This window comes from Bulleidia sp. zg-1013, from assembly GCF_019798045.1.
Taxonomy (GTDB): domain Bacteria; phylum Bacillota_I; class Bacilli_A; order Erysipelotrichales; family Erysipelotrichaceae; genus Bulleidia.
In genome coordinates this window covers 1-57,671 of sequence record NZ_JAGXEX010000005.1, presented here as the reverse complement: position 1 = coordinate 57,671, position 57,671 = coordinate 1, and the positions used below count along the sequence as shown (strand labels likewise).

General features: G+C 37.4%; 52 protein-coding genes, 2 tRNA genes, 2 pseudogenes and 1 other annotated feature (1 of these 57 running past the window's edge). Of the genes and pseudogenes, 46 read left to right on the top strand and 10 right to left on the bottom strand.

Features of this window, described 5'->3' with window-relative positions; translation table 11 throughout:
- The 6 genes from K7I92_RS04975 to K7I92_RS04950 all read left to right on the top strand — a co-directional run.
- Window positions 1–618, top strand: partial view of an aminopeptidase gene (locus K7I92_RS04975; RefSeq protein WP_220282293.1) — the 3' end only. 624 nt of this gene lie to the left of the window's left edge; the window shows 618 of its 1,242 coding nt (coding positions 625–1,242); its start codon lies beyond the left edge, outside the window; the stop codon is at window positions 616–618.
- Window positions 619–620: 2 nt separating this feature from the next.
- Window positions 621–1,925: a M18 family aminopeptidase gene (locus tag K7I92_RS04970; RefSeq protein WP_220282292.1), complete on the top strand. Its 1,305-nt coding sequence runs from the start codon at window positions 621–623 to the stop codon at window positions 1,923–1,925.
- Window positions 1,926–2,156: 231 nt separating this feature from the next.
- Window positions 2,157–2,393, top strand: a complete 237-nt coding sequence (locus tag K7I92_RS04965; protein ID WP_203244867.1) for a hypothetical protein — start codon at window positions 2,157–2,159, stop codon at window positions 2,391–2,393.
- Entirely contained in the window at window positions 2,383–2,700 is a 318-nt protein-coding gene (locus tag K7I92_RS04960; RefSeq protein WP_203244866.1) for a hypothetical protein, read from the top strand. Before K7I92_RS04965 ends, K7I92_RS04960 begins: the two co-directional genes overlap by 11 nt.
- 83 nt (window positions 2,701–2,783) lie before the next feature.
- Window positions 2,784–3,914, top strand: coding sequence for an exonuclease SbcCD subunit D (locus K7I92_RS04955; protein ID WP_220282291.1), 1,131 nt, complete (start codon window positions 2,784–2,786; stop codon window positions 3,912–3,914).
- Window positions 3,911–6,613, top strand: coding sequence for an AAA family ATPase (locus tag K7I92_RS04950; RefSeq protein ID WP_220282290.1), 2,703 nt, complete (start codon window positions 3,911–3,913; stop codon window positions 6,611–6,613). The genes K7I92_RS04955 and K7I92_RS04950 overlap by 4 nt, the downstream gene beginning before the upstream one ends.
- A gap of 46 nt (window positions 6,614–6,659) precedes the next feature.
- Here the strand turns inward: K7I92_RS04950 and K7I92_RS04945 are convergent.
- A pseudogene (locus K7I92_RS04945) lies at window positions 6,660–6,986 on the bottom strand (IS3 family transposase); the annotation flags it as partial.
- 93 nt (window positions 6,987–7,079) lie between these two features.
- On the opposite strand from K7I92_RS04945, the gene K7I92_RS04940 reads away from it, so the two are divergent.
- The 3 genes from K7I92_RS04940 to K7I92_RS07495 all read left to right on the top strand — a co-directional run bounded on the left by K7I92_RS04940 (window position 7,080) and on the right by K7I92_RS07495 (window position 8,959).
- Entirely contained in the window at window positions 7,080–8,105 is a 1,026-nt protein-coding gene (locus K7I92_RS04940; protein WP_220282288.1) for a YhcG family protein, read from the top strand.
- A gap of 147 nt (window positions 8,106–8,252) precedes the next feature.
- Window positions 8,253–8,447 (top strand): phage replisome organizer N-terminal domain-containing protein, encoded by a 195-nt coding sequence (locus tag K7I92_RS07500; protein WP_255594354.1) that lies wholly within the window; start codon window positions 8,253–8,255, stop codon window positions 8,445–8,447.
- Window positions 8,448–8,476: 29 nt separating this feature from the next.
- Entirely contained in the window at window positions 8,477–8,959 is a 483-nt protein-coding gene (locus tag K7I92_RS07495; RefSeq protein ID WP_255594353.1) for a hypothetical protein, read from the top strand.
- A 200-nt stretch (window positions 8,960–9,159) separates the two neighbouring features.
- Here the strand turns inward: K7I92_RS07495 and K7I92_RS04925 are convergent, their stop codons facing one another.
- Both K7I92_RS04925 and K7I92_RS04920 read right to left on the bottom strand, forming a co-directional pair.
- Window positions 9,160–9,429 (bottom strand): hypothetical protein, encoded by a 270-nt coding sequence (locus tag K7I92_RS04925; RefSeq protein ID WP_220282287.1) that lies wholly within the window; start codon window positions 9,427–9,429, stop codon window positions 9,160–9,162.
- A 2-nt stretch (window positions 9,430–9,431) separates the two neighbouring features.
- Window positions 9,432–10,367 (bottom strand): SPFH domain-containing protein, encoded by a 936-nt coding sequence (locus tag K7I92_RS04920; RefSeq protein ID WP_222150667.1) that lies wholly within the window; start codon window positions 10,365–10,367, stop codon window positions 9,432–9,434.
- An 88-nt stretch (window positions 10,368–10,455) separates the two neighbouring features.
- On the opposite strand from K7I92_RS04920, the gene K7I92_RS04915 reads away from it, so the two are divergent.
- The 7 genes from K7I92_RS04915 (at window position 10,456) to K7I92_RS04885 (ending at window position 24,106) form a co-directional block, all read left to right on the top strand.
- Window positions 10,456–12,708: a Tex-like N-terminal domain-containing protein gene (locus K7I92_RS04915; RefSeq protein ID WP_220282286.1), complete on the top strand. Its 2,253-nt coding sequence runs from the start codon at window positions 10,456–10,458 to the stop codon at window positions 12,706–12,708.
- A 12-nt stretch (window positions 12,709–12,720) separates the two neighbouring features.
- Window positions 12,721–13,227, top strand: a complete 507-nt coding sequence (gene msrA, locus K7I92_RS04910) for a peptide-methionine (S)-S-oxide reductase MsrA (protein ID WP_220282285.1) — start codon at window positions 12,721–12,723, stop codon at window positions 13,225–13,227.
- Window positions 13,228–13,869: 642 nt separating this feature from the next.
- Complete coding sequence (locus tag K7I92_RS04905; protein WP_220282284.1) at window positions 13,870–18,030, top strand: GbpC/Spa domain-containing protein; 4,161 nt, start codon at window positions 13,870–13,872, stop codon at window positions 18,028–18,030.
- Between the two features lie 455 nt (window positions 18,031–18,485).
- Entirely contained in the window at window positions 18,486–20,291 is a 1,806-nt protein-coding gene (locus tag K7I92_RS04900; protein WP_220282283.1) for an ABC transporter ATP-binding protein, read from the top strand.
- Between the two features lie 9 nt (window positions 20,292–20,300).
- Complete coding sequence (locus K7I92_RS04895; protein WP_220282282.1) at window positions 20,301–22,118, top strand: ABC transporter ATP-binding protein; 1,818 nt, start codon at window positions 20,301–20,303, stop codon at window positions 22,116–22,118.
- 196 nt (window positions 22,119–22,314) lie between these two features.
- The gene (locus tag K7I92_RS04890) at window positions 22,315–23,601 is read left to right on the top strand and encodes a glycosyltransferase family 2 protein (protein ID WP_203244852.1); all 1,287 of its coding nucleotides are present in this window, start codon (window positions 22,315–22,317) and stop codon (window positions 23,599–23,601) included.
- A gap of 55 nt (window positions 23,602–23,656) precedes the next feature.
- Window positions 23,657–24,106 (top strand): methylated-DNA--[protein]-cysteine S-methyltransferase, encoded by a 450-nt coding sequence (locus K7I92_RS04885; protein ID WP_220282281.1) that lies wholly within the window; start codon window positions 23,657–23,659, stop codon window positions 24,104–24,106.
- Between the two features lie 56 nt (window positions 24,107–24,162).
- Here the strand turns inward: K7I92_RS04885 and K7I92_RS04880 are convergent.
- A tRNA-Ala gene (locus K7I92_RS04880) sits at window positions 24,163–24,235 on the bottom strand.
- A 26-nt stretch (window positions 24,236–24,261) separates the two neighbouring features.
- A tRNA-Ile gene (locus tag K7I92_RS04875) sits at window positions 24,262–24,335 on the bottom strand.
- A gap of 103 nt (window positions 24,336–24,438) precedes the next feature.
- On the opposite strand from K7I92_RS04875, the gene K7I92_RS04870 reads away from it, so the two are divergent.
- From K7I92_RS04870 to prfB, 6 genes are all read left to right on the top strand, one after another.
- Window positions 24,439–24,936 (top strand): small multi-drug export protein, encoded by a 498-nt coding sequence (locus K7I92_RS04870; RefSeq protein WP_203244850.1) that lies wholly within the window; start codon window positions 24,439–24,441, stop codon window positions 24,934–24,936.
- Window positions 24,937–24,975: 39 nt separating this feature from the next.
- Window positions 24,976–25,617, top strand: coding sequence for a 2-C-methyl-D-erythritol 4-phosphate cytidylyltransferase (ispD, locus tag K7I92_RS04865; RefSeq protein ID WP_220282280.1), 642 nt, complete (start codon window positions 24,976–24,978; stop codon window positions 25,615–25,617).
- Window positions 25,618–25,929: 312 nt separating this feature from the next.
- On the top strand, window positions 25,930–27,051 hold the full coding sequence (locus K7I92_RS04860) for a helicase-related protein (RefSeq protein WP_220282279.1): 1,122 nt from the start codon (window positions 25,930–25,932) through the stop codon (window positions 27,049–27,051).
- A complete protein-coding gene (locus K7I92_RS04855; protein ID WP_203244847.1) occupies window positions 27,032–27,643 on the top strand; it encodes a ComF family protein in 612 nt (203 codons plus the stop codon). Before K7I92_RS04860 ends, K7I92_RS04855 begins: the two co-directional genes overlap by 20 nt.
- Window positions 27,644–27,729: 86 nt before the next feature.
- A complete protein-coding gene (gene secA, locus K7I92_RS04850) occupies window positions 27,730–30,078 on the top strand; it encodes a preprotein translocase subunit SecA (RefSeq protein WP_203244846.1) in 2,349 nt (782 codons plus the stop codon).
- Window positions 30,078–31,176, top strand: a protein-coding gene (prfB, locus tag K7I92_RS04845) for a peptide chain release factor 2 (protein WP_222150666.1) whose coding sequence is annotated in 2 segments (ribosomal slippage) — window positions 30,078–30,149 and window positions 30,151–31,176 — 1,098 coding nt in all. Because the reading frame shifts where the segments join, the coding sequence is not laid out codon by codon here. The genes secA and prfB overlap by 1 nt, the downstream gene beginning before the upstream one ends.
- Window positions 31,177–31,292: 116 nt before the next feature.
- Here prfB and nudC read toward each other — a convergent pair.
- A complete protein-coding gene (gene nudC, locus K7I92_RS04840; protein ID WP_203244844.1) occupies window positions 31,293–32,123 on the bottom strand; it encodes an NAD(+) diphosphatase in 831 nt (276 codons plus the stop codon).
- A 411-nt stretch (window positions 32,124–32,534) separates the two neighbouring features.
- Between nudC and K7I92_RS04835 the strand changes: the two genes are divergently transcribed.
- From K7I92_RS04835 to K7I92_RS04800, 8 genes are all read left to right on the top strand, one after another.
- A complete protein-coding gene (locus tag K7I92_RS04835) occupies window positions 32,535–33,098 on the top strand; it encodes a GNAT family N-acetyltransferase (RefSeq protein WP_203244843.1) in 564 nt (187 codons plus the stop codon).
- Between the two features lie 73 nt (window positions 33,099–33,171).
- Window positions 33,172–34,968, top strand: a complete 1,797-nt coding sequence (locus K7I92_RS04830; RefSeq protein WP_220282277.1) for an aminopeptidase P family protein — start codon at window positions 33,172–33,174, stop codon at window positions 34,966–34,968.
- The gene (locus K7I92_RS04825; protein WP_220282276.1) at window positions 34,965–35,720 is read left to right on the top strand and encodes an exodeoxyribonuclease III; all 756 of its coding nucleotides are present in this window, start codon (window positions 34,965–34,967) and stop codon (window positions 35,718–35,720) included. The genes K7I92_RS04830 and K7I92_RS04825 overlap by 4 nt, the downstream gene beginning before the upstream one ends.
- Before the next feature lie 10 nt (window positions 35,721–35,730).
- Complete coding sequence (locus tag K7I92_RS04820; RefSeq protein ID WP_203244840.1) at window positions 35,731–37,092, top strand: Sapep family Mn(2+)-dependent dipeptidase; 1,362 nt, start codon at window positions 35,731–35,733, stop codon at window positions 37,090–37,092.
- A 44-nt stretch (window positions 37,093–37,136) separates the two neighbouring features.
- Window positions 37,137–37,976 (top strand): HAD family hydrolase, encoded by an 840-nt coding sequence (locus tag K7I92_RS04815; RefSeq protein ID WP_220282275.1) that lies wholly within the window; start codon window positions 37,137–37,139, stop codon window positions 37,974–37,976.
- Window positions 37,964–38,728 (top strand): N-acetylmuramoyl-L-alanine amidase, encoded by a 765-nt coding sequence (locus K7I92_RS04810; RefSeq protein WP_220282274.1) that lies wholly within the window; start codon window positions 37,964–37,966, stop codon window positions 38,726–38,728. Before K7I92_RS04815 ends, K7I92_RS04810 begins: the two co-directional genes overlap by 13 nt.
- Before the next feature lie 48 nt (window positions 38,729–38,776).
- Window positions 38,777–40,486: an FAD-binding protein gene (locus K7I92_RS04805; RefSeq protein WP_220282273.1), complete on the top strand. Its 1,710-nt coding sequence runs from the start codon at window positions 38,777–38,779 to the stop codon at window positions 40,484–40,486.
- Window positions 40,487–40,521: 35 nt separating this feature from the next.
- On the top strand, window positions 40,522–40,797 hold the full coding sequence (locus K7I92_RS04800; RefSeq protein WP_203244836.1) for a glutaredoxin domain-containing protein: 276 nt from the start codon (window positions 40,522–40,524) through the stop codon (window positions 40,795–40,797).
- A gap of 47 nt (window positions 40,798–40,844) precedes the next feature.
- On the opposite strand, the gene K7I92_RS04795 is transcribed toward K7I92_RS04800, so the two are convergent.
- Window positions 40,845–41,795, bottom strand: coding sequence for a D-alanyl-D-alanine carboxypeptidase family protein (locus K7I92_RS04795; protein ID WP_220282272.1), 951 nt, complete (start codon window positions 41,793–41,795; stop codon window positions 40,845–40,847).
- 77 nt (window positions 41,796–41,872) lie between these two features.
- Here K7I92_RS04795 and K7I92_RS04790 point away from each other — a divergent pair, with 77 nt between their 5' ends.
- The 10 genes from K7I92_RS04790 (at window position 41,873) to K7I92_RS04745 (ending at window position 49,944) form a co-directional block, all read left to right on the top strand.
- Complete coding sequence (locus tag K7I92_RS04790; protein ID WP_220282271.1) at window positions 41,873–42,832, top strand: ABC transporter substrate-binding protein; 960 nt, start codon at window positions 41,873–41,875, stop codon at window positions 42,830–42,832.
- Window positions 42,816–43,568: an ABC transporter permease gene (locus K7I92_RS04785; protein ID WP_220282270.1), complete on the top strand. Its 753-nt coding sequence runs from the start codon at window positions 42,816–42,818 to the stop codon at window positions 43,566–43,568. Before K7I92_RS04790 ends, K7I92_RS04785 begins: the two co-directional genes overlap by 17 nt.
- Window positions 43,565–44,146: an ATP-binding cassette domain-containing protein gene (locus K7I92_RS04780; protein WP_220282269.1), complete on the top strand. Its 582-nt coding sequence runs from the start codon at window positions 43,565–43,567 to the stop codon at window positions 44,144–44,146. Before K7I92_RS04785 ends, K7I92_RS04780 begins: the two co-directional genes overlap by 4 nt.
- A 26-nt stretch (window positions 44,147–44,172) precedes the next feature.
- Window positions 44,173–45,624, top strand: a complete 1,452-nt coding sequence (locus K7I92_RS04775; RefSeq protein WP_220282268.1) for a [FeFe] hydrogenase, group A — start codon at window positions 44,173–44,175, stop codon at window positions 45,622–45,624.
- 193 nt (window positions 45,625–45,817) lie between these two features.
- Window positions 45,818–46,510, top strand: coding sequence for a 5'-methylthioadenosine/adenosylhomocysteine nucleosidase (locus K7I92_RS04770; protein WP_220282267.1), 693 nt, complete (start codon window positions 45,818–45,820; stop codon window positions 46,508–46,510).
- Complete coding sequence (locus K7I92_RS04765) at window positions 46,497–47,318, top strand: purine-nucleoside phosphorylase (protein WP_220282266.1); 822 nt, start codon at window positions 46,497–46,499, stop codon at window positions 47,316–47,318. The genes K7I92_RS04770 and K7I92_RS04765 overlap by 14 nt, the downstream gene beginning before the upstream one ends.
- 52 nt (window positions 47,319–47,370) lie before the next feature.
- Window positions 47,371–48,183: a DNA/RNA non-specific endonuclease gene (locus K7I92_RS04760; protein ID WP_220282265.1), complete on the top strand. Its 813-nt coding sequence runs from the start codon at window positions 47,371–47,373 to the stop codon at window positions 48,181–48,183.
- A 48-nt stretch (window positions 48,184–48,231) separates the two neighbouring features.
- Window positions 48,232–48,576 (top strand): FMN-binding protein, encoded by a 345-nt coding sequence (locus K7I92_RS04755; protein ID WP_220282264.1) that lies wholly within the window; start codon window positions 48,232–48,234, stop codon window positions 48,574–48,576.
- 375 nt (window positions 48,577–48,951) lie between these two features.
- A complete protein-coding gene (locus K7I92_RS04750; protein ID WP_220282263.1) occupies window positions 48,952–49,242 on the top strand; it encodes an HU family DNA-binding protein in 291 nt (96 codons plus the stop codon).
- An 87-nt stretch (window positions 49,243–49,329) separates the two neighbouring features.
- Entirely contained in the window at window positions 49,330–49,944 is a 615-nt protein-coding gene (locus K7I92_RS04745; protein ID WP_203244825.1) for an ECF transporter S component, read from the top strand.
- Window positions 49,945–49,959: 15 nt separating this feature from the next.
- Here the strand turns inward: K7I92_RS04745 and K7I92_RS04740 are convergent, their stop codons facing one another.
- Complete coding sequence (locus K7I92_RS04740; protein ID WP_220282262.1) at window positions 49,960–50,433, bottom strand: peptidylprolyl isomerase; 474 nt, start codon at window positions 50,431–50,433, stop codon at window positions 49,960–49,962.
- 96 nt (window positions 50,434–50,529) lie between these two features.
- Here K7I92_RS04740 and K7I92_RS04735 point away from each other — a divergent pair, with 96 nt between their 5' ends.
- The 6 genes from K7I92_RS04735 (at window position 50,530) to guaA (ending at window position 56,294) form a co-directional block, all read left to right on the top strand.
- A complete protein-coding gene (locus K7I92_RS04735) occupies window positions 50,530–51,369 on the top strand; it encodes an undecaprenyl-diphosphate phosphatase (RefSeq protein WP_222150664.1) in 840 nt (279 codons plus the stop codon).
- 59 nt (window positions 51,370–51,428) lie between these two features.
- Window positions 51,429–51,821: a rhodanese-like domain-containing protein gene (locus K7I92_RS04730; RefSeq protein WP_203244822.1), complete on the top strand. Its 393-nt coding sequence runs from the start codon at window positions 51,429–51,431 to the stop codon at window positions 51,819–51,821.
- 48 nt (window positions 51,822–51,869) lie between these two features.
- Window positions 51,870–52,105: a binding site (T-box leader), on the top strand.
- Between the two features lie 43 nt (window positions 52,106–52,148).
- Window positions 52,149–53,171 carry a methionine ABC transporter ATP-binding protein gene (locus K7I92_RS04725; RefSeq protein ID WP_220282261.1) on the top strand — a complete coding sequence of 341 codons (1,023 nt, stop codon included), beginning with the start codon at window positions 52,149–52,151 and terminating at the stop codon, window positions 53,169–53,171.
- On the top strand, window positions 53,171–53,827 hold the full coding sequence (locus tag K7I92_RS04720) for a methionine ABC transporter permease (RefSeq protein ID WP_222150670.1): 657 nt from the start codon (window positions 53,171–53,173) through the stop codon (window positions 53,825–53,827). Before K7I92_RS04725 ends, K7I92_RS04720 begins: the two co-directional genes overlap by 1 nt.
- Before the next feature lie 8 nt (window positions 53,828–53,835).
- A complete protein-coding gene (locus K7I92_RS04715) occupies window positions 53,836–54,681 on the top strand; it encodes a MetQ/NlpA family ABC transporter substrate-binding protein (protein ID WP_220282259.1) in 846 nt (281 codons plus the stop codon).
- A gap of 71 nt (window positions 54,682–54,752) precedes the next feature.
- The gene (guaA, locus tag K7I92_RS04710) at window positions 54,753–56,294 is read left to right on the top strand and encodes a glutamine-hydrolyzing GMP synthase (protein WP_220282258.1); all 1,542 of its coding nucleotides are present in this window, start codon (window positions 54,753–54,755) and stop codon (window positions 56,292–56,294) included.
- A gap of 278 nt (window positions 56,295–56,572) precedes the next feature.
- Here guaA and K7I92_RS04705 read toward each other — a convergent pair whose 3' ends face one another.
- On the bottom strand, window positions 56,573–57,445 hold the full coding sequence (locus tag K7I92_RS04705) for an IS3 family transposase (RefSeq protein ID WP_370627446.1): 873 nt from the start codon (window positions 57,443–57,445) through the stop codon (window positions 56,573–56,575).
- Window positions 57,415–57,671: pseudogene (locus tag K7I92_RS04700) on the bottom strand (hypothetical protein); the annotation flags it as partial. The gene K7I92_RS04705 and the pseudogene K7I92_RS04700, both read right to left, overlap by 31 nt.

Below are 57,671 nucleotides of genomic sequence, written 5' to 3'. Positions count from 1 at the left end.
AAATTACATTTCACTTCTGAACTGGGTACTGATTTAGAGGTAGGCTTAGTGGATGGAAATATTTGGGAAGGTGGTGGTACCGATTCTTTCTTTGGGATTCACTTTGAGCCAAATATTCCAACTGAAGAAGTGTTCTCTATGCCTCATAAAGATAGAGTAAATGGAATTGTGTACGCTTCTAAGCCTTTGAGTTATTCGGGGAAAGTGATTGAGAATTTCTGGTTCCGTTTTGAAAATGGAAAAGTGGTGGAATATGGAGCTGAAAAAGAAAAGGAAGCTTTGGATAAGCTGCTGAACTTTGATGAAGGTTCTTCGCATTTAGGAGAAGTGGCTTTGGTGCCATATAATTCTCCAATTTCACAATCAGGTATTTTATATTTTAATACCTTATTTGATGAAAATGCGGCTTGCCATTTGGCTTTGGGGCGTGCCTATCCGGAGAACATTCAAGGTGGTTTAACAGATGAAGAAGAAAGCCTAAAGAAGCGTGGCATGAATACCTCTTTAGTGCATGTGGACTTTATGTTTGGTACCAAAGGAATGGATGTGGATGGTATTCAAAGAGATGGAACGGTTGTACCGGTGTTTAGGAAAGGCGGCTTTGTGATTGGTGAATAGTGATGATAAAAAATGTGAATGAACAATTGATGAATTTTATCAATGCTTCACCAACGGCGTATCATGCGATTCATCAAGTAAAAGAGAAACTAAGAAGTGGTGGTTATACAGAGCTGCAAGAAAGTGAAAATTGGGACTTAGAAGAAGATGGGCGTTATTTTGTTTGTCGAAATGGCTCTAGTATCCTAGCTTTCCGTGTTCCTTGTAAGGATTATCATGGCTTTATGATTGGAGCGGCACACTCGGATTCACCTAGTTTTAAATTGAAAGAGAATAGCGAGATTGAAAAAGAAGGCTATCTTCAATTGAATGTTGAGGGCTATGGTGGCATGTTGATGGCGCCATGGTTTGATCGTCCTTTAGGGATTGCCGGAAGAGTGGTTGTGAAAGATGGGAATTTCTTTTCTTCCTATTTAGTCAATTCTGAAGAAACCATCGCTATGATTCCGAATTTAGCCATTCACATAGATCGTAATGCGAATGAAAATCATAGTTATAATATTCAAAATGATTTATTGCCAATGATTGCGCAAGGAAAGAAAGACAATCAAGTTCTTCGCTATTTTGCGGAAAAGTTGAAGATTGAGGAAAAAAATATTCTTTCGCATGACTTATTCCTATATCCAAGAGAAAAAGCCTATGTTTGGGGAATGAACCAAGAGTTTTTGACTTCGCCTCGTTTGGATGATTTGCAGTGTGCCTTCGCTAATTTATATGGCTTTTTAGGGGCTAAGGATGCGCATAGTATTCCTGTCATGGTGATTTTTGATAATGAGGAAGTCGGTTCTTTAACGAAACAAGGAGCGGATAGTACGTTCTTAAGTGATTGTTTAAGTCGTATTCATCAGGCTTTAGGACATGACCTGAATAGTTACCCACAAGTCATTGCGAATTCAATGATGGTGTCAGCGGATAATGCCCATGGAGTACATCCAAACTATGTTGCCAAGCATGATCCGGTCAATCACCCAAAATTGAATGAAGGAATTGTGATTAAATTTAATGCCAATCAGCACTATACAACCGATGGTATTAGTGCCGCCTTGTTTAAGGATATTTGTCAAAGCCAAGAACTTCCTTTCCAAGTATTTACCAATCGTTCGGATGTTCGTGGTGGTAGTACTTTAGGGAATATTTCCAATGCGCATGTGTCTTTGGTGACGGTAGATGTTGGCTTGGCTCAATTATCAATGCACTCACCGGTTGAAACGGCCGGTGTTAAGGATACGGCTTATCTGATTGATGCTTTAGCGGAATTTTTTAGTCGATCTTTATTACAAACTAATTCCGGTTATAAATGGCAATAAATATACCGTGAAAGCCTAGATTTATCTTTAGGATAGATTTAGGTTTTTATGACTTAAAATAGCGAAACAAAAATATTTTGTAAGGGTTTACATTCATAAATAATGAGCATAGAATGAAATCACATAAGAAGTACTTTTTATTTTTAAAGCCATGAAAAAGAAAGGAGAGTAAAAACAGAAAAAGTAAAAAGTATATGGTATGGAATATTACTTAGAAAGGAAAAGAATATAATGAAAAAAATCACTGTTTTACTTTTAACGGCTGTCATGCTAATAGGCTTTGCACCAACAAAAGTACTGGCTTGTGATGATTGTTCCACGGGGACAATTGATGATGCTTTGGCACATAGAAATTATCCTTCTAAGAGAACCTTTGCAACACGAACGAGATTTCAATGTGAAGAAAGCAATATGGGCTCAAGAGGATGGGTTCATAGATATAAGATGATTGATTATTATGTTTACTAAACAGCAGAAAAGAATCATCATGATAGCGAATATCGCTATTTCCTTGTTGATAGGATGGTTTTCACAGGCTGATTTTGTGAATGCCTTGATTTTCATAATAGGTTTTATTACCTTTGATATTATCGATGTAGAAGAAATTACGCAGAAGTATTTAATTAAAATAGGATTAATTGGTGTAATAGGTTTTATTGCGTATATTATTTTCAAGCCAAGGGGTTTGGAGGCTTCTTGGTTAAGGTATATCTATATCCCAATGGGATTTGCTAGGCATATAAGATATGTCTTAATCCATAGCGAGAATTGGTGATTTTAATTTTCTAATTTTATGAAACAGAGTTAGGAAACTGATTCTGTTTTTTGTTTGTTATAATAAAAGCAGAAAGAGGCTACATGAAGTTTGCACATATTGGCGATTTGCACTTGGGGAAGGTGGTAAATGGTCATTCTTTTTTAGAAGATCAAAGATATATTTTAAACCAAATTTTACAACAACTAGAAATAAAAAAAGTGGATTGTCTATTAATAGCGGGTGATATTTACGATAAATCAGTTCCAAGTATCGAAGCAATGGGAGTTTTAAATAACTTCTTAAAAGCACTGCATGAAAAGGAAATCAAAGTAATTTTAATCAGCGGCAATCATGATAGTTCATCCCGCTTAGCCTTTGGTTCAAGCTTTTTCAAGCAAGGCGATATCTATCTACAAACCAACTATTCAAACCAAGCTATTGTCTTAAAGGATGAATATGGACCAATTTATATCTATAGCATTCCCTACATGAATCGCTTTGATATTAAAAATGCTCTTCATTTAGAAGAAACACCTCGTTTAAAAGAAGGTTATCATCTTTTATTAGAAGATTTAAAGTTAGATACAAAACAAAGAAATATCCTAGTGGCACATCAATTCGTTCTTGGTGTTAGTAAACCAAGTGAAGATAGCTCAGAAGAATTAATGATTGGTGGTTCAGAGGAAGTCAGCAGTCCCATTTTTGAAGACTTTGATTATGTGGCTTTAGGACATATTCATAAACCGGAAGCGATTTTGAATGCAAGTGGTCGTATTCGTTATAGCGGTTCTCCTTTAGCCTATTCAAAAGCAGAAGCGAACCAATCAAAAACAATGCCTATCTTTAGTTTAAAAGAAAAAGGAAGTTTAGAAATAGAATTAATCCCTTTACAACCACGACATGAAGTAAAATTCATTAAAGCAACAATAAAGGATGTTTTAATGGGAATAAAGGCTGTTGATTCCATGGACTATCTTTATTTTGAATTAAGCGATGAATATTTTCCTTACACTTCTATTTCGGAAATCGCAAAGAAATACCCGAATTACATGAGTATTATTCCAGCAAAAAGAAAATACAATTTGCAACAAACACAATCCAATACCAATATGAAATCCTTAAATCCGTTGGAAATTATTGCTACATGGTATCAGCAGGTCAGCGGTCATGATTTAAGTGATGAACAACTGGCATGGGTTCAAAAGATATGGAATGAGGGAGAAAAAGAATGAGACCTCTACAACTAACACTACAGGCTTTTTCGTCGTATCAAAAAAAGACGGTTATTGATTTTCGCCAATTAGGGCAGAATGGTATCTTTGTAATTTGGGGAAATACAGGCTCCGGGAAAACGACGCTTTTTGATGGTATTTCCTACGCTTTATATGGTGAACAAAGTGGTCAAGAGCTACATAGACCGTTCGATTTTAGAAATCGTCAGGAACAAGATAGAAAAGTGGAAACCATTGTTGAACTAGAGTTTGAAAATAAGGGTTTGGTGTACACCGTTCATCGCTCTTTTAAGCTAAAAAAGGATGGCAGTGATGTTCATCAAAAATGTTATTTAGCTTTGCCGGATGGAAAAAGTTTATCTAAACAAGCAGAAATCAATGAAAAAATTAAAGACATCATTGGTTTGGATAAAAAACAATTTCGTCAAGTGGTGATGATTGCCCAAGGAACATTCCGTGATATTCTCTTGAAAAAAGGTAATGAAAGAGCGGAGCTATTAAAGACGGTTTTTGATGTGTCAGCTTTCAGTTCATTTATTGAAAGAAGTAAAAAAGAGGTGGATTATCTTCAAAAGGAAGTGAATGAAACCAAGAAAGAGATTGAGCGTCTTTTAGAAGAAGTTCATTTCCAATTAGATGGTAAAACCATTTTAGAAGAGTTAAACTTGTTGAAAAATAAGCAAGAATTCGATTATCTTCGATATCAAGAAATTGTATCGAAACTGGAACAGATAGACTTAACTCTTCAAGAACAAAATATTCAGAAACAAAAATTCCTAGACCGGCAAAAAAATCGTTTGGACTATAAAAAAGCACAAGAAAAGAAACTGATGCTAGAAAAAGACTATCAATCTTTAGAAGCAAGATGGCAAACTTTCCAAAAGGAATGCAATGAAGATTTTTTTAAGCAAAAAGAAAAAGAATTAAATCAATTGAAGGAACAGCTTTCTCTTTATCAAGTGGTGGATGAACTTGAAATAAAGCTTAAGCAACAAACACATTTCGTCAAGGAAGCACAAACAAAACTAATCTTAAAACAAGATAGTCTTGTGCATCAGCAAAAAGAGCAAGAAGATTTTAAAAACATAGATGAAAAACTTGGCCAACAAAAATTACTTGTCCAGAAACGGGAAATGGATTTAGAAAAAGAAAGTCTTTCTTTAAATGAATTTCAACAGGCTTTATCGAGAAAAGAAGCGTATGAAAAAAATAAGATGGACTACCAAAAGCATGTAAAAGAATATCAAGATTTACAACAAGAATATGGTAACTTACAACAAGAATATGAATTTCAACAAAGTCGTTTCTTACAAGAACAAGCCGGTATTTTGGCAGAAAATTTACAAGAAGGTAAGCCTTGTCCTGTGTGTGGTTCCTTGCATCATCCAAAGCCGACTCCCAAAGGTGAAAAGGTTTATAACCAAAATCAAATTCAATTTTTGAAAGAAAAAGTGCAAACTTTCAATCAAAAGCGCTTTTATTTTTCACAAAGAATGAGTGAAGAAAAGACTTCTTTAAAGCATGATGAAAAAAGCTTAAAAGAAATGGCGGAAAAGTATTCTATTTCAATGGAAGAATGGACAGTGTTTTATACAAAGTTGCAAAAGCAATACCGGCAATCCAAAAAGGAGTTACAAACGCAAAAATCTATTCTGAAAGATAATGAGCAACAAAAGGAAGTCTTCCGGCAAAGAGAAAATAGCATCCATGAATTAAGAAAAGAGATTGAACAAGACCAAGTAAAGCTTCAAGAAGAAAAGCTCCGGTTAAAGAGTATTCATGTGGAGTATCATCTAAAAAAGAAAGATTTACCTCTTTTTAAAAAGGAAGAAGCGGAAGAGAAATACCGAGAAGAACAACGCCTTCTTGCCAATTTAACAAAGAAAAAAAAGCAGTACCAAGATGATTTGCAACAAGGGAAATTATCCTTGGTTACTTTAGTGGCTCAGATAGAAACTCTTTCCAAGCAATTAAAAGAAGAGTTGGTTTTCGATTTTAATCAATTGGTTGAAGAAATCAAATTGAACAGCGAGCTAAGAGAAGAGTTGGACCATCAGAAACAAACTTTATATGCACAGTTACAAAGGATAGAAGCGGTCTATACACGAGTAAAACATGCTTATCAGAAACAAGAGGCGAAGATGCAAGCGTTGGTTTGGAAACAGGATATAACGAAATACTATGTAAGATCGGGGGAAGATGGTAATAAATTGAGTTTGGATGCGTATGTTTTAAGTCTTTATTTAGATCAAATTCTCGGCTTTGCGAATGAGCGGTTTCAACAGATGGCAGATGGTCAATATGCCTTAGTTCGAACGAGTCGGAAAAGTGGTCAAAGTGAACAAACCTTGGCTTTGGATATTCAAGATTTGTATAGTGGACAAAGTCGCCCAGTGCATACTTTAAGTGGTGGGGAAGCTTTCATGGCTTCTTTATCACTGGCTTTGGGCATGGCGGATGCGATACGTTCTTTACATGGGGGTATTGAAATGGAAACCATCTTTATTGATGAAGGGTTTGGCAGCTTGGATCAAGAGCTATTGAAGAAGGTCATGTTGATTTTAGAAAAGACGGCCGGTAACCATCGTTTGGTCGGGATTATTTCTCATGTGCAAGAATTAAAGGAACGTGTTGAAAAGAAAATTATTGTCACAAAAGAGTTTCAAACTGGTAGTACAATAAAAATCATTGGAGAATAGAGTATGGATTGAAAGCTTTAGATTAGCAGATAATCAGCGCCAGGCATTATTTTAAAATCACATAAAAACAAAATGGAGAAATGATTTTGAACTGAACTCTGTATTGCACAGGACTCAGTCCTTTTAACTTGCACTTAATTCGTCTATTGTTGTAATAGTCAATGTATGCTTCAATTTTAGAAATTAGGTGTTCTGTAGATTTGAATTCATGTTTGTAAAACATCTCTGCCTTAAGTAGACCGAAGAAGTTTTCCATGACAGAATTATCTAAACAGTTTCCCTTTCCAGACATGCTCTGTATTATGCCATGCTCTTTAAGCATGCGCTGATATTTCTTCATTTGATATTGCCAATCTTAATCTGAATGCAGAATCGTTTCGCTTCATATAAGTAACATAATATTGAATATACTCAATATTTATGGTATAATAATCAAAACTGTAGTAGACAAAGAGGTGGTAGCTATATGAATAATGAAATGGATAAAATTCATAGAGATGTTTATAGCAGCATTAAAGAATTGATGGATAATGCAAGAAATAGTGTTGCAATAGAAGTTAATAATATCCTTATTCAAACCTACTGGGAGATTGGGCGAATTATCGTAGAAGATGAACAAGGAAATTCAGATAGAGCAGAGTATGGAAAACAGTTAGTAACAGACTTATCAAAGAGGCTCATAAAAGAATATGGCAAGGGATTTTCAAAATCCAACTTGTTTAACATGAGAAATTTTTATTTGAGTTTTCCAATTTTCCAGACAGTGTCTGGAAAATTAAGTTGGTCGCATTATTGTGAATTACTTTCCATAAGCGATGAGAAGAAAAGAAGTTTTTATGAAAAAGAAACTATCAATGCCAATTGGTCTGTAAGGGAACTAAAAAGACAGATAAAGACATCACTTTTTGAAAGACTTTTACTTTCATCAGGAGATGAAAATAAAGAAAAGGTATTAGAGTTAGCTCTAAAGGGAAATGAAATAAATAAGGCAAGTGATGTTGTAAAAGACCCTTATGTATTTGAATTTTTAGGACTACCTGAAGAAAAGCCGATTATGGAAAGTGATTTAGAAAAAGCCTTAATAACTCATATTGAAAAATTTTTGCTTGAACTTGGCAAGGGCTTTATGTATGTAGGCTCACAACAAAGAGTAACACTTGGGAATACCCATTATTATGTTGATATGGTATTTTACAACAAGATACTTAAGAGCTATGTTTTGATTGAACTTAAAACAGGAAAACTAATGTCGGAAGCAGTCGGACAAATCAATATGTATCTTAACTACTACAAGGCGGAAGTTAATGACGATACGGATAATGAACCGATTGGAATTATCCTTTGCACTGATAAGGACAGTATACAGGCAGAATATGCACTTGGTAGTTTGTCCAATAAGATATTTGCTTCTAAGTATACTTTATATATTCCTGATAGAGAACAATTAGAAGAACAAGTTGAGAGAGTTTTAAGGAATTATAAGGAAAAATAAAGTCAATGGAAGATGCAATTGGTCAGATGGCATCTGACTAATTGAAGATTATGCAACGGGCGTTGCACAATTATAGAAAACAAAATAATTTATGAATGAGAGAAGTGGAATAATAATCTGATTCTCTTTTTTTGCAAGGAGAGGAAAATGAGTGATAACAAAAAATACTATTATTTCAAGCTAAAGGAAGATTTCTTTACAAGTGAAACCATAACCTTGCTTGAGAGTATGAAAGACAGAGTAATGTATTCCAACATTTTATTAAAATTGTATCTGATGAGCCTTAAAAACAACGACAAGCTGATCTTCAGAGATAAAAAATATTTTTGGAGTTGGAACTGATAGACCAATTACCCGATAACATTTTGTATATGGCAGATATAGAGCTTTTCATTGGAAAATCATCAACAGAGGGCGAAAGAAAGCGAAAAGCAAGGCTTGAAAATCAAGAAAAAATACGACTTTTAGAGGACATTTGTCTAAATGATGGTGGACAAGTGGCGGACATTTGTCCGCCGGAGAATAGAGATAAGAGATTAGATATTAGATATAAGAGAATAGAGGGGAAAGAAGAAACTGGGATGTCCACACCAATCCTTTACGGAGAACATAAAAATATCCGCTTAACTGATGAAGAATACCAAAAGCTAAAAGATAAGCTACAAGGTCATACCGATACGATGATTGAAAAATTATCAAGATATATCAAAAGTTCAGGAAAAGACTACAAAGACCACTATGTAACAATCCTTAATTGGTATGAACAGGACAAAGAAAAATTAACACAGAAAAATATTCAAAATGGAAGTTCTAAAACCTATTCAACCAACTATGAGGATAGCGACAGTCTATAACTATCATATAACGAAGTGGAAAGGTGTTTTTAGAGCATTAAAGCTAAAAGAGGTATCTAAGTATCATTAAGATAAAAAACAAGCCTTAAAACACATCCACCACTTAATAGAAAAAAGGAGAATGAAAGTGATGTGACCTCCTAATCGTTAGATTTTGGTCTAACTTTTGGGGGTCACTTCATTTGTTTTCTCCATTTTTCTTATAAATCTTTGCAATCTTCAAGTTTTCTTTTAATACCATTTAAAACTACATAACCTTGTTCAGCCTCTGGCTTATCCAGAATTTTTGGCTGGGGGAATTGGTCGGAATTCACATTTCCAAGATACTTTTCCAGCTTAACTTTAAGGTCTTCAAACTTGGCCGGCTTATGGGTTTCGGCATGCCTCATCCTGGAAAGGATAGCAATAATCATAAGATAGAACACAACTGTGATAATGACTAAAGTGAATAAGATTATTCTAAACTCCATGATTATTTACTCTTTTCTTCTTTGATTGTCTCAAAAACTCCCTTAGCTAAACCGGCAATGCCTTGAATTTCAGAAGGAATAATAATCTTAGTGGCTTGACCATTCGCAGCTTGGGCAAAGGCTTCTAAGCTCTTTAGTTTAATAACCGTTTCATCAGCACCGGCTTCTTTAATGGCTTTTAAACCTTCCGCGGTAGCTTGTTGAATGGCACGAATTGCTTCGGCACGACCTTCTGCTTCTTTGATTTCTTTTTCACGTTCAGCTTCAGCGGCCAAAATCGTTGCTTGTTTCTTGGCTTCCGCATTTAAGACAGCGGATTCTTTATTACCTTCAGCAGCTAAAATCATAGCTTGTTTTTCACCTTCAGCAGTTAAGATGGCAGCACGTTTCTCACGCTCAGCTTTCATCTGTTTCTCCATGGATTCACGAATCGCCGCCGGTGGTTGAATGTTCTTCAATTCAACACGGGTAATTTTAATTCCCCAAGGATCCGTTGCTAAATCAATTGTTTGTAACATTTGGCTATTGATGGCTTCACGTGATGTTAGTGTTTGGTCTAATTCCATATCACCAATGATATTACGAAGTGTTGTGGCAGTTAGATTTTCCATTGCCATAATTGGATTTTCAACCCCATAGGCATATTGATGAGGAGAGAAAACCTTAAAGTAAACCACTGAGTCAATTTGCATTGTAACATTGTCTTTTGTAATAACCGGTTGAGGCGCAAAGTCAGCAACTTGTTCTTTTAAAAGCATTCTTTTTGCGATTCGATCAATCAAAGGAACCTTAATATGAATGCCGGCATCCCATGTTGTGTGGTAACGACCTAGTCTTTCAATCACATAAGCGTGTTCTTGTGGGACAACATTTAGCGTGCTAACTAAAATGGCTAACACAAGCATAAAAGCAACAATCCAATAAACAAATATAGGCATACAATAATACCTCCTTATTCCTTTATCAGTATATCAAAATTTTTATCGAAAAAAATAATGGTATGATAATAAAGTAAGGAGAAAAATTATGAACGAACAAATCATTCAAAATATCGCAAAAGAATTACAAATACAATTAGAACAGGTGGAACACAGCTTATCCTTATTACAAGAAGGAAATACTGTTCCTTTTATTGCCCGTTATCGTAAAGAGGCGACGAAGGGATTGGATGAAGAGCAGATTTTTTTTATTCAGAAACAATTTGATTATCAAAACAAATTAGCTGAAAGAAAAGAAGCGGTTTTAAAGTTGATTGCCGAACAGGGTAAATTAACACCTGAATTAGAAAAGGAAGTTAAGGCTTGTGAGAAGTTATCGCAAGTAGAAGATGTTTATCGTCCTTATGCTCAGAAGAAAAAGACAAGAGCGACCGAGGCGGTTAAGAAAGGGCTACAACCATTGGCGGATTGGTTATTGGCTTTACCGGTGGAAGCTAGTGTAGAACAAGCGGCTGAGAAGTTTGTGAATGAAAATGTGCCAAGTGTTGAAGAAGCCCTACAGGGAGCAAGAGATATTATTGCTGAATTTGTGTCGGATAAAGCGAAACAGCGTTGGCGTTTTAAAGAGTTTATTTTAACCTCAGGACAACTTCAAACCAGGTTAAAAAAAGACGCAAAAGATGAGAAGCGTACTTATGAAATGTATTATGATCGTAGTGAAAAAATTAGTTATGTGGCAGACCATCGTGTGATGGCGATGGATCGAGCCGAAAAGGAAAAAGTGATTACCGTTTCCTTTGTGTATGACAAGGATTATTTAGAAAAAGAAGCCTTGGAAGAATTGTTGAAAGGCGAAAAAACGGTTGCTCAAGAACAGTTGGCCTTAGCTTCAAAAGATGGTTGTGAGCGATTACTATTTCCTTCGATTGAAAGAGAAATTCGTTCGGACTTAAGTGAGAGAGCACAAGGTAAGTCGATTGAAATTTTCTCAATGAATTTAGAGAAGCTATTAAGTCAAGCTCCTTTGAAGGGAAGAGTGGTATTGGGCTTTGACCCGGGATATTTCAATGGTTGTAAATTAGCGGTGATCGATGAAACGGGAAAGCTACTTACGGTACAAAAGATTTTTCCATTCTCGAAAAAGGGAGAGGATGTGGAAACTTCTAAGAAGAAATTACTGACTTTGATGCAAAAATACCAAGTTCAAATTGTCGCAATTGGTAATGGTACTGCTTCTCGTGAATCTGAAAAGTTAGTGGCTGATGTTATTCGTGAAAATCAATTGGATATTGCGTATGCGATTGTTTCGGAAGCAGGAGCTTCCGTTTGGTCAGCGCAAGAGGAAGCTCGTGCTGAATTCCCTGATTTAGCCGTTGAAGAAAGATCGGCTGTATCCATTGGCAGACGCTTGTTGGATCCACTGGCGGAATTGATTAAGATTGATCCGCAATCCATCGGTGTCGGTCAGTATCAACACGATTTACCACAAAAGAAACTATCGGAACGCTTAGAAGAAGCAACGATGAAAGTGGTCAATCGAACAGGGGCAGACTTAAACACGGCTTCAAAGGAATTATTGACCCATATTTCCGGTTTAAATGCCGGAATCGCTCAAGAAATTGTGAATTATCGTAATGAAAATGGTCGTTTCACCAATCGTAAACAATTATTAAAAGTTAAGAAGCTAGGTCCTAAGGCGTATACCCAATCCGCCGGTTTCTTACGTATCAAAGGTGGGGAAGAACCATTAGATCAAACCTCTATTCATCCAGAAAGTTATGAAGCGGCTCGTAAGGTTATGGAAGCCTACGGTATTACTCAATTAGGTCAAGAAGATATTGTTATCGATGGTTCAAAGGATAAGAATTTAGGGATTGATGCCTATACATTAAAGGACATTGAAGAAGCGATTCGTCAGCCATTGCGTGATTATCGTGATCAGTTTGACGGGGCTTTGTTGAAGAGTGATGTTCTAAGTTTAGAAGATCTTCATGTAGGGGACCGGTTAAGTGGCACGGTTCGCAATGTAGTTGACTTTGGGGCTTTCATTGATATTGGTTTACATGAAGACGGTTTAGCCCATATATCGCACATGGCAATGAAGAAATTCAAGCATCCAAGTGAGATTTTATCCGTTGGGGATATTGTGACCGTTTGGGTATATGCGATTGATACCAATCGTGAACGGGTTCAGTTATCGTTATTACCGTTAGATAAGCTACAAGAAAGAGATGCACAAGTGAAGTATCGTAAGTCTTCTAAAAATCGCAAACCAAAGAAAAAAGAAGTAACGATGGAAGCTGCGTTATCACGTTTAACCGCACGCTTTAAGAAGCACTAAGAGAGAGTGTTTATGGAAAAGAAAATTGTAATGGCGGGTGGTTGTTTCTGGGGTGTTGAAAAAGCTTTTCGTTTATTAAACGGCATAATGGACACAAAGGTCGGCTATGTGAATGGATATGGTGATAATCCAAGCTATCAAGAGGTTTGCACGGGATTGACCGGCTATAAAGAAGCCGTGGAATTGAAGTATGATAGTGATGAAGTGGATTTAAACACCATTTTAAAAGCATTCTTTCTCTTTGTTTGTGTGGAACAGGAGAATGGTCAGGGTAATGATATTGGTGATCAATATTTGCCTGGTGTGTACTATGAAAATGAGGAAGATAAATCTATCCTTGAAGAATACTTTGCCCTTGAAAAGAGAAAACACAACTCTTTCTATGTATCTATTCATAAATTAGAAGTCTTTTATCCAGCCGAGGAATACCATCAACGTTATTTAGAAAAAAATCCAAGGGGATATTGTCATATTCCTTTTGGTATTTATCAAAAGATAGAAGCGTTAAATCATCATTAAAATAGAAATTCTCTTCTTTAACGAGTAAAGAAATTCTTTTGTAGGCATCTAGTAAGATGCCTTTTTCGATAGACCATTGTGTAACATTTAATCCGACTGGAAGATTAGGACAAACTCTTCTTTTTCACCATCCATCTGGATATTCTCTGTCTTTTCTTGGGGCATTTTCACTGAACATTCATAGAAACTGTCAAAAAAAGTAGACTTTAATTTACAGGTCAAAACCTATAAATAAAGAACGACTACACATCTATAGAAAGTCTTTAAATCCGTAGTAAATCACACAAAAAACCTTTCTTAATTACATATACCACAAAATGGTACGTAAAGTCTGAATTAAAATCCAACCCATTCCATACTAGAAATACTGGATAAAACATTGAAAAAGGTGGTGTTTCAAGTTTGAAAAGACCTTAATCAAACCAAAAACCACGGTACTTAAAACAAATAGAAAAAAACAGGAGGTGAACCAAGTGAAAAGACAGATAGATTTCAGAATAAAGCGGATCAAAAAACCGCCGCTTGAAAAAATCAAGCTACAAATCGATTGTCTACCCCGTAGCCTAAGCTTAGGGCATTTTAACTAGACTGTTTAAACAGTCCATAGTTGTTAATAAATAGATGATACAAGGAGGAAAAATCATGAAATCAAAGCTTAGAATTGTGGGCAAAAAACTGCTGACTATTGTGATGTCATGCTTAATGTTATTTGGTACGATGTCCACAACGGGCATGCAGGCTTTCGCAGCAGACTCCACAAAGGGAATTGAAACCAATGTGGATAAAACAGAATTGGAGAAGGCTGTAAAAGCCGCAAAAGATGCAGGAGTACCTATTAAAAAAGGTGCTGATGTGGATAAAGGCGTAGCAAAATCCAAAACAGAGGTTGATACCAAGATAGCCGAAATAAAAAAAGATTATGAAGAACAAATTAAGGCTATCAATGGAGAAATCCAAAAGAAAAAGGATTGTGATGCAAAGCAACAAAAGTATGAAAAATTAAAAAAGAAGTATGATCAAGATTTTGCTCAATACGAAAAAGACAAGAAAAAGTATGACGTCGACATGGTTGATTACAACAAAAAAATGGCTGAGCTTCAGAAGAAAACACATGAAGACGGGTACTTAACAGTACCAGCATCGCAAATACTTGTATTTAATAACGAGCCAAATGCGAAACTTAGTATTTCAGGGTCAAAAGTATATACTAAGGAAGGTTTGCTTAATGAAGTCAAATCTTGGGGAAATTTTGATAATATGGGCTTTTTATGGTTTACTGCTCTTAATGAAGGATTTCCTGGACAGCCACTTGAAATTGTTTCGGGAGACTCAAGGGTTATTTTTGAAAAAGGGAAAGTAACTACTGCTACGTATACAAATCTTCAAAATTCTAGTATAAATGGAGTTAAGATCTCAAAGGTTGTTTTCGAGTATACACTTAAATCAACTTCTCCACTACCAAATAAAATTCCTGCTATTATCAAACAAGATCCTACCAACACTATTTGGTATGTTGATTTTTTTGGAAAAACTAATATAGGGGTTAATGTTAAATTCTTTGATTCAAAGAATAAACAAATCGATATGACAGGAGCATTGTTAAATTTTTCATCATTAAATCGTGATGAAAATGGTATACCAAAAGAAGGTATCGAAAGAGTTCTTAATTTTAATGGGGAACTTATCGAAATTGCAAATTCATCTATTAAAAAACAAGCAGGGAATGGGGCATATTCTAATTCAAATAATGCTCTAAAAAGTAAGGGATCAGCTTTTGATAAAGGTGATTGGGATACTGATACTTCTCCTAATGCATGGTATGGAGCAATTGTTGGTAAAGCAACAGGTAGTAACATTTCGTATGAGATGGATTCTACTTACAGAGGTAATATATGGTTTGCATTAAATTCTAAAGTAAAGGCTAAAGATGTTCCATTGAAACCTGTACCACCAACAAAACCAACGCCACCTGAGCAACCACAATGCCCTAATATACATATACAGGCAAATTATCATTACGATGTACTGTTCTATCAGCCACCTGTTGAAAAGAAGGTAACCAATACAGCAGGAGATAATATTAACAACGGTACAGTTGCAAAGAATTCAGTTGTAAAGTTCAGCCTGAATGTAGCGAACCTTCCTGCCGGTCATGAAAAAATCGAATCACTGGTGTTCAGTGATAAATTACCGAATGGATATGAAATGGATTTAGCCGGCACAAAACAAGCGAATTCAAGTTATGAGGTGAAATATAATCAAGGGACAAATACCGTTGAATTTAGGGCAAAATCGAACTTCATAAAAACTGTTAATGCGGATTTGAATAAAGAAGTAAAAATCACATCACCTGTAATTATCGGAAAGGTTATAAAAGCGGGAACTACGTATAAAAATGATTTTGATTTGAAGATTGATAATGAGTATTCCGTTAAGTCGAAGCCTGTTGAGGTTAAAACCCCGCCTGATCCTACGGAGCCGAAGAAAGATGTATTTGATACAAAGGGAACGACAACTAGCATTGACGGAAAAGAAGTCAAAGGCGAAGATGAGCTTTTGTACAAAGTGACATATAAGAATACGACGGGAAAAGCGGAAGACGTTGAAATCAAAGATGAAATACCGAAGTATACAAAATATGTAGCAGGTTCTGCAGATAACGGCGGAAAAGAGTCGGGGGGAGTAATCACTTGGACAAAGAAAGCACTGGGAGACGGGGAAACATTTACAGTAAGTTTTAAGGTAAAGGTGGATAAGGAGGTCAACGGAAAACCTGTAGATAATGAGGCAAAGGTAAATGCAGGGGAGAACAAGTTCACTACCAATAAAACTCATAACCCTACACCAACTGAACCTAAGAAAGAAGTGTTTACAGGTGGTACAACCACAAACATTGACGGTAAGAAGGTCAACCCTGGAGATAAACTTACTTACGCTATTAGCTACAAGAACACCACAGGTAAAGATGTTAAAGCAACCATCACTGATACCATCCCGGCTCATACAAGTTTTGTATCTGCCGATAACAACGGCAAGTATGAAAATGGTAAAGTCACATGGACAGCTGATGTCGCTAAAGGAAAGAGTGTTACGGTTAAGTTTACCGTCAAAGTAGACAAAGACGTGAACGGAGCCCCTGTCGATAACAAAGCCAAGGTAAACGATGGTGAAAATGAGTATGATACGAATGAAACGCATAACCCTACACCAACCCCACCAAAGAAAGAAGTCTTCACAGGTGGCACAACAACAAACATCGACGGTAAGGCAGTCAAACCAGAACAGGAACTGACTTATGCCGTTACCTATACAAACACCACAGGTAAAGATGTCAAAGCGACGATTAGCGATACTATCCCGGCTCATACAAGCTTCGTATCAGCTGAAAACGGCGGTAAGTATGAAAATGGTAAGGTGACATGGACAGTTGATGTCGCTAAAGACAAGAGCGTTACGGTTAAGTTTACCGTCAAGGTAAATAAAGACGTCAACGGAGCCCCTGTCGATAACAAAGCCAAGGTAAACGATGGTGAAAATGAGTATGATACCAATGAAACTCATAATCCAACACCAACTGACCCTAAGAAAGAAGTCTTCACAGGTGGCACAACAACAAACATCGACGGTAAGGCAGTCAAACCAGAACAGGAACTGACTTATGCCGTTACCTATACAAACACCACAGGTAAAGATGTCAAAGCGACGATTAGCGATACTATCCCGGCTCATACCAGCTTCGTATCTGCGGAAAATGGTGGACAATACGCAAACGGTAAAGTGACATGGACAGCTGATGTTGCCAAAGGAAAGAGCGTTACGGTTAAGTTCACCGTTAAAGTGGACAAGGACGTGAACGGAGCCCCTGTCGATAACAAAGCCAAGGTAAACGATGGTGAAAATGAGTATGACACCAATGAAGTAGTAAACCATACACCAACTGAACCTGAGAAAAAAGTATTCACAGGTGGAACAACTACTAACATCGATGGTAAGAAGGTCAACCCTGGAGATAAACTTACATACGCTATTAGCTACAAGAACACAACAGGTAAAGATGTTAAAGCAACCATCACTGATACCATCCCGGCTCATACAAGCTTCGTATCAGCGGAAAATGGTGGTAAGTATGAAAATGGTAAGGTGACATGGACAGTTGATGTAGAAAAAGGTAAGAGCGTTACCGTTAAGTTTACCGTCAAGGTAAATAAAGACGTTAACGGAGCCCCTGTCGATAACAAGGCTAAGGTCAACGATGGTGAAAATGAGTATGACACTAATGAAACTCATAACCCTACACCAACTGAACCTGAGAAAGAAGTGTTTACAGGTGGAACGACGACTAACATTGATGGTAAGAAGGTCAACCCTGGAGATAAACTTACATACGCTATTAGCTACAAGAACACCACAGGTAAAGATGTTAAAGCGACGATTACCGACACTATCCCGGCTCATACAAGCTTCGTATCAGCAGATAACAACGGCAAGTATGAAAACGGAATGGTTAAGTGGACAAAGAAGCTAGCCAATGGTGAAAGCTGGACGGTTAAGTTCACAGTCAAAGTGAATAAGAATGTGAATGGAGCAACGCTTACTAATACAGCAAGGGTAAACGACGGAGTAAATGATTATGATACCAATACAGTGAAGAATCCAACACCAAAGACTCCTCATAATCCTGAACCAAAGAATCCACATTCACCAAGAACAGGAGATAGCAGTAATATTGCCCTATTGTTCATGATGTTATTGGCATCTAGTGCAGGACTAGGTGTGACTTACATGAGAAGAAAAAGAGTGTAAGCAGTAGGCATAATAAAAAGTTCATTAAAAGAAGTAGATTGATAAAGTAGGTTAATACTTAAATTAGCGGTTAACAGTAGTTTTTGTTGACCGCTTTTTCCTATCCTTTGTTCATCATTAAGACCAATGATTGAACATCATTCTAAAAGAGGAAATTCTCTTTTAGGCAATCAAAGTCTATGCAACGGATACATGGTAAAAGGTAGTCACAAATAAGGAAGGAAATAGCATCAACAATGAATGTTTAGTGATCTTCGTGATAAAGTGAATGTAGTGATGTGTGTATTGTATGCTCGTGGTATTGTTGTTTTTTCTTTCTTGGACAATGATTTTTCTAAATCGTTATTATCGAAAAAGGGATTCATTTCTAGTCTAAAAAAGTGTTAAAAGTGTTAGTAGATAACACTTTTTAATGAAAAGTAGGTTATAATGTAGACAATGAAAAAGGAGGGAAAATGAAGAAAAAATTTTCATCAAAGACTTCGTTATTGTTACATTTTGTTCGTGGGGCGAAGCGCTATTTTTTTGCGTCAATTATTTTCTCCTTCTTGGTGGCGGTGTTGCAACTAATTAATCCAAGAATTATCGGCTATACCGTCGATGCGATTTTGGATCAACAAGAAACGAAATTACCGCCTTTTTTACATGAACTCGTGAACAAGTTTGGTGGAATTTTGTACTTACAAAAAAATCTTTGGATGATTGCTTTAGCAATTATTGGGGTGGCTTTATTGTCGATGGTATTACGCTATTTATCAGAAATCAATAACCAAAAAGGCTCGGAGACTCTTGTCAGAAATATGCGTCATGATTTATACAACCATATCTTATCCTTGCCTTACGCTTGGCATGGCACCAATCATACTGGGGATATTATCCAAAGAGCGACATCCGATGTCGATACCATTCGTAATTTCTTAACCCAGCAATTATTAGCATTGGTTCGTACCTTGATTTTCGTTTGTACCGTTTCTTTTTTTATGGTGCAAGAAAACTGGCAGTTAACCATTATTGCCTTTGCGTTTTCACCATTGATTGTGTGGTTGGGAATTCGTTTTAGCCAACGTTTTAGCAAACAATTTGAAAAAGCTGATGAAGAAGAAGGCGTACTATCCAGCATTGTTCAAGAAAATCTAACGGGAATTCGAGTTGTTCGCGCCTTTGGTCGTGAAGTGTATGAAAAAGAGCGGTTTGATAAGCAAAATAAATATTACACAGGTCTTTGGATTGGTATTTTACGAGAACTCTCGGTGTTTTGGGCGAGAATGGATACGGTATCCATTTTACAAAAACTAACGATTATTACAGTTGGTGCGTATTTTACGGTTCTTGGTTGGATGAGTGCCGGTTCCTATATTGCCTTTGTGGCGTATAACGTTATGTTGGAATGGCCGATTCGTTCTTTAGGAAGAGTGATTTCCAATATGTCAAAAGCGGGTGTGTCCATTGACCGTCTAGCCTACATCATGAATTCAGAAGAAGAAAAAGATGTGCCAGAAGCTAAAGAAGTGGCTATGAACCAAGACATTCATTTCCGGCATGTGTCTTTCCGTTATGGGAAGGATTTACCATGGGTGTTAAAAGATATCAATTTAGATATTAAAGCTGGAACAACCATTGGTATTTTAGGGGCAACGGGTTCCGGTAAATCGAGTTTAATGTACTTGTTAAATCGTCTGTATACATTGGAAGAAGGGCAAGGTTCTATTCTTATTGGGGATACGAATGTGAATGAAATTCAAGCCCGTTGGTTACGTAAGAATATTGGTATGGTTTTACAAGAACCATATCTATTCTCACGCTCTTTAAAGGAAAATATTCGGATTGCTAAACAAGAAGCCGGACAAGTTGAAGTTGAAGCGGTTGCCCGAACGGCAGCTTTGGAAGAAGCCATCAATCACTTTAGTAAGGGCTATGAAACCTATGTTGGTGAAAGAGGGGTAACACTTTCGGGCGGCCAGAAACAAAGAACAGCGATTGCGCAAATGTTGATAAGAGAAACACCCATCATGGTTTTCGATGATTCTTTATCTGCCGTAGATGCAGAAACGGATGCGAAGATTCGTCAAGCTATCCATGACAGCTCAAAGAAGAGCACAGTGATTTTAATTACTCATCGTATTTCAACTTTAATGAAAGCTGATCAGATTGTGATTTTCGATAAGGGAAGAATTGTGCAAAGAGGGACCCATGAGGAACTTCTTGCACAAGAGGGTACTTATCGTCATATCTATGAATTACAATCCCGTCAGACAGAATAGGAGGTCAGTATGAGTGAACAAACAAAAACAACGCATTTGAAGTATTTTGGTATTTCTCGGATTTGGCCTTATATTCGTATGCATAAGAAGAGAATGCTGGCAATGATTGCTTTAGGAACGATTTCTTCTATTGCGGATTCAATATTCCCTTTGTTCAATCGTTACGCTATTAATCATTTTGTGGCATTAAGGACAATGGATACAGTTGTTATCTTTGTTCTGTTGTATTTGTTCTGTATGTTGATGAGGGTGTTATCCGATCGTCAATCAACCTTTTTAGCCGCTAAAATGGAATTAGAAGTAAATCGTGATTTAAGAAGTGCCAGTTTCAATCATTTGCAGAATTTATCATTTTCCTATTTTAATCAAAATAATGTTGGTTACATTCATTCACGGGTGATTTCTGATACAGGTCGTATTGGGGAAATGTTTTCATGGGTGATGATAGATATTGTTTGGCAATTTACGTATATTGTATTTGTGCTAGTGAATATGGTGGTGTTGAATATTCAACTTGCTTTCTGGGTGATTTTATTAGTACCAATTGCCGTTCTCGTGGTGACTTTTTTCCAAAAGAGATTGATTCTTCAAAATCAACGTGTGCGTGAATTGAATTCAATTATCACATCGGATTTAAATGAAGGTATTACGGGAGCCAAATCCATCAAAACGATGGTGATTGAAGAAGAAATGAGCAAAGATTTCCAAGGTGATATTGATAAGATGTACCGTGAATCTATTCGCACAGCCCGTTATGCGGGTAGCTTCAATGCGATTTTAAGCTTATTAAGTTCCGTTGCTTTAGCCATTATTCTTTGGCAGGGTGGGTATTTAACCTTAGAAGGTATCTTTGAATTAGGAACGCTTTCGGTGTTTATGACTTATGCACTTAGTCTAATGGATCCGATTCAAGGTTTAATTCAAGAATTTTCCTATGTGATTAGCACCCAAGTGAATATTGAACGTTTTGATAAGATGATGCGTACGCAATCCGATGTTGTAGATAGTGATGAAGTGGTTGAAAAGTATGGTGATACCTTCCATCCAAAGAAAGAAAATTGGGAGGTGTTAAAAGGGGACGTTCGTTTTGAAGATGTGAACTTTCAATATCCGGATGGAGATGAATTAGTTTTGGAACATTTCAATTTAGACATTCCACATGGAACGAATGTAGCGATTGTTGGGGAAACGGGAGCCGGCAAATCAACCTTAGTGAATCTGGTTTGCCGCTTTTATGAACCAACGAGTGGACGGGTTTTGATTGATGGTAAAGATGCTCGTGATCGTTCGCAATTATGGCTTCATTCTAATATTGGCTATGTGCTTCAAACACCGCAATTATTTTCAGGAACCATTCGTGAGAATATGCGTTATGGAAAACCGGATGCCAGTGATGAAGAAATTTGGGCGGCTTTAAAATTAGTGGCTGCGGATGAAGTGGTTTTGAAATTGGAAGAGGGTTTAGATTCCATCCTTAGTGAAGGGGGTGGAAGTCTTTCTACCGGTGAGAAACAATTGATTTCTTTTGCCCGGGCGATTATTTCCGATCCTTCTTTATTGGTATTGGATGAAGCGACGGCTTCGATCGATACATTAACGGAAAAGAAGATTCAAGATGCGATTGCGACAGTGATTCAAGGGCGTACTTCTTTTGTGATAGCGCATCGTTTATCGACGATTGTGGATGCGGATGTGATTTTAGTCTTTAAAGATGGAAAGATTATAGAACAAGGCAAACACAAGGAATTGATGAAACAAAAGGGATACTATTTTAGTCTATACACACGACAATTTGAAGAAATAGCCATTCAAGAGAGTTTGTCATAAGCGGAGGTTTAAGCAAGTGCTTAAGCCTTTTTGTAGAATTAAGAAAAAAATAAGAAATGCTTATATGGAGTGAAAAAAGCGCGTATTTAATGCACTTTTAGTCTGTAAAGCTACTAGGGCTTAAGAATGGCTAGACTTGCGAAAAGACATAAAATAGGTAAGATAGAAGTGCAAATAACATTGATAAGGAGATTCTATGCGCTTTCTAGACCAATTTGAGTTATTTACAGATGTGATTTTTTTAATAATGACGACAGCGTATCTATACCAATTTTTCTATATTGTTTATAGTATTTTCAGACACAAAGTTCCGGTTGTACCAGATGCTAAAAAGAACCATCGCTATGCGATTTTCATTTCTGCTCGTAATGAAAGCAACGTCATTGGTGAGTTATTGGACAGTCTAAATAAGCAAGATTATCCGAAAGATAAGTATGATATTTATGTGACAGCGGATAATTGTACTGATAACACAGCCCAAGTTTCAAGAGATCATGGAGCGTATGCGATTGAACGCTTTAATGAGGAGAAAAAGGGCAAAGGCTATGCTTTGAATGAAATGTATCACAAGGTAGTTCATCTAAAAGGACAAGGTTATTATGATGCCGTGGTGGTCTTTGATGCTGATAATATCGTGGATTCCCAATTTTTAAAGGAAATGAACAAGACCTTTGATACAGGCAAGTATGATGCGATAACAACCTATCGCAATTCAAAGAACTTTGGACAAAACTGGTTAACGGCAGCTTATTCGCTTTGGTTTATGCATGAAGCTCGCCATTTGAATTATTCGCGCATGATGTTGGGTGCGCAATGTATGATTTCGGGTACTGGTTTCGTGGTTTCAACGAAGTTAATGAATATTAATGAGGGTTGGCCTTATTATTTATTGACCGAGGATATTCAGTTCTCCGTGGCTAGTACGTTACAAGGCTATCATATTGGCTATTGTGATACGGCTATTTTGTACGATGAACAACCGGCGACTTGGAAACAGGCTTGGCATCAACGCCTTCGTTGGGCAAAGGGCTTCTATCAAATTGACGGTCGTTATCTTGGACCTTTAGCAAGTGGTGTAGTCAAAGGAAAAAATCGTCGCTTGGCTTTTTATGATATTTTAATGACGGTACTGCCTTCGTCTTTATTGACGGTAGCTTTGGTTATTGCGGCTTTATGGGTGTTGGTATCTTCTTCTGTGATGCCCTATTACGTAGCGATTGTTTTCCAAAATGAGATGTTGTGGTATTTGATCAAGTTGTTTGGTGGTTCTTGGATTGGTTTAACCCTTATGGCTTTTGTGACAACGCTTCAGGAATGGAAACGAATTCCAGCAACGAAAATTGAAAAATTGGGTGCCTGTTTATTGTTCCCGGTGTATCTTTTATCGTATATACCAATTTCAATTGTGGCGATTTTCAAGAAAGTGGAATGGACACCAATTCAGCATTTCTCCACCGAACAGTTACAAAAGAAGGATAAGTAATTTAGAACGTAACAGTTTTTATAACTGCTACGTTTTTGAGTATTAGGATAGGATTATGGTAGAAGAAATTATTTCAGTGAATGCTTATCGTTTTTGTGTTCGTCATAAAGATGAGGAGATTTATAGTATTTTGTTAAGTCAAAAAGAAGGGAAAAAAGCCGGTTCAAAGTTAGCTAATCATCTAATCTATCAATTAGAGGAATATTTTGCCGGTAAGAGAAAAAGTTTTGATTTAAAGTTTCATTTTGAAGGAACTTCTTTTCAAAAATCTTGCTGGAAAGCTTTATTAAAAATTCCTTATGGTGAAACAAGAACTTACCAAGAGATAGCTAGGAAAATAGGCAAAGGAAAAGCCTGTCGAGCAGTTGGACAGGCAATTCATAGAAATCCATTTGTGATTGTGGTGCCTTGCCATCGAGTGATTTTAAAGGATGGCTCTTTGGGTGGTTATTTGTATGGTGAAGAAATGAAGCGGACTTTATTGGAATTGGAGAAGAATCCATGAATAATTCTTCTCCAGATATAAAAAATACCGTCTAATAACGGTATTCAGTAAATTAGTGGAGCTTAGGAGGATCGAACTCCTGACCCCCTGCTTGCAAAGCAGGTGCTCTCCCAGCTGAGCTAAAACCCCAAGATTAATATCAATGAATAAAGTAGTGGGCCTGAATGGATTTGAACCAGCGACCTCACCCTTATCAGGGGTGCGCTCTAACCAACTGAGCTACAGGCCCATTCATTGAATGCCTATCTATAATACCAATGCCCTTTTTTAATGTCAACAGCTTTCTTGAATTTTTTTCAAAGCCTTGGTATTCTTTTGACACGGAGGTAACAATGGAAGCTTTTGTGACATGGTGGGCAGAACATATAGGAAAATTATTGTCACCATTGGTATCAACATTTTTAGTTAGTTTATTACCAATTATTGAATTAAGAGGCGGTTTAATCCTTGCGTCTTTATTAAAGGTTCCACTATGGCAAGCTGTTTTCGTGGCAGTTATTGGCAACATTCTCCCAGTACCATTTATTTTATGGGGAATTGAAAGCTTCTTGCATTGGCTAGTGGAACACCGGATGAGTCGATTGGCAACATGGATAGAACGGAAAGTTGAAAAAAACAAAGAGAAGATAGAAACGGTTGGTCTATGGGGTTTGGTACTTTTTGTGGGCATTCCTTTACCCGGAACAGGAGCGTGGACAGGTTCTTTGTTGGCGGCGGTTTTAGATATGGATCGCAAGAAAGCTAGTCTAGCAATTGCACTTGGTGTCGGCTTAGCGGCTTGTATAATGACTATCTTATCCTATGGTTTTTTAGGAAATATTGTGCATTAAAAGGAATTTTGTGCTTTAATAGGGAAAAATGAGGTGAGTATGCATTATAGTGTGGTCATTGTCGCTGCCGGGGTGGGGCAACGAATGAAGTTAGGCTTTAATAAAGCCTATGCGAAATTATCCACTGGTAAAACGATTGTAGAAACAACGGTTGCTGTCTTTCTACAAGATCCTGATTGCAAACAAATTGTCTTGGTGACGGATATGGAAGATCCTTATACAAAACAATTAGCGGCTCAATATGGTCGATTAGTTGTCGCAAGGGGTGGTGCTACAAGACAAGAAAGTGTTTGTTCGGGATTGCGAGCAGTGCTATGCGATTACGTTTTAATTCATGACGGGGCTAGACCATATGTTCGTTTAGAATTGATTAATCGGGTTAAGAAAGCTTTAGAAATAGAAAAAGCGGCGTTACTCGCCATTCCTTCAAGAGATACGGTTAAACGGGTGAAGGATGGTTATGTTGTAGAAACCTATCCTCGTAGTGAATTGATGTTAGCACAAACACCTCAAGGTTTTGAAACAGATTTAATTATTGATTGCTATAAAAAAGCGATGAAAGAGGGTTATTTAGCAACGGATGATGTGTCTTTGGTGGAACATTATAGTGATGTACCTGTTAAAATTGTTGAAGGTAGCCCAAGCAACTTTAAGATAACAACACCGGATGACTTACGATAGTCATCCTTTTTTATAGGCAGAAGAATAACGGTCTATATTCCGGCAGCTTGGTTTAATCCAATAAAACGAAAAAATTCAACTTATCTTCTATCCTGTTCATATAATTAAACCCGGATACAATTTATAAATTAAGGTTAATTGCCGGTATTTTAGATAATCAAAAAAAGAGTGCTAAGACATTTTTGGTAGACTTAACTATTGAAAAAAGGAAACTAACTCCTAATAATAGGCAGGATTCATTGTTTCAAGACATCTACAAATAAAATAAATGTCTTTTTGATGGAAAGAGGATTTCCTAGGGAATAAAGGGGTATGAAGTGCGAAAGATGTGGAAATGAAGATCCAAATTATTTTTATCATGGAAAAAGAGGCCGGTATTGTCGAAAATGTGTTTCCTTCTTAGAAGAAAATAAGTTGGATTGGTCGCTAACCAAAGAAGATTGCGATGAATATTATTTGAGCTATTCCTTATCTTCAAAGCAGAAAGAAATATCTTATCAATGTGCTTTGGCCATTGAATACCAAGATGTTTTATTGCGTTGCGTTTGTGGATCCGGTAAAACAGAGATGGTTTTAGAAACCATATCAAAACAGCTTAAGAAAGGGAAAGTAGTTGGCTTTGCGGTACCAAGAAGGGAAGTCGTATTGGAATTGAAACAACGCTTGGCAGAGATATTTCGACAAGCTAAAGTAATTGCGGTTTGTGCCGGTCATACGAAAGAAACACAAGGCGATATTGTGGTCTGTACGACGCATCAACTATATCGATATGGACATGCCTTTGATGTCTTAATTCTCGATGAACCGGATGCGTTTCCTTTTAAAAACAACCCTGTTTTATGGGGATTTGCACAAAGGGCTTGTTTAGGGCATACAGTTTTTTTAAGTGCTACTCCGAATGAGATTATTTTAAAAAGAGAGAATTTAAAAATTCTTCGTCTTGATCAAAGACCACATGGTAAGCCATTGGTAGTCCCTCGGCTTAAATATGGTCTATTTGTTACACAATTGATTCGTTTATGCCGTTGGTTAAGGAACAGAAAAACCATTCCCTGCATGGTCTTTTTACCAACCATATCTTTAACAAATGGGTTTTATCGCATTTTCCATTGTTTTTATCCATGTGAAAGGATAACGAGTGAAAGTCAGAATAAAGAAGAAATAGTAACTTCTTTTCGTAAGGGGAAATTTCATCTTTTGTTTTGTACAACGGTTATGGAAAGAGGTATTACGATTGAGGGCGTTGATGTTTGTGTGTGGAAGGCAGAACATGCTGTTTTTGATCAAGCGAGCTTAATTCAAATTGCCGGTCGAGTGGGTAGAAAGTTTGCACATCCAAGTGGGGATGTTTTATTTCTATGTCAAGAAAGATCGAAGGTGGTTGAAAAAGCTATCCAATCCATAAAGGTATCCAATGCGTTGTCTTCTTTGTGATGAAAGGAAGAATGGGTCTTTATGGGAATTGTTTTTTTCAAAGGATCCTTTGTGTTTTGAATGTCGAAGCAGTTTGCTAAGAAAATCCATCTGCTTTGAGTTTCATGGTGTTTATTTGCGGGCGGATTATGTATATGATGTGGCATTTTCTCGCTTATTGAGGCAATTTAAGGAACAAAAGGATGAAGCGTTAAAGTCAGTGTTTCTTTATGGATTAGAGAAAAAGATTTGGTGGCGATATCGAGGTTATACGGTGGTTTTTATGCCATCGAGAAAAGATAAGCTACAAGAAAGAGGCTTTTTTCCTTTGCAAGAAATCTTTGCGAACATCCCTTTACAACAAAAAACTCTTTTTAAAAAAGAAGGCGCTATGGACCAAAAAGATGCATCGCTTGAGCAAAGACTTGAGGTAGGAAAGTCTATTTCTTTGATTTCAGATGGGGATATACCAAAACGTATTCTATTAGTGGATGATACCATTACAACCGGTGCAACATTAAAAGCCGCTTTGGATTTATTAAAAGAAAAAGAGGTTGAGATTCAGATTTATTGCCTTTCGGTTAATCAAAAGTGGTTATCTAACTTGTTATGATAAAAACGATTGCTTTTTATGCGATTGCCTTTTAGTGTGTATTTCCTTATAATTAACCTGATTTACTATGCGAGGACAAAATTATTATGGCGAACTTTTTAACAAGACTTTTTAATGAAGACGCAAGAAAATTGGCTAAACTTGAGAAACAAATTCAGCCAATTCTGGCTTTAGAAGAAGAATATGCGAATTTAAGTGATGAGCAATTGCAAAATAAAACAATAGAATTTAAAGAACGCTTGCAAAAGGGTGAAAGCTTAGAAGACATTTATGTTGAAGCTTTTGCGACCGCAAGAGAAGCTTGTAAGCGAGTGATTGGTGAATTTCCCTACCCGGTTCAGTTAATTGGAGCGACCGTCATGCAAGGTGGCGATATTGCTGAAATGAAGACGGGGGAAGGTAAGACCTTGACCTCGGTTATGGCGGTTTACTTAAATGCGCTAACAGGAAAAGGGGTTCATGTGGTAACGGTCAATGAATACTTAAGTAAGCGTGACTCCGAGTGGATGGGACAAATTCATCGTTTCTTAGGTTTAACGGTTGGTTTAAACCTCCACCAATTAGCCCCTAGCGAAAAAAGAGCTGCTTATGCTTGCGATATCACTTATACAACCAACTCTGAATTGGGTTTTGATTACCTAAGAGACAATATGGTTACGGATTTAAAAGATCGTGTATTAAGGGGCTTGAACTTTGCGATTGTCGATGAGGTGGACTCCATTTTAATCGATGAATCGAGAACCCCATTGATTATCTCCGGTGGTAAGAAACAAACCGCTAACTTATATCTACAAGCTGACCGCTTTGTGAAGGCATTGCGTAAGGATGAAGATTACGAATTAGATGTCAAATCTAAGACAGTTCAATTAACAGAATCAGGTGTACATAAGGCTGAAAAAACCTTTAAGATTGATAATCTTTATAACCTAGCCTATACCCAATTATTACACCACATTAACCAAGCTTTAAAAGCAAATTACATTATGTTGTGTGATATTGATTATTTGGTGGATACCGAAAATGATGAAATTGTGATTGTTGATCCAAATACAGGACGTTTGATGCAAGGGCGTCAATGGTCAGATGGTTTACACCAAGCTGTTGAGGCAAAAGAAGGGATTTCTATCAAGCAAGAAACCACTACGCTAGCGACTATTACTTATCAGAATTTTTTCCGCTTATACAATAAGTTAGCGGGTATGACAGGTACTGCTAAAACGGAAGAAGAAGAATTCTTAGATATTTACAATATGTATGTTGTTGAAGTACCTACCAATCGTCCCATCATCCGTTTGGATTATCCCGATGCGGTCTTCGGGAGTAAGAAGGCGAAATTCTCGGCTTTGGTTGATGAAGTGGTTAAACGCCATGAAAGCGGACAACCCGTATTGGTCGGTACCATTGCCGTTGAAACTTCGGAATTGATTTCTAAATATCTACAAGAACGTCATATTCACCACGAAGTTCTCAATGCGAAGAATCACCAACGGGAAGCGGAGATTATTGCGAAAGCCGGTCAAATTGGTTCGGTTACTATTGCAACGAATATGGCTGGTCGCGGCACCGACATTAAGTTGGGTGAAGGTGTGCGTGAACTAGGCGGTTTATGTGTTTTAGGTTCAGAAAGACACGAATCTCGTCGTATTGACAACCAGTTACGGGGTCGTTCTGGTCGTCAAGGGGATCCTGGTATGTCTCGTTTCTATATTTCGGTTCAAGATGATTTGATGGTTCGTTTTGCACCGGAACGTTTTGAATCCTTATTTGCGTCTTTAGGAGATACAGCGATTGAATCCAAGACCGTTACCCGTTCTATTTCTTCTGCTCAAAAGCGTGTGGAAGGAGTAAACTACGATGCTCGCAAACAATTATTGCAATACGATGATGTTATGCGCCAACAGCGTGAAACCATGTATGAACAACGCGACTATATTTTGGAACATGAAGATATTCATAGCTTTATTGAGAATATGTTCAAGCGTGTTATTTCGGATTTAGTGGCTTCACATGTCAACCCGGAAAGTCGTCAGTTGCATGTAAACGATTATGTAAAGGCATTAGATAGTTTGGGATTTGAAGGTATTGTGCAAGCGGAAGATATTCAAAATATGAATGATGAACAAGCCATTGACTTCAGTACCGAAAAAGCTTGGCAAGATTACGATGAAAAGATTGATCCGGTGCGTGAGCAAATTCAAGACTTTGAACGCAATATGACTTTAAGTGTCATTGATCGTGCTTGGTCGGATCATATTGATAATATGTCTAAGCTAAGAGATGGTATTGGTTTACGCTCTTATGCCCAAGGCAATCCTTTACAAGCCTATGTGTCAGAAGGTTTCCAAATGTTTGAAGATATGCAAAGAACGATTTCCAAAGATGTTGTGAATTACTGCATGAATGTACAAGTGGTGAAACAAGAAGAGGTGGCTTAATGGAACTTTATGAATTAAAACAGATTTTAAGTCAACGCCAAGCCAAATTGGAGTCGCTTGGCTCCTCACTTTGACTTAACTGCAAAGAAAGAAGAAATCCAAAAAAATAATGACTTAATGGCGCAAGAAGACTTTTGGAATGATCAAAAGAAAGCGCAACGAATTATCAAAGAAAACAACGGTTTAAAAGACTTGGTAAGTCAACATGAAAAACTTACGGAAACCACCTTAGATTTATTAGCTTCCGTGACTGATTTACAAGCTTCCTTGGATGAAGATATGAAGGAATTGGTGGAAGAGGAATTTTTGAAATACAATATGGATTACGCCAATTTTGAGGTTCGTGTTCTTTTATCGGGTCCTTATGATGACCATAACGCTATTTTAGAAATTCATCCAGGCGCTGGTGGGACAGAAGCGATGGATTGGGCAGGGATGTTGTATCGGATGTACACACGCTTTGCGGAAAGACGGGGTTATCAGTTAGAAGTTATGGATTATCAACCGGGGGAAGAAGCGGGGGTGAAGTCCGTTTCAATGCGTATTTCCGGGAATATGGCTTATGGTTATTTAAAAGCAGAAAATGGAGTGCATCGTTTGGTGCGTATTTCACCATTTGATTCCAATGCGAGAAGACATACTTCCTTCGCTTCGGTTGAAATCATGCCTGAATTTGAAGATGATTTAGAAATTGAAATTGATGAAAAGGATTTAGAAGTGATTACCATGCGTTCTTCAGGGGCGGGTGGTCAACACATCAATAAAACGGACTCGGCGGTTCGTATGACTCATAAACCAAGTGGTATTACTGTTTTTTCTCAATCGCAACGTTCCCAGCTTCAAAACCGAGAAACATGTTTGAATATGTTGAAATCAAAGCTATTACAGCTTAAAATTCGAGAACAGGAACAAAGAGCTTCTGAAATCAAAGGGGAAGTAAAAGCGAACGAATGGGGCTCTCAAATTCGTTCTTATGTCTTTGCGCCATACACCATGGTGAAGGATTTAAGAACAGGTTATGAAGTGGGTAATGTTCAATCGGTTATGGATGGAGATATTGAAGGCTTCATTGATTCTTATTTGCGTAGTCAATTATAGAGGATAGTTGATGATTGCGATTATCGCCGTTTCTTGATGGTATTTTATGACTGGTAGGATTGTCATCCTACCTTTTCTAATGAAAACACATAAAAACTAGGATTACCCCTAAACATTTATTTTTCCAAAGTATAAAAATCCTTATAGCGACCAGTTAGGAACAATTCAACCATTTCCCCCGTTAAAGAAGCGACACCATTGGTATCCAAATCTTCACTTGGATCCGCCCATCGAGCTAAACGAAGTTCTTCTGTATCCATGTGAATGCTTTCATCTCCATCCACTTGCGCAAAGAAACCAAATAAAAGAGAAGAAGAAAAGCCCCATGGCTGAGATTTATAATAACGGATGTTTTTAACTTTTAAACCAGTTTCTTCTTGTACCTCACGAATAACGGTTTGTTCAATGGTTTCTCCAATTTCTGAATAACCAGCTACTAAAGCATACTTTTGATAATCGCCTTGGGCGTACTTGGTAACCAATAATTGATTTTTTGAATTGATAATGGCAACGATTATAGCTGGAGAAATTTTTGGATATAGAACATGTTGACAATGTGGACAACGAAGAGCTCTTTCTTTTTTATCCAGCTGTAAAAGCTGTCCGCACTTACCACAATATTGATTATCCTGATACCAATGGAATAAATGAAGAGCGGTTAAAGCCGCAAAGCCTAAAAATTGCGGTTCATAATAGCGTAGTTGACGAGCTGAAAAGGAAGTATGCTCTAAAGAGCGAAGATCACTTAGAAAGAAATGGTGAGTTCCCATTGAGAATAAATAGATATAACGATCGTTATTTGGACAATCTTCATACTGAAAGAAACGACCATCCGGTTTTGTGATGATTTGGTTATTTTCAAAGTAGAAAATCTTATCCCCCTTTTTTGCCTTTTGATTAGGATTGTAATGATTGGTCATGACATAAGGATAAATATCTTGAATCATAGTTGCCTCTTTTCTTTTTTGGAATAAAACAAAAGAAAAACCATCTAAAACTTTTTAGATGCCCATAAAATCATTATACGCTAAATAATTTTTAAAAAACAGACTTGGAAAAGTATAAAAAGTTGCTATGATGAAGGTGTAAAAGATGTCCCCTTGGGTAGAAAGGAGAGCAGAATAGATGAAGGAGATTCTTCTCGAATTAAGGTAGCGTTCTTTTAGTTGCCCGGCTAAAAGAATTAGAGGAAACAGGCAAGGGGGTATATACCCATGTACAGTTTAAAAAGTGAAAAATTGAATATTACATAAAAATTGGTTTGGAATACAAGATTCCAACAGCGAGGTAACTTGCAAGAAAGAGTGTCCATGAGACACTCTTTTTTAAGGTATACTTAATCTAGCGAGGATTAAAGTATGAAAGAATTAATTCAATATCGGAAACAATTATTAGAAGGTAATCAAATACGCTTACGAGGAACTATTGAAAGCGATAAAGAAATCTTTGCGAAATGGTGGAATGAGGATTCACTATTATTAGGAAACCGCTCCCGTCTATTTCCAACTTATGAAGAAGAAAATAAAAAGTTATTTACCGCATGGTCAGGTAATGAGAAAAAAGATGGTTTTGGTTTAACCATTGAGAATTTACAAGGAGAAGTGGTTGGTCATTTATCCTGTTTCGGTTTATTACTACCAGAAAGAATTGCGACTTTAGGTATCTTTATCGGTCCTGAATTCCAAGGTTTAGGTTATGGTTCGGAAGCAATGAAAAAAGGTATTAAAATCGTCTTTGAAGAATTAAATGCCCATAAAGCAGAAGTCAATGTATTTTCTTACAATGCAAGTGCTATCCATGTGTATGAAAAAGTTGGTTTTGTAAAGGAAGGAGTTCGACGAGCGGCTTCCTACCATCATGGTCAATACTACGATGTGATTACAATGGGTATTTTAGAAGAAGAATATTACGGAAAAGACTGAAAAAGAAGGCGTTTATTCGCTTACCTTTAGGAAAAGGGATATAATTAATGACATATATTAAAGAGGTAATTTTATGACAGTAAATGAAAGAATAGAAGCACTTCGTCAGCTGATGGCGGAGAATTGTTTGGATGTTTATTATGTGCCGAATGAAGATGATCATTTATCCGAAGAATATACGGCTGATTATTTCAAAGCTAAGTCCTACATGTCCGGCTTTAGTGGTGAATCAGGTTGTGTGATTGTAACAAAAGATTTTGCCGGTTTATGGACCGATGGTCGTTATTTCACCCAAGCAGAAAATGAATTGGCTGGCAGCCAAGTGGAATTGATGCGTTTGCGTCAAGAGGGTATCCCAAACCCATTGGATTTCTTAGTGGATCAAACACCGGTTCATGGTAAGTTAGGCTTTGATGGTTCGGTTGTTAGTGCTCGAACCAAGAATTTCTTACAAAAGAAACTCGAACGGAAACAAGCCTCTATCGTGAATGATGTGGATTTGGTTGGACAAATTTGGAATGAACGTCCAAAAATGCCGGAAGAATCTTTATTTGTATTAGATACGAAGTACACCGGTGTTGGTGCCAAGGATAAGATTGCCCAAGTTAGACAGTCCATGCTAGAAGCTGGTGCAGATGTTTTATTCTTAGCGGCTTTAGAAGATCCATGTTGGTTATTGAACATTCGTGGTAATGATATTGAAAACACTCCGGTGACCTATGCTTTTGTGTTAATGACAGAAAATGAAGTGAATTACTATGTCAATGAAAAGAAAGTGAACGTAGAGGTTCAAGCACACTTAGAAAATAGTGGGGTAACCATTAAGGATTACGATGAAATTGAAACGGATTTATTAAAGCTGCAAAATAAGGTTGTTTTAGCAAATTTAGATACATTGAATTCTAAGTTATATACTGCTTTACAGGGTAATACAATTCTTGATCAAGAATCACCAATTGCGTATCGACGAGCTATTAAAAATGAAGTTGAAATCGAATGCACCAAGAATGCTCATGTCAAGGATGGGGTAGCGGTATTTAAATTTATTCATTGGTTAAAGAATGAAGTGAAGAAAAATGAAGTAACGGAAGTTAGTGCACAAAATAAGTTATACGATTTACGCGGTGAAGGTCAAGACTACATTGAACCATCCTTCACAACTATTTCTGCTTATCAAGCTAATGGAGCTATGATGCATTATTCAGCAACAGAAGAAAATCACGCCAAGTTGGAACCAAAGGGCTTCTTACTAGTGGATTCGGGTGGCACTTATAAAGATGGCACAACGGATATCACCCGTACGATTGCCGTTGGTCCTTTAACAAAGGAAGAAAAGAAGTACTATACCCTAGTTCTAAAAGGTCATTTAGATTTAATGGCGGCTCATTTCTTAAAAGGTACGACAGGGAATAATGTTGATATTTTAGCCCGTCAGCCTTTATGGAAGGAAGATATTGATTACCAATGTGGAACAGGGCATGGTGTGGGTCATGTTCTGGCGGTACATGAAGGTCCGCATCGTATTGGTTGGGGTTTCTCCGGTCTACGTCCACCAGTCCCTTTTGAAGCGGGGATGATTGTAACGGATGAACCGGGTGTTTACTTACCACATGAATTGGGTATTCGTATTGAAAATGAATTATTAGTCGTGAATGGCAACAAGAATTTCTATGGTCAATTTATGCATTTTGAAACATTAACCTATGTGCCTTATGAAGTCGAAGCAATTGAAGTTTCTTTATTAACGGATGAAGAATTGATACAGTTAAATGCTTATCATGCGCAAGTGCGTGCAATTTTAAGTCCTTATCTGAAAGGAGAAGAATTAGCGTACTTAGAGGAAGTAACCAAGGAGCTTGTTCGTTCATGAAGTTTATTTCATGGAATGTGAATGGGCTTAGAGCGGTCATGAAAAAAGGCTTCCATGAGTTTTTTGAAGCAGTGGATGCGGATATATTTGCGCTTCAAGAAACGAAGATGCAAGCCGATCAAATTACCTCGGATATGGAATTTGAGGGCTATTATCGCTACATGAATTCAGCGGAAAGAAAAGGTTATTCAGGAACGATGGTGTATTGTAAGGAAGAGCCACTTTCGGTGCAATACGATATTGATGGTGATTCTTCTAAAGAGGGACGAGTTATTACACTAGAATATCCAGACTATTATTTTGTCACAGCTTATGTGCCGAATTCAAAGGAAGGTCTAGTGCGTTTGGGTTTCCGCTTGGAATGGGAAGATGCTCTAAGGGCACATTTGAAGCAATTAAATGAAAAGAAAGCAGTGGTTTATACTGGTGACTTGAATGTGGCACATGAAGAAATTGATTTAAAAAATCCCCAATCCAATCATAAAAATCCCGGTTTTTCTGATGAAGAGCGGGAAAAGATGAGTGAATTATTGGCTTCGGGTTATGTGGATTCATTCCGCTATTTATACCCGGAAGAAGTGAAGTATTCATGGTGGTCTTATCGAGCGGCGGCTAGAGAAAGAAATGTCGGCTGGAGAATTGATTACTTTATCGTGTCAAAGGATGCGAAGGAAAAAGTCAAGGATTCTTTGATTTATGATCAAGTGATGGGGTCAGATCATTGTCCTGTTGGCTTAGAGCTGGACTTATAAGGAGAGAAGTATGACAGTAAAAGAAAAGGTACAAGCAAATCGACAAGAATTATTGAAGCGATTGGCTACTTTGGTTTCCATTAACTCAGAAATGGGGGAAGCGAGTGTTGACGCTCCTTTTGGATCAGGTCCTAAAAAAGCATTGGAGACGGCATTAAAAATGATGGAGGCTGACGGTTTTGCGGTAAGGAATGTGGATAACTACATTGGTTATGGTGAGATTGGTCAAGGCGATGAAATTATTGGTGTTATTGCTCATTTGGATGTTGTGCCGGCCCATAAAGAGGATGGCTGGAATAGTGATCCATTTGAAATGGTTGAAAAAGATGGAATTGTCTATGGCCGTGGTGTGAGTGATGATAAAGGGGCGGCAGTTGCCTCTATGATCGCCTTGAAAATCATTCAAGAAAGTGGTATTCCTTTGAACAAGCGAATTCGTTTAATTTTAGGAACCAATGAAGAAAACGGTTCGAAATGTTTGGAGCACTATGTAGAAAAATTAGGTTCTGTGGATTATGGCTTTACACCAGATGGTGATTTTCCGGCCATTCATGGTGAAAAGGGGTTGATGAGAGGCTACTATTCTTCTAAGGATAGTCATATTTTGGATATTGTTGGTGGTAGTGCTGAAAATGTGGTAGCTCGTCAATGTATGGTGAAGGTGGAGAAGAATACTTTCTCTAAGAAAGTGCTGGAGGATTTCTTCAATGACCACAATATTAATTTTTCCTTGGAATGTGATGATAAAGCTTGTACATTAGTGGTTGAAGGAGTTGCAGCTCACGCTTCTTTACCACATTTGGGTGTGAATGCGATTAGCTATGCCTTGGTGGGTTTGAAGGAAGCCGGCTATCAAGATTCATTTGTGGAGTTCTATTGCTCACATTTCGGTTTATCAACGGATGGTTCGGGAATGAATGCGAAGTGTGAAGATGAATTTGGTTCTTTAACGATGAACACCGGAGTTATTACTATGAAGGATGGTGTGATTCGTGGTTCGATTGATGCTCGTTTCCCGGTCACAAAGAGTGTGAAGGAAATGTTGAAAATGGTGGCAGATCGTTTGGAGGATGAAGGTGGTCAAGTTGTCTTTGATGCAATGGCGGAGCCTTTATATTTCCCACCGGATGCGCCACTAATTAAAAGCTTAGTTTCAGCTTATCAAGAGGTAACGGGTGATTATGAAGCGAAGCCATTTGTGATTGGCGGCGGTACTTACGCAAAGGAAATTAAAAATACCATTGCGTTTGGTTGTGCTTTTCCCGGTACGGATTATCATATCCATGATGCGAATGAATTCTGCCCGGTGGATGAACTTCTACTACAAACGGAAATCTATATTCGTGGAATTGAAAAATTATTAGAATTATAAAAAAGCGATTTAGGTCGCTTTTTTGATTGTGGTATAATAACGCCATGAAAAAAGCAGCGTTAATCTATGACTTTGATGAAACATTAAGTCGTAAAAATATGTTTGAATTCGATATTTTAGCGGACTTGGGATACAAGGATAGTTCTGTATTCTGGAAAGAAATGATTCAGTTAACTTTGGAAAAGGATATGGATTATGTAGCGGCGTATCTTCTTCTATTAAAGGAAGGCTTTGCGAAGAAAGGGATGCCATTAACCAGAAAAAAGTTGCAACAATACGCCAAAAATATTGTTCTATGTGATGGAGTGGAAACTTGGTTTTCAAGAATAAATGATTTTGGCAAAACGCTTGATTTAGAAGTGGAACACTATATTATTTCTTCGGGTTTAAAAGAGATATTAGAAGCCTTGGATATCGCTAAGTACATTACGAAAATCTATGCTTCATCGTATTTCTATGATGAAAAAAAAGAAGCGTATTGGCCCGGTCAGGTAATCAATTACACGACTAAAACGCAATATGTGTTCCGTATTAATAAACAAATCTTATCGGATACTGTCGCGAATGTGAATAGCTATGTACCGCTTGAAGAAAGACCAATTCCTATTTCACGTATGATGTATATTGGCGATGGTTTTACGGATGTGCCTTGTATGCGTTTGGTTAAAGAGTATAAAGGGAAGTCGATTGTGGTTTATCATCCTAGCCAAAAGGAATCATTAAAAGTAAGTGAAACACTTCTAAAGGAAGGAAGAGCGAATGTGGCAGTACCGGCTAATTATGAAGAAAATAGTCCTTTGGATAAGTATGTGAAGCAGAATTTAAAAGAAATTCGTGAAAAGATAAACTTAAAAGAAAAGGAGAATAAAATATGGATCGAATAAAGAAATATTTAAAAATAGTTCAAGATTATTTCAAATCCATTCATTGGAAGGATCCAATGGTTATTATTCTTTCTTCTTTATTAGTCTTTTTAACACTTGGTTCCGTGATTGGTTCCATTGTTATAAAGAGACAAGCAAGAAATGAATTAAAGAAACCTTTGGTTATCTTAGATGCGACCTATGGCGGCGAACAAAAGGGTTATGAAGGCATTGTTAACGAAGCGGATGTGGCTGAGAAAACCGTTACTGCTTTGGAAAAGAAATTGCTGGTAAATGGCTATCGGGTGAAGCGCACACATCCAGCCGGAACTTTTGTTACTTTGGAAGAAAAACTGAAGCTTATTAAGAATAGTCAGCCGGCCTTGGTTTTAAGTATTCGAGCAGGGCATAGTGATAAGCCGGAAACAGCCGGTGTTCGTTTTTATGCGAATCCAAAACAAAGTGAAACGGATAGCATCGCTTTCGCTTTAAAGAATTCTTTTAGTCGTGGTCATAAAGGTGTTTGGGCAGGTTATCTTTTCTATAAACAAGCAGAAAAGAATACCCAAGTGGCTAACTATGTAGACTTAGGTGGTAAGAAAGAAAAGTTAGAAACATGGGCTATTATGAATGATTCGGATAAGAAAATCATTGTTGCGGAACAGTTTTTTATCACCAATCAAAACGACGTGAAGACATGGCATTCGGATAAAGGCTATGAAGAAATAGCGAAGCTTTATCTAAGCGCTATTCAACAAGTGATTAAGAAGTAGGAGCTATCCTACTTTTTTTGTATGGAAAATACCTGTTATAATACAACTATGAAATTAAAGAAATGGTATATGCCCATTGTATTAGGGCTGGCGATGAGTTTAAGTGCTTGTCAAGGTGTTACAGTCAAAAGAACGGGAATCAAAGATGGTACGTATGCGGTAAAAGTAGCAGGGTATCGAGGTGATATTGAATTAGAAGTTCTTTTTGAGAAACAAAATTTAAAGAAAATTAAAGTGATTTCTCATTCGGAAACCGATGTGTTAACCAATGAAGCTTTTGATAAAATTCCAAAGAGAATGATTGAAAGTCAATCTTTGAATGTTGATTTATCCACAGGAGCAACGAATACTTCAAAGGCAATTCAAGAGGGTGTGAAGCAAGCTATTCTTCAAGCCGGCGGATTAGAAAAAGAATGGATGGTAGACCGTAAAAGCAAGAATGTCCCAAAACCAGAACAAAAAGAAACGAAAGTTGTTGTTGTGGGAGCTGGTGTTTCCGGTATAGCGGCAACGCTTCGTCTTCGTCAATTGGGTATTCCGGCTGTCTTGGTTGAGAAAGCGAAAGAGGTGGGTGGTTCTATGGCGTATGCCTCAAATGCTTATCAATATGTTTCAGGAACTCATTTAGATCAACAAGAAAAGAAATTATCGAATGCGGAATTGGCTTCCAAGTTACAAAAATTAGGCAAAGGAAATTTAGAAATGATTCAAGACTTCCAAAGTCTTTTACAAGAAACACTGGATTGGCAAAGTGAAGATTTAGGAATGACTTTTGAAGAAAAATATATAGCCGATGATAAGGATAGACGCTTAAGTAGTGTTAAATATGAAAAGAAAAAGAAAGAATTATTATCGCTTTTACGTCGTGAAATTGGTGTATCAAGAGCGGATGTGTACACCGATGCGGCTTTGGTTGACTACTTAAAAGAAGGTCATAAAGTAATAGGTGTGCGGATTAAAAAGGCTAATGGTAAATTGATTGACATCAAAGCAAAGGCGGTTGTCTTAGCAATGGGCAGTCAATTACGTAACACAGATGGTTTAACGCCGGTGGATGCGACACGAGTGTATGGTGGACCAAGCCAAAACCAAGGAGATGGTTTCTTATTAGCCAAGCAAGAGAAATACGAAGTTGTTGTTTCTTTACCATCCAGTATGTTACAAGCAGGCGCAAGTAATCTGAAACAAGCAGTATCGGTGGAAGAGGTTCTTAGAGAATTGAAAAAAGATGAATTTGCGCTAAGCGATAGTAAAGGAAATCTATTGTCACCAGAGAGTTATGAAAAAAATGGTTTATTACCATGGATTAAAAAGCTAGATTATAAAATTGGTTATTTATGGTTAACAAAATCAGGATACGATAAATTACGAGATGAAATCATTAAAACGCATTCTTTATCGGAACAGTATGTGAAAGAAATGAAAGAGAAGGATAGTTTAGTCATTAGTAGTGGAGATAGTGTATCCCTTGTAGCGAAAAAAGCGAATATTGCCTTACCAAAGGGAATTAAACTAACGGGACAGTTGTATTGTATTTGTCTGGAGCCATACCGCATTCAAAGTTTATCGGGTTTAAAGGTCAATCGCGAATTTCATGTCATGAATGGAAAAAAAGCTGTTCCAAATGTGTATGCGATTGGTTCCCTAGTTGGCGGGGTATTTGGTAATTATGAATCCTTAGGGGTTTCTAATGCCTTTAGCTTTGTGTCAGGGAAAGCCGTTGCTGAAAAGTTAGCGAAAGAACTTGAGGGCAAATAAATGGTTCATTTTAGAAAAGTGAGTATCATGAAAATATGAAAAAGATTACTTATTTCCATTTAAAGGATTGCCCTTATTGCAAACAAGCTAACCGTGTTATTGAGGAATTGAAACAGGAAAATCCTCGCTATCAAAATCTTGAGATAGAAATGATTGAAGAGAATGAACATCCGGAAATCATTGAAGCTTATGATTACCATGCGGTTCCTTGTATGTGGATTGGGCAAGAAAAAATCTATGAAGGAAAGTTGTTTGAAAGTTATGAGGCATGTAAAGAGAATGTTCGTCGTGTTTTTGAGGTGGCCTTATAAGAAATCATTGGACGTGGTCTAATGATTTCTTACATAAAAAGCAGAGCTTAATGACCCTTTTGAAACAAATGGTCAACTCTGTTTTTGATTTGACAATATAAGAAAAAAGGATCTTGAGGGGCATTGCCAAGAAAGGTGAATGGTCCTAAAGTTTCTTTTTTAGCTCTTGCCAGACGAGTTACAATCAGATGAGCATCGCTTAGATGGCTACTGATATAGATACCTCCTGGACCTCCAGAGGCTAAGTAAAGATAACGATGACCACCTTGTTGGAACCAAAGGGCTAAACAATGCCCGGCTTGAGTGGTATAGCCGGTTTTAGAACCTTGATAACCGGGTAGCCGTAAGCCGGTTTTTTGTATATTTCGATAAAGAGTGTGGTATAAAGTAATGCCGACCTTGGATTTGTAAGTCATGGCAGAAAAATATTTTTGAAAGTTTGCATTTTTAAGAGCCACTTTTAAGAAAATACTTAAATCCTTCAAGGTGGTGTAGTGATTTGGACTATGTAAGCCGGTCACATTATCAAAATGGCTGTGATTCATACCAAGCTTTTTAGCAGTGGAATTCATCTCTTTTACAAAGGCATTACTATTATGAAATAAAGCATGTGCCAAAGTAACAGAACAGTCAGCCCCTGATGGTAAGGCGATACCATACAACAAGTCTTCATAAGTAATGGGAGTGTTCACGGGGTATTTTGAAGTAGCGGCTCCTTGCGAACTTAATTTATTTAATAGCTTTGGTGAAATAACGGCTGTTTTTTGATTATCTTGAATATGATTTAAAGCCACATAGACCACCATCATTTTAGTCAAAGAGGCAGGATAGATTTTCTCACTTTCCTTTTTCTTTTCCAGAATTTCGTCATTATTTAAATCCATTAAAAGGTAATGACTGCTTTGAGTACCATGAAATAGACCAATTTTTTTAGGGTGGGAGACAAGAGAAAAGGATAGAATGGTGGATAGGCTTAGTTTCAATAAGGTTTCAAACATGAGTCCATTTTAACAGAAAAGTAGAACAATAGGTCTAAGATTTTTGTGATATGATTTCACTATGGAAGGAAGGATATATGAATCATTTTAAGAAAATCATTGTAACGTCCTTATTAGCGTTATCCTCAGTTGCTTGTACTGTTTCCAAGCTGGAAGTTCAAAAAGAAAATGTGAAGGTTGTGAGTTTAAAAGGGCCAACTTCCATGGGACTTGTGAAATTCATGAAGGATAGTGAGCAAGAGAAAAAATACCAATTTAAGATAGCGTCTTCAGTGGATGAGGTAACACCTTTAATTGCGAAAGGGGAAGTAGATATTGCGACTGTACCAGCTAATTTATCTTCGGTTCTTTATAACAACACAAAGAAATCGGTCAAAGTGTTAGGAATCAATACCTTAGGTGTTTTATATCTAGTAGAAACCGGAAATCAGTTGAAACAACTTTCGGATTTAAAGGGGAAGACTATTTATGCAAGTGGAAAGGGAGCAACCCCGGAGTACAGTTTGCGTTATCTTTTAGAAAAGAATGGTATTCGAGATGTTCGTATTGAGTGGAAGAGTGAACATACGGAAGTGGTACAAGCTTTAGCGAGGGATCCAAAGGGAATAGCCTTATTACCAGAACCATTTGTGAGCGTAGCCGGTACGAAGAATCCAAAAATTCATGTCGCTTTGGATTTAAATAAGGAATGGGAAAAGATAACAGGTAGTCCTTTGGTAACAGGAGTTGTGATTGCTCGTAAGGAATTTGTGGAAAAATATCCTGATACTGTGAAGGATTTCTTGATGAAGTATGAAAAATCCGTTTCGTTTGTGAACAGCCATGGGGAGGAAGCGGCCAAGCTTATTGGTCAATACGACATTGTAAAAGAATCAATTGCGAAGAAGGCTTTGCTGAATTGTCCTATTACACTTGTGCAAGGCAATGCGTTAAAGACACAATTAACGAGCTATCTGGATATTTTAAATCGTCAAAATCCAAAAGCAATTGGTGGTGCTTTGCCGGGAGATGATTTCTATTATGGGGCACAAAAGTAAGAAGAAATGGAAATGGTGGGCTATTCTATTTTGGCTATTGCTATGGGAAATAGGGGCTCGTTTACTCAATCAGGAGATACTGTTGGTATCTCCTTTTGTGGTGGCACAAAAGCTATTCTTTTTATTGCAAGATGGTCGTAGTTGGTTGCTCATTGGTCTATCCTTGCTTCGAGTGATGCTTGGGTTTTTATTGGCTATGTTTTTAGGCATTTTATGCGCTTATTTTTCGCATCAATGGACTTGGTTTCAGCAATTAGCGGCACCTATCTTTTACACTATGAAATCTATTCCCGTTGCCAGTTTTGTGATATTAGTGTTGATATGGGTTAGAGCCGGTGAATTAGCCTTTGTGATTTCCTTTTTAATGGGATTACCGATTTTCTATGACCAGCTTTTAAAAGCGCTGGAAAAGCAAGATGTGTTCTTAGAAGAAATGAGCGTTTTTTTTCATATTTCAAAAAAGAAGAAATTCCGTTACATCACCCTAGCACAAATCTTGCCATATTTTGAGACGGCTTGTTCATTATCCATTGGTTTTTGTTGGAAAGCAGGTATTGCGGCTGAAGTCATTGGCTTACCGAATTTAGCGATTGGTAGTGAATTACATGAAGCGAAGGTTTTTTTAGACACAACTTCTTTATTTGCTTGGACGTTATTGATTATTATTTTAAGTAGTGCTATGGAATACCTTGTTCAAAAAGCTGTTCTTCAAGTGGTTTGGGAGGTTTTACGATGAAGATAAAGAAGTTATCGAAAGCTTATGGTGACCACGTGGTTTTTCATTCCTTTGATTATGAGTTTCAAAAGGGAAGTCTTTATTGGATTAAAGGGAAAAACGGTTGTGGGAAGACAACTTTATTAAGAATATTAGCCGGTTTAGAAACCTATCAAGGGGAAATCGAACAAGTACAACATAAAACCATGGTTTTTCAAGAAGATTGTTTGGTAATGAACGTATCTGTCTTTGTGAATTTATGGATGGTGATGCATGAGCCAAGAGAAAAAGCTCGAATCATCATTGAGAAAGAATTAAGCCAACTTGGTTTAGAGGCATGGATTGATGAGCCCATCGCAAAGCTATCGGGAGGGATGCGAAGAAGAGTAGCGATTATTAGAGCTTTCTTAGTTCCTTATGATTTGGTTTTATTGGATGAACCATTAAGAAGCTTAGATGAAGAATCGAAGTATGTCACTTTTCAGTACATAGTAGATAAGTGCCAAGGAAAGTTGACACTTTGGGCAAGTCATGAAAACTTTAATCAACCAAATGGTTCTTTTAGTCTGGACCTATCTAATGCTATGATAAAGATGTAACTTACTGTTTTTAGAGGAGGAAAACAATGAGTCAATACCAAAATTTAGACAAACGTGTGCCCATTGCCTTGGATAATATTTCTTTAGTTCAAGATTTGGACAAATGTAAGAATTGTACTTTATGTCGAAGAGCATGTGCTAACGATGCTGGTGTTATGGATTACTACGATTTAACAACGAATGGGGATAAGCCAATTTGTATCAACTGTGGGCAATGTGCGGTGGCTTGTCCATTTGATTGCATTAATGAACGCTCTGAGCTTGCGGAAGTAAAGAACGCTATTGCGGATCCGAAGAAAGTGGTTGTCTTTCAAACAGCACCTGCAGTTCGTGTTGGTGTGGGTGAAGAATTTGGCATGGAATATGGTTCTTTCGTGGAAGGAAAGGTCGTTACAGCGCTTCGCCGATTGGGGGCGGATTATGTCTTAGACACCAACTTTGGGGCGGACATGACCATTATGGAAGAAGCTTCGGAGTTGATTGACCGTCTAACCGGTGGTGATAAGGCTTTACCTCAATTTACTAGTTGTTGTCCGGCGTGGGTGAAGTTTGCGGAAACATTTTATCCAGAATTGATTCCTCATTTATCTTCAGCAAAAAGTCCTATTTTAATGGAGGCGGCCGCTCAAAAGACTTATTTTGCGGAAAAGCACCAAATCAATCCAAGTCAAATGGTAACGGTTTGTGTGACCCCATGTACGGCTAAGAAAGCGGAAATTCGTCGCCCGGAAATGAATGGTTCAGCACATTATTGGAATATCGATCCATTAAGAGATGGTGATTTATGTATTACAGTGCGTGAATTGGCGAAGTGGATTCGCGAAGAGGAAATGGATTTCGTAAATTTAGAAGAAGGTAAGTTTGATCATTTAATGGGAGAAGCCTCCGGTGGTGGTATTATCTTTGGTAACACAGGTGGTGTTATGGAAGCGGCTATGCGTTCGGCTTATAAGTTTATGACTAATGAAAATGCCCCTTTAACACTAATCCCATTTGAAGAAATTCGTGGTTTAAAAGGGGTAAAGGAAGCGGATGTACAAATTGGTGATTGTACATTACACGTAGCAGCGATTTCAGGAACAGGAAACTTTCGTAAATTTTACTTGGAAATGAAAGAATCAGGTAAGCATTACGACTTTATTGAGGTGATGGCTTGTCCCGGTGGTTGTATTGGCGGTGGCGGTATGCCAAGAGTGAAGATGCCAAAGGTGATGGCTGCGAAACAAGCACGAATTGATTCTTTATACAAGCGAGATGGGGAAGTGGTGATTAAAGCAGCACAAGATAACCCGGAAATCCAAAAGATTTACGATGAATTCTTTACAGCACCAATGAGTGAAAAAGCGCATCATTTATTACATACAGAAAGTTATGTGGATCGTTCAAGTGATTTAGGACCGAATGGAGCTTGTACACCTGAAACCTGTCCAACCTCTGTCGCTAACCTGAAGAAACAAGCTTTAGAAGCAAAAAAATAGGTTTATGCGAAAAAGATTGAATAAAGAAGATTGGTCAACGATACCAGTGATTTTCAAACATTAAGAAATGAGGATATTGAAGAAATTTTTCAGTAGTATGAAGAAAGGGAAGAGGATTTAAATCATTATGAGCAATCCGGTTTAGCTTTGCTTGAAAAGCTAAAAAGGAAATTCTTTAAAAATAGGAGAGTGTATGAAACTAGGAATCATTGGAGCAATGGATGTGGAGGTTCAAGCCATCTTACAAAATTGTGTTTCTTTGCGAGAGTATGAAATAGGTCACTTTAAGATTTACACAGGTAAGATTGGCAATCAAGAAGTCGTGGTTATGAAGTGTGGTATTGGTAAAGTAAATGCGGCGATTGGTACCCAAATCATGCTGGATCGTTTTGCGGTGGATGCGGTATTGAATACAGGTATTGCCGGTGGTATTCATCCTGACTTAAAGGTGGGCGACATGGTTGTCAGTTCAAAAGTAGCTCATCATGATGTGAATGTAACAAACTTTGGTTATAAACAAGGTCAGCTTCCCCAACTTCCCTTATGGTTTGAAGCGGATAGAGCACTCATTCATTTGGTACAAAAGGTTAAGAGTTTACGCCTTGGACCAATTGTTTCGGGGGATCAATTCATTTGCGAAAATGAGGTAAAAAAATCTTTATGGGAACGATTTGAACCATTATGTACAGAAATGGAAGGGGCTTCGATTGCCCAAACTTGTTACTTAAATAAAGTTCCATTTGTGATTGTTAGAGCCATTTCAGATCAAGCGGATGCACAGGGTTCAATCATCTATGAACAATTTGAAGAGCAAGTAGCGAAAGAATGTGCTGAACTTGTTTTAAAGATAGCTAGTCAATTAGGAGGGCAGAATGTCTTACAATAAAGCGTATTTCCAAGAGGCCTTGGATTTCATCCATTCCAAAACCGATATGGTGCCGGAGATGGCTTTGATTTTAGGCTCCGGTTTAGCAACTTTGGTAACACAATTAGAAAATACAGTCACAATTTCGTATAAGGATATTCCCGGTTTTTTACAAACAACCAATCCGGCGCATAAGGGAGAGTTGATTTTTGGGCTATTAAACGGCAAAAAAGTGGTCTGTATGGTCGGGCGTTTTCATTCTTATGAAGGTTTTTCTTTTCCTGAATTGGTTATTCCCGTGCGTCTATTGAAGCTATTGGGAATTCATACTCTGATTACGACTAATGCGGCAGGGGCAGTGAACTTGGACTATAAACCGGGGGATGTGATGATGATTAAGGATCATTTGTTCTTTGGTATTGAAAGTCCGATGAAGGGCTTGAATGAAGAAGAGTTTGGACCTCGTTTCTATGATGTTTCAAAATTGTATACACCTGAATTGAGAGAGAAAGCGAAGGAAGTGGCGAGCCATTCAAATTTGACTTTCCATGAAGGAAATTATTTCTTTATGCAAGGGCCTCATTTTGAGACGCCGGCAGAAATTAGAGCCATTCGTATTTTAGGTGGGGATACGGTTGGTATGTCTACAGTAACGGAAACATTAACTGCCGGGCATTGTGGTTTAAAGGTATTGAGTTTCTCGGTTTGTACGAATATGGCAGCCGGTATTTTAGGCCAACCTTTATCGGATGAAGAAGTTAATGAGGTAGGAAAAAAGATAGCGAAAGATTTTGCGGCTTATATGCGTGAGTTAGTGGGTGAATTGTAAAATCCACTTTTTTGTGGTTTGGCTGATAAATTGGTAATGATAGAATAGAGTTATGTGGAAAGAAGTGGATTTAATTCTTATTGGAACTTTCATTTGTCTATCAATTTCCAGTTTTTTCTTATTGGTAGCGTTGGTGAAAATCATTTTGCAACCAAGGAAAAGAAAATGGAAACGGGAATTTCGGCAGTGTTTTTTAGTGACAGTATTATTCACTTCTTTTTTAGTGTCACAATATTGGCCCGGAAAAATTGAAACGGTGGAAACAGCACCAATCATTTCAATACCAAAATATGAGGGAAAAGCTGTGGTGGAGGTAAACCATAATATTCCTTATTTTTCAAAGGCAGATTTACGGCAAAAACCCTTTGAAGTCTATCAGCCTTTAGATGTACTCGGTAGAGCGAGAATGGGCTATGCGCTATTAGGACCTGAAACGTTACCAAAAGCGGAAAGGGAGTCTATTGGTATGGTGAAGCCAAGTGGTTGGCGAATTTCTAAATATGATTTTATTGATGGTAAGTATTTGTATAATCGTTGTCATTTGATTGCTTATGAATTAAGTGGGCAAAATGCGAATGAGTTGAATTTGATTACGGGTACAAGGCAGTTAAATGTGGAAGGGATGTTGCCATATGAGAATAAGGTGACAGCATACATTCGTAAAACGGGTCATCATGTGTTGTATCGAGTACGCCCTTTATATGAGGGAAATGAATTGGTGGCAAGGGGTGTTTTAATGGAGGCTCGTTCGATTGAAGATGGTGGCATGGGCATTCATTTTTGTGTGTTCTGTTTCAATATACAAAAAGGTGTTCGGATTGATTATCAAACGGGGAAAAATGGCTTAAATAGAAGCTTTGCTTAAGATAAAAAATACTTTATAATGAAAAATAGTAAAGGGAGGTTTAAACTCATGAAATTGAATAAATTGATGGTTATGGCGGCATCGCTTGTTTTATTGGCAGGATGTAGCTCTAAAAAGGCTGTTTACAAGGCTGGTACTTATGAAGGTAAGGCAGTTGGTCGTAATGGCGATGTGGTTGTTTCAGTAACGGTATCTGACACAGCTATTACAAAGGTTGAGTTGAAGGAACATAAGGAAACAGCCGGTCTTTCTGATGCGGCTATCAAGGATATTCCAGAAGCTATTGTTAAGAAGAATTCAACTGAAGTGGATGGTGCTTCCGGTGCCACAATCACTTCAAATGCGATTAAGGAAGCTGTTAAAGCTGCTTTGGCTAAAGCAAAAGCTAAGTAAACATAGTGCAAAAACTATGTTTTTTAATACTTAAAGTTCTTGTTTGAAATAATTTAGTTTGTTTAAAATTGAGGTTTCTTTCACAGTTTGAAAAACTGATTTCACTACTATATATAATTAACTAGTGCCGAAGTCTTAAAAGTTGATATAGTGTTTGATAAAAAATGAAAGAATTATTAAGAAAATAATATTAAATAAAGAGCTATAATACTTGATTTTCTTCCTTCAACAAGCCATGATTCTAAATAAAAGCTATTCATTTTTACAAAAAACATACATTAAAAAGTAGATAAGGGATAAAAAATAGGCTATATCTATTGAAATTGGTACAAAAAGTTGGGTAAAATGGACGTAGATTAAGGAGGCCAATAAATTATGGCAGAACAAGTAACCAAGAAAACTTTAGCTGAAGGAATTGCAGCTGAATATGAAGTATCTAAGAAAGACGCAAACGAATTAGTCAATTTTGTATTTGATCAAATCACAACAGCTATCAAGAAAGGTGAAGAAGTTTCTATCAACGGTTTTGGTAAGTTTGTTGTTGTTGAGAAAGCGGCTCGTGAAGGCTTAAACCCAGCTACTGGTGAAAAGATTAAGATTAAAGCTTCTAAGGCTCCTAAGTTCAAGGCATCTAAGACTTTGAAAGACTTAGTAAACAACAAATAAGTTTAGTAGAACTCCTGCGGGAGTTTTTTTGTTGGCAGAATGAATATATGCTAAAGTATGTATAGTTTTAGGGAATAAGGAGTTTATATGCAAACAAAATCAGAAACATTACGTTTTATTGTATTGACTTTTTTTGTAGCCATTGAATTACTATTGGCTTTAACTCCACTTGGTTATTTAAATGTAGGAGTTATTTCCATCACTTTAATGCACTTACCTGTTATTTTAGCGGGCGTATTTATGGGCAAGAAAGAAGGAGCAACCATTGGTTTCGTGTTTGGTTTAGCCAGTTTTCTAAGAGCTACTTTTGCGCCAAACTTAACGAGCTTTTGTTTCACACCATTTTATTCCATAGGTCAGATTCAAGGTAATTTTTATAGTTTACTAATTTGTTTTGGACCAAGAATTTTCTTGGGTTGGTTAGCTGGCTTCTTAAATGATTTAGGAAAAGAGCGTTTTCCTGAATTGCCTTGGATGATGGTTTTATCTATTATTTGCACCTTTATGCACAGCATCAGTGTTATGAGTTTAATTTGGTTATTCTTCGGTACTGCTTTTGCGAGTGTTGTGGGTGTTAGTGTTGGCGCTGTAATCGTATCTGTTCTTGTTAGTAATGGACTATTAGAAATGGTAGTGGCCGGTATTATCATTCCTTTTGTCTATCATGCTTTAAAACCAATTCGCGAAAAAATGAATATTTAAAAAAGGCAGAAGCCTTTAGTTTTCAATATAAACACGTTTCATGATAACGGGATGTGTTGGTTTATCTTGGAAACCGGTTGGTGTCATTGCAATTTCATCCACAACGTCCATACCATCCACCACCTTACCAAAAGCGGCGTAATTTCCATCTAGGTATGGAGCATCAGCGTGCATGATAAAGAATTGTGAACTAGCAGAGTTTGGATTTTGCGCACGAGCCATGGAGATAACCCCACGCTTATGAGCCAATGGATTTTGAATACCATTGCTGGTAAATTCACCAATAATATTCTCATCAGAACCACCCATACCATTACCAAGCGGATCGCCACCTTGAATCATAAAACCGGGGATAATGCGATGAAAGCCTAAACCATCATAGAAACCTTTCTTAACTAGGTTTTCAAAGTTTTCTACTGTCTTAGGGGCAGCACTTGAATCCAATTCAATTTTAATTAGACCACCATTATCCATTTCAATAACAATCATTTTCATTTCTCCTTTTGACTATCATTATACACAATTCTCAAAATTGCAATGCACATATGATAATGATAAAATACATAAGATATTGAGGTGAGTGGTATGGCTTTTATTTGGAATGTTTTTAAAGCTGTTTTATATGGAATTATGCAGGGTATTACGGAATGGTTACCTATTAGTTCAACTGGTCATTTAATTTTAATGGAAAATTTCTTACCATTAAATGTTTACGCAGATCCAGCTATGAATATAGCTTTTTGGAATTTATTCAAAGTGGTCATTCAATTTGGCAGTATCTTAGCGGTTATTTTGTTGTATTGGAAAAAATTAACCTATCCAAAAAAGGCGAGTCCAGAAAAGAAAAAGAGAACACAACGTCTATGGTTATTAGTTATGATTGCTTCTATTCCATTGGTGCTTGGGGTTGTGCTTGATCATTTAGTTGATACGGTGTTGAGTAGTTCCTATGTGATTGCGACTACATTAGTTATATATGGTATTCTCTTTATCTGGATGGAACATCGTGAACATGATGTGATGATTGACCGTATTGGTTATATTATGCCCAAAGATGCCCTTTCGGTGGGTTTATTCCAATTACTGGCGGTTGTACCCGGTACCAGTCGTTCTGGGGCAACCATCTTTGGGGCAACATGGATGGGCTTTGACCGTAAGACAGCTACGGAATTTAGTTTCTTTATGGCTATTCCGGCGATGTTTGGAGCTTCTTTATTAAAGATGGTTAAAGCGAAAATTGCTTTTAGCTGGAGTGCAATATTTGTCTTGTTGATTGGTGTTGTTGTTAGCTTTTTAGTTTCAATTGTTGCGATTCAACATTTATTAAAATACATTCGCAAGCATGATTTTACCATCTTTGGTATCTATCGCATTATTTTGGGTGTGATTGTGCTTGTCTTTAGTTTGATTGGATTTATTCATTAAGCATCGGAGAGGATGCTTTTTTAATTCTTTGGTATAGTGGTGTCAGAGGTGATTATAGAATGAAAAAATGGTTTATTTTTGTATTATTGTTTGGTGTGTTTCTAAGTGGTTGTGCCACAACCATAAATAATAATAACCATACCGGTTATACATCCATTTCACAAGAAAAAGCAATTGAAATGATGAAGACTTTGAAAGATTACCAAATCGTTGATGTACGTCGAGAAGATGAATTTAAAGAAGGTCATATTGAAGGAGCGGTTTTAATTCCAAATGAAAGCATCCAAAATGAAGCACCAAAGGAATTAAGTCGAAAGGATCAAACCATTTTTGTATATTGTCGAAGTGGAAATAGAAGCCGTCAAGCTGCGAAAAAGTTAGCTGCTTTAGGTTATACAAAAGTTTATGAAATGGGTGGAATTGGAACTTGGCCGGGGAAAATTGTTCGTTAATTGGAAAAAAAGATTTGACAAAAGAAAATTAACCAGTACAATTCTACATATACAGCGATGAAGAGAAGAGTAGCTGGAAGCTAATTGTCTTAGAGAGTCCCGGCAGCTGAAAAGGGAACAAGGAATGTCTAGTGAATATGGTCTTGGAGCTTTGTTGCCGATAGTTAGGCATCAACGGGATGTCCCGTTATAGACAAGGGGTATGTTGGTACTCTATGAGGTATATATTGTGAGATATATACGAATTAAGGTGGTAACACGTGATGATACATCTCGTCCTTATTGTTAGGGCGGGATTTTTTGTATGGATAGAAAGGAAAGATAGAAATGATTGAAATTAAAAATGTCAGTAAAACATTTGCAACTAAATCCGATAGTATCCACGCTGTTGAAGATGTTACTTTAAACATTCAAGAGGGAGAAATATTTGGTATCATTGGCTATTCAGGAGCTGGTAAAAGTACACTAGTTCGTTTAATCAATCAGCTTGAGAAACAAACTTCCGGTGAAATTTGGATTGATGGTGTGAATATTGGCGAACTAAATAAAAAAGATTTAAACAAACAACGTCAAAGCATTGGTATGATTTTTCAGCACTTTAATCTTCTTTGGAGCAGAACAGTACAAAAGAATATTGAACTTCCCTTAGAACTGGCCGGTATGGATAAAGAAGAAAGAAAGAAAAAAGTGAAAGAACTGATTGAACTTGTTGGTCTAAGTGGTCGGGAAAATTTTTATCCAAGTGAATTATCCGGTGGTCAGAAACAGAGGGTAGGTATCGCCAGAGCCTTAGCCAATCGACCTAAAATTCTTCTTTGTGATGAAGCCACTTCCGCTTTGGATCCCGAAACAACAGAACAGATTTTATCTTTACTAAGAGAAATTAATCAAAAGCTTCATTTAACGATTGTGATGATCACTCATCAAATGGAAGTAGTCCAAAAGGTTTGTCACAGAATGGCTGTAATGGAAGAAGGTAAAATTGTGGAACTGGGTTTGGTAGAAGATTTATTTTCTCGTCCGAAACACGCAGTCACACGAAAGTTTGTTCAGAATATTGAAGCTGATCAATCGATTGAAGATTTAGCAAAAAGCTTAAAAAGTCGTTATCCAGATGGGCAATTATTACGAGTATCTTTCACCGGTAATAATGCGGATCAGCCAATTATTATTCATGCGGCTAGAAAAGTCCTATTTGATGTTTCTATCGTAGAATCGAATATTTCTCAATCCGCTAGTGGACCGATGGGTGTTACTTATATTCATCTGAGTAAGGGAAATAAAGAAGACTACGAAAAATTTGTGAAAACATTGGTGGAAAGCAATGTGGGAGTGGAGGTGCTATCATGATGACAACAACGGTGAATATAGAACAGCTTCAAACGGCTGTTAGGGAAACATTATATATGACCTTTTTCTCGTTAACCATGGCAGTTATTTTAGGTTTAGTGATTGGAATACTTCTTTACTGTACGCAAAGCGATGGACTCTTTCCAAATCGGATGATGAACCGATTCGTCGATGCAATTGTGAATATTCTTCGAGCAATCCCATTTATTATCTTATTGATATTGGTCATTCCATTAACGAAGCTATTGGTGGGTAGTATGCTAGGAGCTAAGGCGGCTCTTCCATCTTTGATATTAGCTTCAGCACCCTTCTTTGCTCGAATGTGCGTCATCGCCTTTCAAGAAGTGGATAAGGGAACAATTGAAGCAAGTAAAGCTATGGGAGCAACCAACTGGCAAATTATCACAAAAGTTTTACTGCCAGAATCCTTACCAGCCATTGTTTCAGGAATAACCGTTACCGGTATTTCTTTAATTTCTTATACTGCCATGGCGGGGGCAATTGGAGCAGGGGGTCTTGGAAGCCTTGCGTACTTATATGGATTTGCAAGAAGAAATGGGTCTGTCTTATACACATCAACAGCTATTATTATTGTGATTGTCCTTGCGATACAATGGCTGGGTGATTTTATTGTAAAACGTATTGATAAACGATAAAGGAGAGAATGATTTTGAAAAAGTTTATTAAAGTAGCTGCTATTTCTGTATTAGCATTGGGCTTAGTGGCTTGTGGTAACAACGCAAAGAAAACCACGGAAAAAAATGAAAAACTAAAAGTAATCGCTACTGCGAATCCACATGGTGAGATTTTAGAAAAGGCGAAAGCGATTTTAAAAGAGAAATATGGAATTGAATTAGATGTTTCAATTACCGATGACTATTACATTCCCAATGAAGCGGTGTCTAGTAGTAATGCGGATGCGAACTTCTTCCAACACGTTCCTTTCTTTGATAATGAAAAGAAAACGAATGGCTATAAGATTGCAAATGTTGGTGGGGTGCATATCGAACCATTTGGTCTTTATTCGAAGACAATTAAGAAGGTCAGTGATGTGAAGGATGGTGCAACGGTGATTGTATCGAATTCCGTAGCCGACAATGGTCGTATTTTAGCGATTTTAAACAGTGCCGGTTTAGTGAAATTGCCAGAAAATGCGAATGTTCTAACAACAACAATTGCGGATATTAAGAATGATACAAGCAATCCGAAGCATTTGAAGTTTAAAGAAGTAAAACCGGAATTATTAGCAACTGCTTATGCGAATGGTGAAGGAGATTTAGTGGCTATCAATGGTAATTATGCAATTTCTTCCGGTTTAAATCCTGGCAAAGATGCTTTAATTTTAGAAAAAGCCGATGCGAAGAATCCTTATGTGAATATCATTGCTTGTCAAGAAGGTCATGAAAACGATAAGAAGATTAAGGCTTTAGTAGAGGTTTTACAATCAAAAGAAATGAAGGATTTTATCAAGTCGAAGTGGTCAGATGGTTCGGTTATTCCAACGGAATAGAAATTCATTGAAAAGAGGGTGAAGAACCTTCTTTTTTTTGTTATATTAGTTCTATTAAAGAGGAAAATAGGATGGCAGATAAGATTATTGTTTTGGATTTTGGCAGTCAGTACAATCAGTTGATTTCCCGTCGTGTTCGTGAATTTGGGGTGTATTCAGAATTGCACCCAGGAGATATGCGATTAAGCGATATTTTAGCAATGGAAGATGTGAAAGGGATTATTTTCTCGGGTGGTCCTAATTCGGTGTATGAAGATGGTTCTTTGAAGTGTGATCCAGCTATTTTTACATCTGGTCTTCCTATTTTGGGAATTTGTTATGGAATGCAGATGATACACCAAATGTTAGGTGGGGAAGTAAAAGGTTCTGATAAAAAGGAGTATGGTCGAACAGAGGTTATCTTTGATACAAATAATGCTTTATTAAAGGGTTTGCCTGAAAAACAAACAGTTTGGATGAGCCATGGTGACCAGGTGGTTAAATTGGCTGATGGTTTTGTGGGTATGGGACAAAGTACCACTTGCCCCTCAGTTGCTTCAATGAATGAAGAAAGAAAGATTTATACACTTCAATTTCATCCTGAAGTTCGTCATAGTGAATATGGCTTGGATATACTGAAAAACTTTGTGTTTGGTGTATGTGAAGTGAAAGCGAATTGGTCGATGAAGAACTTTATTGCACAACAGATAGATGAAATTCGTGCTAAAGTTGGCAAAGATAAGGTGTTATTGGCTTTGTCTGGTGGTGTGGATTCTTCGGTTGTGGCAGCTTTATTGCATAAGGCGATCGGTGATCAGCTTTATTGTATGTTTATTGATCATGGCTTATTACGTAAGAAAGAGGCGGACTCAGTCATGGAAACCTTCGTAAAGAATATGAGTATTCATCTGACAAAGGTGGATGCTTCTAAGCGTTTCATGAATAAGTTAAAAGGTGTATCGGATCCAGAACAAAAGCGTAAGATTATTGGCAATGAGTTTGTGTATACATTTCAAGATGAGGTACAAAAGTTACTAAAGGGTGTGGATATTCATTGGTTGGCACAAGGGACTTTGTATACGGATGTGATTGAGTCAGGCACAAAGACGGCACAAACGATTAAGTCACATCATAATGTGGGTGGTTTGCCAGAAGATTTGAATTTCCAATTGATTGAACCCTTGAATAAATTATTCAAGGATGAGGTGCGTGCTTTGGGAACAGAACTTGGTTTACCGGAGGAAATGGTGTGGAGACAACCGTTTCCAGGACCCGGCTTGGGAATTCGTGTGCTGGGCGAAATTAGTGAAGAGAAGTTGGAAATTGTGCGTGATTCGGATTTGATTCTTCGGGAAGAGATTCAAAAGGCTGGTCTACAAAGAGATATTTGGCAGTATTTTACTTGTTTGCCAAATATTCGATCGGTTGGTGTCATGGGGGATCAGAGGACGTATGATTATACGGTTGTTATTCGCGCTGTAACTTCGATTGATGGTATGACAGCGGATTGGGCGCGTATTCCTTATGATGTTCTTGATCGTATTTCAACACGTATTGTGAACGAAGTGAAGCATGTAAATCGAGTGGCCTTAGATATTACATCTAAACCTCCGGGGACAATAGAGTGGGAATGACAGAATCGAAAATGTTACTGTCGCGAAACCGTTGAAAACATCGGGTTTTAGCGATATGCAAAAACAAAAAACTCTTGAGTGATGCTATTTTGATACTAAAAACCTGAAAAAACAGGTCTGAAAAGGAGTTGTTGAATTTAGTAAGTTTCACGAGTGATACTTATTGACCGAAGGGCAATAAGGTAGGTAAAAGTTTATAAAAGCCTTCCATCGTTTTGATGTGACCCCCCAAAGTTAGACTTTTTTAGCGTAGCAGTTTATATGGCTGCCACGCATTTTTATGCAGCTAAGAGACTTTGCCTGTATTGTACAGGACTCATCCATCCCAGTTTTTCTTTAATTCTTTGTTCGTTGTAATACTTAATGTATCGTACAATTTCTGACTTTAATTCTTCATAGCTATAGTAAACAACGCCATAATAGATTTCTTGCTTAAGCAGACCAAAGAAGTTTTCCATAACAGAGTTGTCATGACAGTTTCCTTTGCGTGACATACTTTGAAAGATTCTATTTTCCTTAAGGCGATGAGAGTATGCCTTCATCTGATATGCCCGGCCTTGATCAGAGTGGAATGTTCTTCGATATTGGCAATCGGATGTTATTGCAATAGCCTGTTCCAATGCATTCATGACGTTCTTGGCTGAAGGACATTTATCAATCCCATAACTTAGGATTTCGCCATTACACATATCCATAAATGAATCCAGGTAAAGCTTATGCATTGTCATACGTCCCTTAGAATCTATTTCATAGTACTTAAACTCCGTAGTATCTGTTGTAATCTTCTGATGAGGGATATATGTGTTAAATCGTCTCCTTATGCGATTAGGAGCAACCGTTCCAACTTTACCTTTGTACGAACTGTATTTACGGCTTTTTCGAGTGAAAGAAGTAACCTGTAAACCAAGCTTCTGCATTATACGTTGTACTTTCTTTTTGTTTACACAGTAGCCTTGATTTCTTAATTCTCCAACCACTCGACGATAACCATAATCCTTGTGAGTCTCTCTGATTTCAAGAATCTTCTCTTCGATTTCTTTGTCAGGGTTTTCCCTATTGAATCTTTTCTGCCGGTACATATATGTTGCTTTAGGCATACCTGTATAAGAGAGAAGGTCTGTTAGTTTGAATTCTCCTCGGAGGCTGTTGATGACGAGTGCCGTTCTCTCATTTTTGTTTCGTCCTCTAAACGCAGCCTCCTCAGTTCTTTTAAAAAGGCATTCTCAATTCTTAGTTTAAGAAGTTCATCCTCTAATTCTTTGACATGTTCTGCACTTGTATCAACTATTCTTTCTTCCGCTTCCTGAGCTTTAATATCTATCTTAGATTTATCCAATGTTTTCTTTCGACCTTTCTTGCGAGATTTCAAAGCATCAG

Excerpts from the sequence above, each read along its gene's own strand:
- K7I92_RS04835 (WP_203244843.1), top strand. The coding sequence starts at position 32,535 with ATGAAAGAATTAATTCAATATCGGAAACAATTATTAGAAGGTAATCAA.
- K7I92_RS07500 (WP_255594354.1), top strand. The coding sequence starts at position 8,253 with ATGAGTGATAACAAAAAATACTATTATTTCAAGCTAAAGGAAGATTTC.
- K7I92_RS04730 (WP_203244822.1), top strand. The coding sequence starts at position 51,429 with ATGAAAAAATGGTTTATTTTTGTATTATTGTTTGGTGTGTTTCTAAGT.
- K7I92_RS04885 (WP_220282281.1), top strand. The coding sequence starts at position 23,657 with ATGGTAGAAGAAATTATTTCAGTGAATGCTTATCGTTTTTGTGTTCGT.
- K7I92_RS04940 (WP_220282288.1), top strand. The coding sequence starts at position 7,080 with ATGAATAATGAAATGGATAAAATTCATAGAGATGTTTATAGCAGCATT.
- K7I92_RS04760 (WP_220282265.1), top strand. The coding sequence starts at position 47,371 with ATGTGGAAAGAAGTGGATTTAATTCTTATTGGAACTTTCATTTGTCTA.
- secA (WP_203244846.1), top strand. The coding sequence starts at position 27,730 with ATGGCGAACTTTTTAACAAGACTTTTTAATGAAGACGCAAGAAAATTG.
- K7I92_RS04950 (WP_220282290.1), top strand. The coding sequence starts at position 3,911 with ATGAGACCTCTACAACTAACACTACAGGCTTTTTCGTCGTATCAAAAA.
- K7I92_RS04825 (WP_220282276.1), top strand. The coding sequence starts at position 34,965 with ATGAAGTTTATTTCATGGAATGTGAATGGGCTTAGAGCGGTCATGAAA.
- K7I92_RS04770 (WP_220282267.1), top strand. The coding sequence starts at position 45,818 with ATGAAACTAGGAATCATTGGAGCAATGGATGTGGAGGTTCAAGCCATC.
- K7I92_RS04785 (WP_220282270.1), top strand. The coding sequence starts at position 42,816 with ATGGGGCACAAAAGTAAGAAGAAATGGAAATGGTGGGCTATTCTATTT.
- K7I92_RS04890 (WP_203244852.1), top strand. The coding sequence starts at position 22,315 with ATGCGCTTTCTAGACCAATTTGAGTTATTTACAGATGTGATTTTTTTA.
- K7I92_RS04805 (WP_220282273.1), top strand. The coding sequence starts at position 38,777 with ATGAAATTAAAGAAATGGTATATGCCCATTGTATTAGGGCTGGCGATG.
- K7I92_RS04830 (WP_220282277.1), top strand. The coding sequence starts at position 33,172 with ATGACAGTAAATGAAAGAATAGAAGCACTTCGTCAGCTGATGGCGGAG.
- K7I92_RS04755 (WP_220282264.1), top strand. The coding sequence starts at position 48,232 with ATGAAATTGAATAAATTGATGGTTATGGCGGCATCGCTTGTTTTATTG.
- K7I92_RS04795 (WP_220282272.1), bottom strand. The coding sequence starts at position 41,795 with ATGTTTGAAACCTTATTGAAACTAAGCCTATCCACCATTCTATCCTTT.
- K7I92_RS04820 (WP_203244840.1), top strand. The coding sequence starts at position 35,731 with ATGACAGTAAAAGAAAAGGTACAAGCAAATCGACAAGAATTATTGAAG.
- K7I92_RS07495 (WP_255594353.1), top strand. The coding sequence starts at position 8,477 with ATGGCAGATATAGAGCTTTTCATTGGAAAATCATCAACAGAGGGCGAA.
- K7I92_RS04815 (WP_220282275.1), top strand. The coding sequence starts at position 37,137 with ATGAAAAAAGCAGCGTTAATCTATGACTTTGATGAAACATTAAGTCGT.
- nudC (WP_203244844.1), bottom strand. The coding sequence starts at position 32,123 with ATGATTCAAGATATTTATCCTTATGTCATGACCAATCATTACAATCCT.
- K7I92_RS04720 (WP_222150670.1), top strand. The coding sequence starts at position 53,171 with ATGACAACAACGGTGAATATAGAACAGCTTCAAACGGCTGTTAGGGAA.
- K7I92_RS04960 (WP_203244866.1), top strand. The coding sequence starts at position 2,383 with ATGTTTACTAAACAGCAGAAAAGAATCATCATGATAGCGAATATCGCT.
- K7I92_RS04895 (WP_220282282.1), top strand. The coding sequence starts at position 20,301 with ATGAGTGAACAAACAAAAACAACGCATTTGAAGTATTTTGGTATTTCT.
- K7I92_RS04790 (WP_220282271.1), top strand. The coding sequence starts at position 41,873 with ATGAATCATTTTAAGAAAATCATTGTAACGTCCTTATTAGCGTTATCC.
- K7I92_RS04855 (WP_203244847.1), top strand. The coding sequence starts at position 27,032 with ATGCGTTGTCTTCTTTGTGATGAAAGGAAGAATGGGTCTTTATGGGAA.
- K7I92_RS04920 (WP_222150667.1), bottom strand. The coding sequence starts at position 10,367 with ATGCCTATATTTGTTTATTGGATTGTTGCTTTTATGCTTGTGTTAGCC.
- K7I92_RS04725 (WP_220282261.1), top strand. The coding sequence starts at position 52,149 with ATGATTGAAATTAAAAATGTCAGTAAAACATTTGCAACTAAATCCGAT.
- ispD (WP_220282280.1), top strand. The coding sequence starts at position 24,976 with ATGCATTATAGTGTGGTCATTGTCGCTGCCGGGGTGGGGCAACGAATG.
- K7I92_RS04860 (WP_220282279.1), top strand. The coding sequence starts at position 25,930 with ATGAAGTGCGAAAGATGTGGAAATGAAGATCCAAATTATTTTTATCAT.
- K7I92_RS04750 (WP_220282263.1), top strand. The coding sequence starts at position 48,952 with ATGGCAGAACAAGTAACCAAGAAAACTTTAGCTGAAGGAATTGCAGCT.
- K7I92_RS04970 (WP_220282292.1), top strand. The coding sequence starts at position 621 with ATGATAAAAAATGTGAATGAACAATTGATGAATTTTATCAATGCTTCA.
- K7I92_RS04775 (WP_220282268.1), top strand. The coding sequence starts at position 44,173 with ATGAGTCAATACCAAAATTTAGACAAACGTGTGCCCATTGCCTTGGAT.
- K7I92_RS04925 (WP_220282287.1), bottom strand. The coding sequence starts at position 9,429 with ATGGAGTTTAGAATAATCTTATTCACTTTAGTCATTATCACAGTTGTG.
- K7I92_RS04745 (WP_203244825.1), top strand. The coding sequence starts at position 49,330 with ATGCAAACAAAATCAGAAACATTACGTTTTATTGTATTGACTTTTTTT.
- K7I92_RS04780 (WP_220282269.1), top strand. The coding sequence starts at position 43,565 with ATGAAGATAAAGAAGTTATCGAAAGCTTATGGTGACCACGTGGTTTTT.
- K7I92_RS04765 (WP_220282266.1), top strand. The coding sequence starts at position 46,497 with ATGTCTTACAATAAAGCGTATTTCCAAGAGGCCTTGGATTTCATCCAT.
- K7I92_RS04915 (WP_220282286.1), top strand. The coding sequence starts at position 10,456 with ATGAACGAACAAATCATTCAAAATATCGCAAAAGAATTACAAATACAA.
- K7I92_RS04740 (WP_220282262.1), bottom strand. The coding sequence starts at position 50,433 with ATGATTGTTATTGAAATGGATAATGGTGGTCTAATTAAAATTGAATTG.
- K7I92_RS04900 (WP_220282283.1), top strand. The coding sequence starts at position 18,486 with ATGAAGAAAAAATTTTCATCAAAGACTTCGTTATTGTTACATTTTGTT.
- K7I92_RS04715 (WP_220282259.1), top strand. The coding sequence starts at position 53,836 with ATGATTTTGAAAAAGTTTATTAAAGTAGCTGCTATTTCTGTATTAGCA.
- K7I92_RS04800 (WP_203244836.1), top strand. The coding sequence starts at position 40,522 with ATGAAAAAGATTACTTATTTCCATTTAAAGGATTGCCCTTATTGCAAA.
- guaA (WP_220282258.1), top strand. The coding sequence starts at position 54,753 with ATGGCAGATAAGATTATTGTTTTGGATTTTGGCAGTCAGTACAATCAG.
- K7I92_RS04955 (WP_220282291.1), top strand. The coding sequence starts at position 2,784 with ATGAAGTTTGCACATATTGGCGATTTGCACTTGGGGAAGGTGGTAAAT.
- K7I92_RS04870 (WP_203244850.1), top strand. The coding sequence starts at position 24,439 with ATGGAAGCTTTTGTGACATGGTGGGCAGAACATATAGGAAAATTATTG.
- K7I92_RS04965 (WP_203244867.1), top strand. The coding sequence starts at position 2,157 with ATGAAAAAAATCACTGTTTTACTTTTAACGGCTGTCATGCTAATAGGC.
- msrA (WP_220282285.1), top strand. The coding sequence starts at position 12,721 with ATGGAAAAGAAAATTGTAATGGCGGGTGGTTGTTTCTGGGGTGTTGAA.
- K7I92_RS04905 (WP_220282284.1), top strand. The coding sequence starts at position 13,870 with ATGAAATCAAAGCTTAGAATTGTGGGCAAAAAACTGCTGACTATTGTG.
- K7I92_RS04810 (WP_220282274.1), top strand. The coding sequence starts at position 37,964 with ATGGATCGAATAAAGAAATATTTAAAAATAGTTCAAGATTATTTCAAA.
- K7I92_RS04735 (WP_222150664.1), top strand. The coding sequence starts at position 50,530 with ATGGCTTTTATTTGGAATGTTTTTAAAGCTGTTTTATATGGAATTATG.